The 57,671-nt window shown below is 44.1% G+C and carries 53 protein-coding genes, 1 pseudogene and 3 riboswitches (2 of these 57 running past the window's edge); of the genes and pseudogenes, 11 read left to right on the top strand and 43 right to left on the bottom strand.

Annotated elements, in window-relative coordinates:
- The 3 genes from metH to FQV26_RS13960 all read right to left on the bottom strand — a co-directional run.
- Positions 1 to 741 carry the start of a methionine synthase gene (metH, locus tag FQV26_RS13950; RefSeq protein ID WP_146558150.1) on the bottom strand. It extends 2,697 nt beyond the left edge of the window, so the window shows 741 of its 3,438 coding nt (coding positions 1–741); the start codon lies at positions 739 to 741; its stop codon lies off the left edge, out of view.
- Positions 722 to 2,581, bottom strand: a complete 1,860-nt coding sequence (locus tag FQV26_RS13955) for a bifunctional homocysteine S-methyltransferase/methylenetetrahydrofolate reductase (protein ID WP_146558151.1) — start codon at positions 2,579 to 2,581, stop codon at positions 722 to 724. Before FQV26_RS13955 ends, metH begins: the two co-directional genes overlap by 20 nt.
- A gap of 72 nt (positions 2,582 to 2,653) precedes the next feature.
- A riboswitch (SAM riboswitch) is annotated at positions 2,654 to 2,758 on the bottom strand.
- A gap of 138 nt (positions 2,759 to 2,896) precedes the next feature.
- Positions 2,897 to 3,652 (bottom strand): DUF6920 family protein, encoded by a 756-nt coding sequence (locus FQV26_RS13960; protein WP_146558152.1) that lies wholly within the window; start codon positions 3,650 to 3,652, stop codon positions 2,897 to 2,899.
- A 141-nt stretch (positions 3,653 to 3,793) separates the two neighbouring features.
- On the opposite strand from FQV26_RS13960, the gene FQV26_RS13965 reads away from it, so the two are divergent.
- The 3 genes from FQV26_RS13965 to FQV26_RS13975 all read left to right on the top strand — a co-directional run bounded on the left by FQV26_RS13965 (position 3,794) and on the right by FQV26_RS13975 (position 5,400).
- Positions 3,794 to 4,336, top strand: a complete 543-nt coding sequence (locus FQV26_RS13965; RefSeq protein ID WP_146558153.1) for a PadR family transcriptional regulator — start codon at positions 3,794 to 3,796, stop codon at positions 4,334 to 4,336.
- A gap of 16 nt (positions 4,337 to 4,352) precedes the next feature.
- Positions 4,353 to 4,832 carry a DUF4188 domain-containing protein gene (locus FQV26_RS13970; RefSeq protein ID WP_146558154.1) on the top strand — a complete coding sequence of 160 codons (480 nt, stop codon included), beginning with the start codon at positions 4,353 to 4,355 and terminating at the stop codon, positions 4,830 to 4,832.
- Between the two features lie 106 nt (positions 4,833 to 4,938).
- Complete coding sequence (locus FQV26_RS13975; RefSeq protein WP_146558155.1) at positions 4,939 to 5,400, top strand: DUF2306 domain-containing protein; 462 nt, start codon at positions 4,939 to 4,941, stop codon at positions 5,398 to 5,400.
- A 230-nt stretch (positions 5,401 to 5,630) separates the two neighbouring features.
- Here the strand turns inward: FQV26_RS13975 and FQV26_RS13980 are convergent, their stop codons facing one another.
- From FQV26_RS13980 to sat, 14 genes are all read right to left on the bottom strand, one after another.
- Positions 5,631 to 6,212, bottom strand: a complete 582-nt coding sequence (locus tag FQV26_RS13980; RefSeq protein WP_146558156.1) for a hypothetical protein — start codon at positions 6,210 to 6,212, stop codon at positions 5,631 to 5,633.
- Between the two features lie 93 nt (positions 6,213 to 6,305).
- Positions 6,306 to 7,505, bottom strand: coding sequence for an MFS transporter (locus tag FQV26_RS13985; RefSeq protein ID WP_146558157.1), 1,200 nt, complete (start codon positions 7,503 to 7,505; stop codon positions 6,306 to 6,308).
- Positions 7,506 to 7,712: 207 nt separating this feature from the next.
- On the bottom strand, positions 7,713 to 8,981 hold the full coding sequence (locus FQV26_RS13990; protein ID WP_146558225.1) for a dicarboxylate/amino acid:cation symporter: 1,269 nt from the start codon (positions 8,979 to 8,981) through the stop codon (positions 7,713 to 7,715).
- A gap of 48 nt (positions 8,982 to 9,029) precedes the next feature.
- A complete protein-coding gene (locus tag FQV26_RS13995; RefSeq protein ID WP_146558158.1) occupies positions 9,030 to 10,259 on the bottom strand; it encodes a threonine synthase in 1,230 nt (409 codons plus the stop codon).
- A gap of 108 nt (positions 10,260 to 10,367) precedes the next feature.
- Entirely contained in the window at positions 10,368 to 12,083 is a 1,716-nt protein-coding gene (gene cysI, locus FQV26_RS14000) for an assimilatory sulfite reductase (NADPH) hemoprotein subunit (protein ID WP_146558159.1), read from the bottom strand.
- Positions 12,084 to 12,204: 121 nt separating this feature from the next.
- Positions 12,205 to 14,043, bottom strand: a complete 1,839-nt coding sequence (locus FQV26_RS14005; protein WP_146558160.1) for an assimilatory sulfite reductase (NADPH) flavoprotein subunit — start codon at positions 14,041 to 14,043, stop codon at positions 12,205 to 12,207.
- Between the two features lie 370 nt (positions 14,044 to 14,413).
- Positions 14,414 to 15,229: a uroporphyrinogen-III synthase gene (locus FQV26_RS14010; RefSeq protein WP_146558161.1), complete on the bottom strand. Its 816-nt coding sequence runs from the start codon at positions 15,227 to 15,229 to the stop codon at positions 14,414 to 14,416.
- A gap of 22 nt (positions 15,230 to 15,251) precedes the next feature.
- Entirely contained in the window at positions 15,252 to 16,004 is a 753-nt protein-coding gene (locus tag FQV26_RS14015) for a sirohydrochlorin chelatase (RefSeq protein WP_146558162.1), read from the bottom strand.
- A gap of 12 nt (positions 16,005 to 16,016) precedes the next feature.
- Positions 16,017 to 16,793 (bottom strand): uroporphyrinogen-III C-methyltransferase, encoded by a 777-nt coding sequence (gene cobA, locus FQV26_RS14020; protein ID WP_146558163.1) that lies wholly within the window; start codon positions 16,791 to 16,793, stop codon positions 16,017 to 16,019.
- An 87-nt stretch (positions 16,794 to 16,880) separates the two neighbouring features.
- Complete coding sequence (locus tag FQV26_RS14025) at positions 16,881 to 17,594, bottom strand: phosphoadenylyl-sulfate reductase (protein WP_146558164.1); 714 nt, start codon at positions 17,592 to 17,594, stop codon at positions 16,881 to 16,883.
- Between the two features lie 121 nt (positions 17,595 to 17,715).
- Positions 17,716 to 17,831: riboswitch (SAM riboswitch) on the bottom strand.
- A gap of 136 nt (positions 17,832 to 17,967) precedes the next feature.
- Positions 17,968 to 18,783: a 3'(2'),5'-bisphosphate nucleotidase CysQ gene (gene cysQ, locus FQV26_RS14030; RefSeq protein WP_146558165.1), complete on the bottom strand. Its 816-nt coding sequence runs from the start codon at positions 18,781 to 18,783 to the stop codon at positions 17,968 to 17,970.
- Positions 18,783 to 19,385, bottom strand: coding sequence for an adenylyl-sulfate kinase (gene cysC, locus FQV26_RS14035; protein ID WP_146558166.1), 603 nt, complete (start codon positions 19,383 to 19,385; stop codon positions 18,783 to 18,785). The genes cysQ and cysC overlap by 1 nt, the downstream gene beginning before the upstream one ends.
- Before the next feature lie 11 nt (positions 19,386 to 19,396).
- The gene (locus FQV26_RS14040; protein ID WP_146558167.1) at positions 19,397 to 21,175 is read right to left on the bottom strand and encodes an SLC13 family permease; all 1,779 of its coding nucleotides are present in this window, start codon (positions 21,173 to 21,175) and stop codon (positions 19,397 to 19,399) included.
- Positions 21,176 to 21,193: 18 nt separating this feature from the next.
- Entirely contained in the window at positions 21,194 to 22,357 is a 1,164-nt protein-coding gene (gene sat, locus FQV26_RS14045; protein WP_146558168.1) for a sulfate adenylyltransferase, read from the bottom strand.
- Positions 22,358 to 22,490: 133 nt separating this feature from the next.
- Positions 22,491 to 22,597: riboswitch (SAM riboswitch) on the bottom strand.
- A gap of 365 nt (positions 22,598 to 22,962) precedes the next feature.
- Here sat and FQV26_RS14050 point away from each other — a divergent pair.
- Positions 22,963 to 23,586 carry an NAD(P)-binding protein gene (locus FQV26_RS14050; RefSeq protein ID WP_186759960.1) on the top strand — a complete coding sequence of 208 codons (624 nt, stop codon included), beginning with the start codon at positions 22,963 to 22,965 and terminating at the stop codon, positions 23,584 to 23,586.
- Positions 23,587 to 23,646: 60 nt separating this feature from the next.
- Here the strand turns inward: FQV26_RS14050 and xylF are convergent, their stop codons facing one another.
- The 9 genes from xylF to FQV26_RS14095 form a co-directional block, all read right to left on the bottom strand.
- A complete protein-coding gene (xylF, locus tag FQV26_RS14055) occupies positions 23,647 to 24,708 on the bottom strand; it encodes a D-xylose ABC transporter substrate-binding protein (protein WP_146558226.1) in 1,062 nt (353 codons plus the stop codon).
- Positions 24,701 to 26,254, bottom strand: coding sequence for a response regulator (locus FQV26_RS14060; protein WP_146558170.1), 1,554 nt, complete (start codon positions 26,252 to 26,254; stop codon positions 24,701 to 24,703). The genes xylF and FQV26_RS14060 overlap by 8 nt, the downstream gene beginning before the upstream one ends.
- Entirely contained in the window at positions 26,229 to 27,695 is a 1,467-nt protein-coding gene (locus FQV26_RS14065; protein ID WP_146558171.1) for a sensor histidine kinase, read from the bottom strand. Before FQV26_RS14065 ends, FQV26_RS14060 begins: the two co-directional genes overlap by 26 nt.
- Complete coding sequence (locus FQV26_RS14070) at positions 27,692 to 28,672, bottom strand: sugar ABC transporter substrate-binding protein (protein ID WP_146558172.1); 981 nt, start codon at positions 28,670 to 28,672, stop codon at positions 27,692 to 27,694. The genes FQV26_RS14065 and FQV26_RS14070 overlap by 4 nt, the downstream gene beginning before the upstream one ends.
- Before the next feature lie 137 nt (positions 28,673 to 28,809).
- The gene (locus FQV26_RS14075; RefSeq protein ID WP_146558173.1) at positions 28,810 to 29,985 is read right to left on the bottom strand and encodes a sugar ABC transporter permease; all 1,176 of its coding nucleotides are present in this window, start codon (positions 29,983 to 29,985) and stop codon (positions 28,810 to 28,812) included.
- 12 nt (positions 29,986 to 29,997) lie between these two features.
- Complete coding sequence (locus tag FQV26_RS14080) at positions 29,998 to 31,518, bottom strand: sugar ABC transporter ATP-binding protein (RefSeq protein WP_146558174.1); 1,521 nt, start codon at positions 31,516 to 31,518, stop codon at positions 29,998 to 30,000.
- A gap of 85 nt (positions 31,519 to 31,603) precedes the next feature.
- Positions 31,604 to 32,722: a sugar ABC transporter substrate-binding protein gene (locus tag FQV26_RS14085; RefSeq protein ID WP_146558175.1), complete on the bottom strand. Its 1,119-nt coding sequence runs from the start codon at positions 32,720 to 32,722 to the stop codon at positions 31,604 to 31,606.
- Positions 32,723 to 32,907: 185 nt separating this feature from the next.
- Complete coding sequence (locus FQV26_RS14090) at positions 32,908 to 33,426, bottom strand: YehS family protein (protein WP_146558176.1); 519 nt, start codon at positions 33,424 to 33,426, stop codon at positions 32,908 to 32,910.
- A 118-nt stretch (positions 33,427 to 33,544) separates the two neighbouring features.
- Positions 33,545 to 33,757: a hypothetical protein gene (locus tag FQV26_RS14095; protein ID WP_146558177.1), complete on the bottom strand. Its 213-nt coding sequence runs from the start codon at positions 33,755 to 33,757 to the stop codon at positions 33,545 to 33,547.
- A 193-nt stretch (positions 33,758 to 33,950) separates the two neighbouring features.
- Between FQV26_RS14095 and FQV26_RS14100 the strand changes: the two genes are divergently transcribed.
- Entirely contained in the window at positions 33,951 to 34,466 is a 516-nt protein-coding gene (locus tag FQV26_RS14100; RefSeq protein ID WP_146558178.1) for a CarD family transcriptional regulator, read from the top strand.
- A gap of 87 nt (positions 34,467 to 34,553) precedes the next feature.
- On the opposite strand, the gene FQV26_RS14105 is transcribed toward FQV26_RS14100, so the two are convergent.
- The 4 genes from FQV26_RS14105 to FQV26_RS14120 form a co-directional block, all read right to left on the bottom strand.
- Entirely contained in the window at positions 34,554 to 35,018 is a 465-nt protein-coding gene (locus tag FQV26_RS14105) for a MarR family winged helix-turn-helix transcriptional regulator (protein ID WP_146558179.1), read from the bottom strand.
- Between the two features lie 170 nt (positions 35,019 to 35,188).
- Positions 35,189 to 35,476: a PTS sugar transporter subunit IIB gene (locus FQV26_RS14110; protein WP_146558180.1), complete on the bottom strand. Its 288-nt coding sequence runs from the start codon at positions 35,474 to 35,476 to the stop codon at positions 35,189 to 35,191.
- Positions 35,473 to 36,837 (bottom strand): PTS galactitol transporter subunit IIC, encoded by a 1,365-nt coding sequence (locus FQV26_RS14115; RefSeq protein WP_222433905.1) that lies wholly within the window; start codon positions 36,835 to 36,837, stop codon positions 35,473 to 35,475. The genes FQV26_RS14110 and FQV26_RS14115 overlap by 4 nt, the downstream gene beginning before the upstream one ends.
- A gap of 73 nt (positions 36,838 to 36,910) precedes the next feature.
- Entirely contained in the window at positions 36,911 to 37,360 is a 450-nt protein-coding gene (locus FQV26_RS14120) for a PTS sugar transporter subunit IIA (RefSeq protein ID WP_146558181.1), read from the bottom strand.
- Between the two features lie 481 nt (positions 37,361 to 37,841).
- Between FQV26_RS14120 and FQV26_RS14125 the strand changes: the two genes are divergently transcribed.
- Positions 37,842 to 38,366, top strand: coding sequence for a DUF421 domain-containing protein (locus tag FQV26_RS14125; protein WP_146558182.1), 525 nt, complete (start codon positions 37,842 to 37,844; stop codon positions 38,364 to 38,366).
- A 236-nt stretch (positions 38,367 to 38,602) separates the two neighbouring features.
- On the opposite strand, the gene FQV26_RS14130 is transcribed toward FQV26_RS14125, so the two are convergent.
- The 10 genes from FQV26_RS14130 to FQV26_RS14175 all read right to left on the bottom strand — a co-directional run bounded on the left by FQV26_RS14130 (position 38,603) and on the right by FQV26_RS14175 (position 50,756).
- Positions 38,603 to 39,592 (bottom strand): tRNA dihydrouridine synthase, encoded by a 990-nt coding sequence (locus FQV26_RS14130; protein WP_146558183.1) that lies wholly within the window; start codon positions 39,590 to 39,592, stop codon positions 38,603 to 38,605.
- Between the two features lie 341 nt (positions 39,593 to 39,933).
- Complete coding sequence (locus tag FQV26_RS14135; RefSeq protein ID WP_146558184.1) at positions 39,934 to 41,037, bottom strand: ABC transporter permease; 1,104 nt, start codon at positions 41,035 to 41,037, stop codon at positions 39,934 to 39,936.
- Between the two features lie 2 nt (positions 41,038 to 41,039).
- Positions 41,040 to 42,311 carry an ABC transporter permease gene (locus tag FQV26_RS14140; protein ID WP_146558185.1) on the bottom strand — a complete coding sequence of 424 codons (1,272 nt, stop codon included), beginning with the start codon at positions 42,309 to 42,311 and terminating at the stop codon, positions 41,040 to 41,042.
- Between the two features lie 12 nt (positions 42,312 to 42,323).
- Complete coding sequence (locus tag FQV26_RS14145) at positions 42,324 to 43,256, bottom strand: ABC transporter ATP-binding protein (RefSeq protein WP_146558186.1); 933 nt, start codon at positions 43,254 to 43,256, stop codon at positions 42,324 to 42,326.
- Positions 43,257 to 43,374: 118 nt separating this feature from the next.
- Complete coding sequence (locus FQV26_RS14150; RefSeq protein ID WP_146558187.1) at positions 43,375 to 44,007, bottom strand: response regulator transcription factor; 633 nt, start codon at positions 44,005 to 44,007, stop codon at positions 43,375 to 43,377.
- Entirely contained in the window at positions 44,004 to 45,146 is a 1,143-nt protein-coding gene (locus FQV26_RS14155; RefSeq protein WP_146558188.1) for a sensor histidine kinase, read from the bottom strand. The genes FQV26_RS14150 and FQV26_RS14155 overlap by 4 nt, the downstream gene beginning before the upstream one ends.
- Positions 45,147 to 45,322: 176 nt before the next feature.
- A complete protein-coding gene (locus FQV26_RS14160; protein WP_146558189.1) occupies positions 45,323 to 47,590 on the bottom strand; it encodes a phosphatase PAP2 family protein in 2,268 nt (755 codons plus the stop codon).
- Between the two features lie 218 nt (positions 47,591 to 47,808).
- Complete coding sequence (locus FQV26_RS14165; RefSeq protein WP_261384350.1) at positions 47,809 to 48,402, bottom strand: hypothetical protein; 594 nt, start codon at positions 48,400 to 48,402, stop codon at positions 47,809 to 47,811.
- A gap of 280 nt (positions 48,403 to 48,682) precedes the next feature.
- Positions 48,683 to 49,627 carry a sensor domain-containing diguanylate cyclase gene (locus tag FQV26_RS14170; RefSeq protein WP_146558191.1) on the bottom strand — a complete coding sequence of 315 codons (945 nt, stop codon included), beginning with the start codon at positions 49,625 to 49,627 and terminating at the stop codon, positions 48,683 to 48,685.
- A gap of 283 nt (positions 49,628 to 49,910) precedes the next feature.
- Positions 49,911 to 50,756 carry a DegV family protein gene (locus FQV26_RS14175; protein ID WP_146558192.1) on the bottom strand — a complete coding sequence of 282 codons (846 nt, stop codon included), beginning with the start codon at positions 50,754 to 50,756 and terminating at the stop codon, positions 49,911 to 49,913.
- Positions 50,757 to 51,522: 766 nt separating this feature from the next.
- Between FQV26_RS14175 and FQV26_RS14180 the strand changes: the two genes are divergently transcribed.
- From FQV26_RS14180 to FQV26_RS14195, 4 genes and pseudogenes are all read left to right on the top strand, one after another.
- Entirely contained in the window at positions 51,523 to 52,146 is a 624-nt protein-coding gene (locus FQV26_RS14180) for a hypothetical protein (RefSeq protein ID WP_146558193.1), read from the top strand.
- Positions 52,147 to 52,273: 127 nt separating this feature from the next.
- Entirely contained in the window at positions 52,274 to 52,471 is a 198-nt protein-coding gene (locus FQV26_RS14185) for a helix-turn-helix transcriptional regulator (RefSeq protein WP_146558194.1), read from the top strand.
- 1 nt (position 52,472) lies between these two features.
- On the top strand, positions 52,473 to 52,856 hold the full coding sequence (locus FQV26_RS14190; protein ID WP_146558195.1) for a hypothetical protein: 384 nt from the start codon (positions 52,473 to 52,475) through the stop codon (positions 52,854 to 52,856).
- A gap of 199 nt (positions 52,857 to 53,055) precedes the next feature.
- Positions 53,056 to 54,217, top strand: a pseudogene (locus FQV26_RS14195) (IS3 family transposase).
- 81 nt (positions 54,218 to 54,298) lie between these two features.
- Here the strand turns inward: FQV26_RS14195 and groL are convergent.
- On the bottom strand, positions 54,299 to 55,930 hold the full coding sequence (groL, locus tag FQV26_RS14200; protein ID WP_146558196.1) for a chaperonin GroEL: 1,632 nt from the start codon (positions 55,928 to 55,930) through the stop codon (positions 54,299 to 54,301).
- A 31-nt stretch (positions 55,931 to 55,961) separates the two neighbouring features.
- Complete coding sequence (groES, locus tag FQV26_RS14205; protein ID WP_006831533.1) at positions 55,962 to 56,246, bottom strand: co-chaperone GroES; 285 nt, start codon at positions 56,244 to 56,246, stop codon at positions 55,962 to 55,964.
- 115 nt (positions 56,247 to 56,361) lie between these two features.
- On the opposite strand from groES, the gene FQV26_RS14210 reads away from it, so the two are divergent.
- Positions 56,362 to 57,285: a CPBP family intramembrane glutamic endopeptidase gene (locus tag FQV26_RS14210; RefSeq protein ID WP_315898443.1), complete on the top strand. Its 924-nt coding sequence runs from the start codon at positions 56,362 to 56,364 to the stop codon at positions 57,283 to 57,285.
- A gap of 137 nt (positions 57,286 to 57,422) precedes the next feature.
- On the opposite strand, the gene tatC is transcribed toward FQV26_RS14210, so the two are convergent.
- On the bottom strand, positions 57,423 to 57,671 hold the final stretch of the coding sequence (gene tatC / locus FQV26_RS14215; protein WP_146558197.1) for a twin-arginine translocase subunit TatC. 522 nt of this gene lie beyond the right edge of the window; the window shows 249 of its 771 coding nt (coding positions 523–771); the start codon falls outside the window, past its right edge; it ends in the stop codon at positions 57,423 to 57,425.

Below are 57,671 nucleotides of genomic sequence, written 5' to 3' on the forward strand. Positions count from 1 at the left end.
GCCATCCGACAGTTCGGACAGCGACCGGATATGGTCCGTCATGAATTCCGGCCCGGTTGCACAGTTCAAGCCGACTGACAATGGCTTAACGTGTTCAATCGAGATGTAGAACGCCTCGATGCTTTGGCCCGCAAGCGTGGTGCCCATCGGTTCGATGGTCCCTGACACCATAATCGGCAGTTCGATACCGGTTTCTTCGAATGCCTGTTTGATTCCAATTGTGGCCGCTTTAACATTCAGCATGTCCTGGCTAGTCTCCAGCAAGATCAAGTCAGCTCCGCCTTCAACAAGTGACTTGGCCTGTATATAGAAATTTTCCAGCATTTCATCAAATGTCGCGCCGCCGGTTACGGACAAGGTCTTCGTTGTCGGTCCAATGGCTCCCGCTACAAACCGCGGCCATTCCGGAGTCGAAAACTCAGCCGCTGCCTTTTTGGCGATTTCTACTGCGTGGCGATTGATTTCCGCTGCCTGGCTGCCGATTCCGTACTCATCCAAAACGATCGGCGTACCACCAAAAGTATTGGTGCAGAGAATATCAGCTCCCGCCTCTAAGTAAGCTGTATGGACTTCTTCTATGACATCCGGACGAACGATATTCAAATATTCATTGCAGCCATCAAACTCTTCGCCGCCAAAGTCTTCCGGGGATAGATCGGCATTCTGGATCATCGTCCCCATCGCCCCGTCGATGATCAAAATTCTTTTTTCAAGCTGTTGTTCAATAAGATGTTTGGACATGGCTGTGATCGCTCTCTTTCTGTTGATCTAATTGTCGAATATAACGGATCAATTCCACGGTCATATCGTAGCGGACAAATGGCGTGATCAAGTAGATGCCATGGAACAGCTCCGCTGCCGTATCAATCAGTTCTTTTGCAATTTGGATGCCTTCAGCAGTGGCGCGGTCTTTGTCTTCGCCGCACGCGCGCATGCGTTCAAGCGCATCATCCGACAGTTTAATGCCCGGCACTTCGTTGTGCAGAAATTCTGCACTGCGGATGCTGGTCAATGGCATCACCCCGATGAAAATCGGTGTTTCCAGGTGTTTGGTCGCTTCATGGATTTCCACAATTTTTTCTTTCGTATAAACCGGCTGCGAAATGAAATAATCCGCACCGCTTTCGATTTTTTTATCGAGTCTTGCCACCGCCCGGTCCAGTACGCGGACATTCGGATTGAATGCCGCCGCTACCGAGAAGTTGGCTTTTTTTCGTAATGGCTTACCGGAAAATGAAATGCCTTCATTGAGCTTTTTGATCAGCTGGATCAATTCCATGCTCGACACGTCATAGACGCTGGTAGCTCCCGGAAAATCGCCGACTTTGGTCGGGTCCCCCGTCACGGCGAGTATATCATGGATGCCGAGCGCATCGAGCCCCATCAAATGCGATTGCAGGCCAATCAAGTTGCGGTCCCGGCAGGTGATGTGGGCCAGTGCCCGAATATTTTCCTTATGTTTTAAAATGGAGCCCATCGCCATGTTGCTGATGCGCGGTGACGCCAATGAATTGTCTGCCATCGTCACAGCATCCACACCCGCTTCATTCAAAGCAACAGACCCTTCCAAAAATTTGGTCGTATCCAAATGGCGCGGCGTATCCAATTCCACGATGATGGTCCGTTCCGTTTTGGCTTTTTCATGGAGCGGTTTTACTTCCAGCGCTTCCGCTTCACGGATGACAATCGGTTTTCTGACGGCCACTTCTTTATGGGTGATCGGCGGCAAGCTGCCAAGATGCTTTTTCGCAGCGGCAATGTGCTTTGGAGTTGTGCCGCAGCAGCCGCCGATCAAACGCACTCCTTCTTCTCTCAACAACAAAGCGGCACGACCGAAATAATCAGCTTCCGATTCATAAACGATCCGGCCATCTTCCACATCAAGCAAACTGGCATTAGGGGAAGCGGACAAGAAAGCATGTTTTGGCAAAGTAACTTCTTCAAAGGCTTGGATGGTATGGTGAGGTCCCAAGCGGCAATTGACACCAACGATATCTGCGCCGAGCGTCTCCAATTGATGCAAGGCATCATTAAGCGTCATACCATTTTGCAGAATGCCGGGGTCATGCATGGATACTTGAGCAATCAGCGGCGTATCGGTAATCCCTTTCAGGTGCTTGACCGTTGACGCCAGTTCTTCAAAGTCGTAGTAAGTTTCCAGCAGCAGGCCGTCGGGATCTCCCGACAGCAGATGGTTTGCCTGCTGGTCGACCATCGCAATGATTTCCTGTAAAGTTGCGTCGCTTTTCCGGATTCCCCGGATGCCTCCGATGGTTCCGAAAACAAATTGTCCACCTGGCGCTGCGGCACGTTTGGCGATGCTAATCCCGGCTCTGTTGATTTCCGCAACTTGTTCTTCCAGTCCGTAGCGTGCGAGCTTTGCTGCATTCGCTCCATAAGTATTGGTCTGAATGATATCTGCTCCGGCCTTGATGTAATCCTGATGAATCTTTTCAATCACTTCCGGCCGCTGCAGATTCAATTCCTCATTGCAATACTCGATGCCATATGAATACAGCAATGTCCCCATCGCCCCATCTGCCGTCAAAATTCTGGTCTTTAATTCGTTTAATAAACCCATCCTGCTCACCCTCCTATATATACAAAAAAAGCCTTCATGAAAAAGAAGGCTTTACGATATCAAACTCGTTCCTTTTCATCTGCCAGGCATTCGTTTGCCTGCTGGATTTAGCACCTGACCTTTCGGCTGGTTGCTGAAGTTTCATAGGGCCAGTCCCTCAACTTCTCTCGATAAGAATTCACTATTCAGTTTTAAGTATTCTAGATATGGTACCTGTATACACTAGTCAGGTCAAGACAATCTATCAAAAAACAATGAACTTTCTGTTATTTTTCATTAAAATAAGTACTATTCCAAAACTTCGAAGGAAAGTTACTATCTTATAAAATTAAACTTAAGGGAATGGACATCAAATATATACCAAGTAAATGGCCCAGATTCGAGCATCCAGGTAATCTCTACTTTCACCGGAACTTTTAATCCGTCTACAAGTTGGTGTTCTTTGATTGTACCAATACATAATAGCGGCTTCGCATCTTCCCCGTCTTCTTTATAGCGCCACGCTTCTACTCTCAACAGTTCGTTTTGTTCATTAAAGAAATAAGTTGCAGAACCCGTCAGTCCAGCATATTCCATCGTCGCTTTTGCGGATTGCCCGTCTATCTCTTCCCATGTAATAAGAGGATTAATTACGGCTGATGGATACCAGGACAGCTCCATCAAATAACGTTGCAGTGACGACTGATCAGTTTTTTCATTGTCTGTTGAATTGGAAATCGGAAAAATTCCGGCAAGTTTGATCCGCATGTTTGCCTTGCCTTCCAGAAAGCTATCTTTTCCGGTGACAAACAAAGCTTTTCCCATTTTCATCTTCACTGTCCATCGGAATGCCGGCGGATTGGTAAAGCTGATCTGTTCCGCTTCGGATGCGGTCCACGTTTTTTGTTGAGGCTTTAATTTCATCCTGCCTGTTTGCTTAAGACGTGTGTTATGGATTTGTTCATGGCCAACAGCACCAATCGCGTAAAGCCAATTTTTTATGCATTCTGGAAGTGATTCAATCATTTCTGCTGTCAGTTTGCCTGGAGTCGCACGCTTAGAGTTACTTTCATTAGCATCTTTTTTCACCATCACCAACACCCCTTTTTGTTGCTATACCTTTTTTGGTAGTATACAAAGCATTTTTTTAATAAAAAACTGGACATTCTATTAAAAAGAGAGTATTTTTATATCAAATAGATATATATCAAAAAGATATAATGAGGTGAATGAATGGCAAAAGAAAACCATACCCAATATGCGATACTTGGACTCTTGACAACAGAATGCCGCACCGGCTATTCCATCAAACAAATGATTGATACAAGTTTGAATCATTTCTGGAAGATCAGCTATGGACAGATATATCCTTCATTGAAATTACTCGTGGATAAGGGCTATGCGTCAGTGGAACCTCAAGTTCAGGAAGGAAAGCCGGATAAGAAAGAGTACACCATTACTGCTGAAGGACAACGTGTTCTCAGAGAATGGATTCAAGAGCCTGTTCAGCAGCTCCCGGTCGAAAAAAACGAATTGCTGCTGAAGCTATTTTTTAGCCGCAATCAGGATGTTCAAGACACGCTTGACCATTTAGAGGCTTATCGTGAAAAGCTTACTGATCGCTACAATACTTACTTAGGGATTCAAGAAATGATTAACACTCAATTAATAGAACAGGCAGACGCTCCTTTTTGGCTGATCACCTTGGATTATGGCATACGGATAACGTTGGCTGCTATCGACTGGTGCGATGAAACCAAAAAAACCTTAAGCTGAAGCGGAGGAAGATCCAATGAGCAAAGAAATTTTTTCCGGTAGATTTACTGCTGAAAATCATGAAGGAATTGTGGTGTTTGTTATTGGTATGCGGATCAACAAATGGAGAGCTGTCCACAAATGGCTTCCTGTTATGGCGGCTATGCCTCCGATGATTAAAGAGCTGGCAATCCATAAAGAATTGGGCTGCCTGTCCTCTGAAAACTTCTTTAAGTTGCCGCTCACTTTCATGATCCAGTATTGGCGATCCGAAGATGAATTACACGCTTATTCAAGAGGACAGAAACATTTGGCAGCTTGGAAAAACTTCAAACAAAAAACGAAAGATAATGACGCAGTCGGCATCTATCATGAAACTTACCTCATTTCCCCTGGCCACTCAGAATCAATTTATGTGAATATGCCCGAATTCGGTTTGGCCAAGGCACTTGGAAAAAAAGAAATCACACCATCTACTTCATCAGCACGCCAACGCCTCAAGAAAGAAGTACAGTAGCCAGCTGTCTGTGACTGTCATTCCATACAATTTTTTGCTCAAAGGATGACTCTATTAATCAAGGTAATGGAGAGTACAGCCCTTTGGCAGATAGAGGTGAAATCATTTGTTCAATCTCTTTTTAATTGTTCATATTATCACCGGTATTAGTTGTCTGGCCAGCGGATTAATTGCGATGTTATCGAAAAAGAAGAGAGGGCAACATTCATTGGCTGGAGAATTGTATCACGGATCTTTTGTCATTGTGTTTATCACTGTCATTGTGCTGTCTATCAGCAACTGGGAAGAAAGCGGCTACCTTTTGTATATCGGCGTTTTCTCTTACGGCTTGGCTTTACTTGGATACTTGGCTGCGAAAATCAGATGGAAGAATTGGCTGGCACTTCACATAAGCGGAATGCTCGGCTCCTATATAGGAATTGTGACAGCGACTATTACTGTGAACATCTCTAAAATTCCTTTGCTGAATGAATTGCCTATCCTCTTGTTTTGGTTGTTGCCCACCATAATTGGAACGCCTATTATCATTAAAATCAGGAAAAAGTACACGTTTCTAAAAGTTCAATGAATTTGATGCGCTATTTTCTTGCAAAGAATTTGTTTCTTTCAGAATTCCAAATGTTTCAGGCTATACAATCAATGCGTGGACCATTCGAAAATACTAATCATCTAAAAAATTACTGATAACTTAAAAAACCTTGTCTGAAGTGTATACTTCAGACAAGGTTTTTGATTTATCTATTTCCAAGAAACGATGGGCTCTTAAAAAAGATCGTCTTAATTCTAGAATGCTTTCAATTAAAAAAGGCTTTGCAAATCCTTGATCGGCCGAGCATCCGGCTGGCCATCATAACTGATGAACTCGATTTCACCGATGCGCATGCCCGCATTGTATTCACCGATTACAGTATCCAACAAGACAAATGAAGCCGAGATGAACTCATCTTCATTTTCTTCTGTAAACCCTTTGATATAAAGGATCAGATTCACTTCATCGCTATCTTTTTCAAATGTACAAAAGATATCGTCCCACCCCAGTTCAATATCTCCATAAACAACAGAAAATTCTTCGTCATGCGGCTGACGGAAGCCGATGATTTCAAAATCTCCAATAGGGGGGGCATTATCGATCAGTTCGATTACATCATCAAAAGCTTCAACAACACCATCTGCACTGATGATAAATTCACGCTTCCCCTCAACAAGGCTTTCACTAAATTCAAAAGCCAAATACCGGTTAACTTTATGCAACTTCTTTTCCAACTGATTAAATAGCTTGTCTCTGCTGGAATCTTCCAACTCAAAATATGCTTCTTTATTGTCTGCAAACCATTCCCAGAAAGCCGCTACCTTATTTTTTCTCTTCGGCAACCAATTCATCCCGCTATCCCCTTTGCATCCATCAATTCTTGTATGTCTATCATAATCATAATCACAAAAAAATGATAGTTCTTTTTATCTATGCATAATAGACTACCTGCTGGCTGTTTTTATTTCGTATCGACGGAATTTCATCATGGAAACCACACCCAGGATAGGGCCGATGCTCAGTAAAACAAATACCCACTCCCAGCCGATAAGATTTTGAACGATCGGGATCAGATTGATGGAAAAGACAGTGATCAAAAAACCGATGCACATCTGGAACGTTAAAGCAGTACCTAAGTACGGTGTTTCAGCAAATTCTGTTACGGCCGCTGAAAACTGGGCTGAATCAGAAATTACAAACATCCCCCAAATAATAGCCACTGTAAGCGTTAACCATAGGGCATGGCCGAACGTAAAGCCGATGATGATCGAGCAGCTGGCACTGACAAGCAGCGAAAGAATGGTCAGCCGTGATCTTCCTAATTTATCCGCTGCTGCACCGCCCAGTACACATCCGATCGCTCCGGCAACTCCAATCGATACAAAAGAGGCAATTCCAATAAGTGCCGGACTGATTTGAGAAGAAGTACTGGCAAAGCTGGCTGCTAGAAAAACAGGGAGCCAGGTCCACATGGCATACAGTTCCCACATATGGCCAAAATAACCATAGTTCGCAAGCATAACCGGTTTATTCCGCACCACTTGCTTGATCAGCCGAAAAGAAAAAACGGTTCTTTGTGGGGATGCCGGTGCATCTGCTACCACCCACTTCATGATTGCGGAAGCAAACAATGCCAGCAACGAACTGACGATGATGACCAATTTCCATTCGATAGAAGAGAAAAAGATGCTGATGAAGTGGGGCAAAGACGAGCCTAAAGTCAATGCGGCGATTAAAATCCCAAGCGCCAATCCCCTTTTCGCCGGGAACCACTGTGACAGCAGTTTGACAGCTGTTGGATAAACGCCTGCAAGTGTCACACCCGTTAAAATACGCAAGCTTATTCCAATTGCAGCAGTGTCGGCAAATGGCAGCAATCCATTGATCAGCGCACCAGCTAGTGCCGAAAACGCAAAAATTTTCCGAGCATTAAAGCGGTCTGAAATGCCAAAATAAACGCTGATCAATGTGCCGATGATAAAGCCAACTGGTACAGATGCCGATAACCAGGCTTCTGTACGGGCTGTGAGACTCCAGAGCTCCCGCAATTCCGGTCCTGTCACACTGGCGCTAAACCATAGGCTCAGTGCAAATAATTCCGCTATGGCGATCCACAACAATGCCTGCCATTTTCCCGCCATCACCAACAACTCCTCTTCCGTAAAACTTACCTTCTCTTTCCCTATCATAGAACAGCCTAAGTAAATAAGAAAGCAGACAAAAACCAGTGGCTGTTAAACCCCGAACCCTACTTGATGTCTTTATTAAAAATCCGAATCACAAAAGCCCTCCATCAGCTTAAACGGCTGATGGAGGGCTTGAGTGTTTATTTCATTACGAAACTGCTGATCTTATTTTGAGTTCCAAGCATTAAGGTCATCGCCAGTCACTTCATCAAAGTCATCGCTTCTGTCTTCGACGAGTTCATCGACCCATAACTCATTTTCTGTGGCGGCAACCACAACGGCAGCTGAAGCATCACCAACTACATTCAAAGAAGTTCTGAACATATCAAGTATCCGATCGATACCCGCCACCAAAGCAATGCCTTCTAAGGGCATGTTTGCAGCACTTAATACCATGGCAAGCATAATGACGCCCGCTCCCGGAACGCCAGCCGCTCCAATAGAAGCAAGTACCGTTGTCAGGACAACGGTCACCAATTGCAGCAATGACAATTCCAAGCCATAGAACTGGGCAATAAATACAACTGCCACCCCTTGGTAAATCGCCGTGCCATCCATATTGAGCGTGGCGCCAAGCGGCAGCACAAAGCTGCTGATCTTACGGGAAACGCCTAAATTTTCCTGCGTGTTTTTCAGGGTTACCGGCAATGTCCCGGAACTGCTGCAGGTGCTAAACGCCACTGTCGCAGCTGGAGCGATGCCTTTGAAAAATTGCAAAGGACTGATTTTCGCAAATCCTTTTACAGCCAATGAGTAAACCAGGACCGCATGGAATATACAAGCGATGGCAACTGCCAAGATTACTTTCATTAAAGGCAGCAGCACAGTTAATCCGTATTGGCCAACGACCGGAGCCACTAACCCTAAAACCCCGATTGGAGCAACCCACATGATGATTGAAGTAATTTTGTACATTACTTCCGCAAATCCTTCAAAAAATCGGTAGACAGGCTGAGCAGGTTTCCCGACCAAGGTAATCGCCAGTCCAATGAAAACAGCAAAAAAGATGATCTGCAGAATATTGCCCTCAGCAAGCGCTGCAAATGGATTTTCCGGAATGATGTTCAGCAATGTGGCAACTACACCACCCGTTTCAGCCACCTCTGTTGTGGTTTCCGGAACACTGATTGACAGTCCTTCACCTGGAGCGATCAAAAAGGCGAATGCTAAACCGATGCTGACAGCAACCGCACTTGTCAGTAAATAATAGGTGATTGTTTTTATTCCGATTCTGCCCAGCTGTTTAGGATCTCCTGTGCTGGCAATCCCCACGACCAGCGTGGCTAAAATCAACGGTGCAATGATAAATTTAATCAGCCGCAAGAACAAGTCACCGAGTGGTGCGATGACATCTATTGCAGGACCAAAAACGAGTCCCAGAATAACCGCCGCAACAAATGCGATTAAGATCTGCGCCAGAAGATTGCCTTTTATTTTCACGATTCTCTCGCCCCTTAAACTATTAGATTTCAACCCTATGCTTTATGCCTTATCTGTTGAGCCAACAGTTATGGTATCGCCGATTTCCAGAATTGGCACGTCGATATTTACTGTGTCCGGGTACTTGATGCCCGCTCCGGTATTAAGTGCGACAACCGTTTCCCCATCTTTGATCCAATCTTGTTTCCGTAAGTTGCGGATCGCCACGAAGACCGCAGCGCCTTCCGGACAAATGAAAGATCCTTCTAAGCGAGCTATTTTTGCCTGTTCGGCAAGCATTTCTTGGTCGTCTACTGCAATGGCGCAGCCTTGTGTTTTATAAATAGCGTCCAATACCAGAAAGTCGCCCAATGCTTTCGGCACATTGATGCCAAAGGCCTGTGTGCTGGAATTTGCCCAGAATTCAGACTCGTTCTTGCCTTCTTCCCAGGCTTTAACAATCGGCGCACAACCAGTTGCTTGAACGGCAACAAGCCGCGGCAAGTCGCCTTCCACCCAACCGAGCTTCTTCAATTCATTCAAGGCTTTATAAATGCCGATCAATCCGACACCCCCGCCGGTCGGATACAGAATGACATCCGGCATTTTCCAATTCATTTGTTCGGCTATTTCCAAGCCCATTGTTTTCTTTCCTTCAATACGATATGGTTCTTTTAACGTCGATACGTCGTATAGCCCAAAATCTTTTACAGCCTGTCCAACAATCTTCCCAGCATCGCTGATCAATCCATTCACCAAATACAAGTTGGCACCAGATAATGCCACTTCGTTGCGGGTAATCTTTGGTGCATCCTGCGGCATGACGATGGTCGATTGAATGCCGGCTTTGGCTCCATAAAGTGCCCATGCAGCACCCGCGTTGCCGTTGGTCGGCATGGCAAACTCCTTGACGCCTACTTCCTTCGCTTTAGAGACACCTACGGTCGCACCTCTCGCTTTAAAAGTACCGGTCGGAACCAGCCCTTCATCTTTCATATAAAGATTTTCCACGCCCATGTCTTTTCCAAGTGCCGGCATCGCGATTAGCGGCGTCATGCCTTCCCCTTGTGACACCACATTCGCTTCATCTTCGACGGGCAGCATCTCATGGTATCTCCATAAAGTCGGCTGCCTCGTTGCCAATTCTTCACGCTTCAGATCCGCCTTTAGCTCATCCCAGTGGTAATCCACCAAGAGCGGCGCACCGCATGTACATAATTGATGCTGTTGCTTTGTATCGTAATGCTTGTCGCATTTCGGACAATAAAGATGGGAAACATAACTGTATTTCATTTTCAGAACTCCCTTTTCATTCATATTGCTGCGCTCCGCACAGCTGATTTTCATGAAACCAATAGCCCGGAAATTGATCCCGGGCTATTGAAATGGAACTTATTTGATTCAACTATGAAAATTAAGTCCGGACGTGACCGCAGCCACATATCCAGAGCGTATGACGAAATCACCGAAATGCTCGTTTTCCTGGCGCTCTTTCGCAAATTGGAAGAAAATTGGTTTCAGTGTCGCTAAAATCTCTTCTTCCCCAATATTTTCGCGGTAGAGTTTGTTCAGGCGGTCGCCCGCAAAGCCGGCCCCCAAATACATATTGTATTTTCCAGGCGCTTTGCCGATAAAGCCAATCTCCCCTAATGCAGGGCGTGAGCAGCTGTTCGGACAGCCCGACATGCGGATGATGATTTCCTCATCACGAAGACCTGCCTCGTCCAGTGTATCTTCGATTTTACTGACCAGCTCCGGCAAATACCGTTCTGCTTCGGCCATCGCCAAACCACAGGTAGGCAATGCCACACATGCCATCGAATTGCGGCGCAATGCGGAATTTTCTTTGCCGTCCGTCAGTCCGTATTTTTCAACCAAAGCATCGATTTTCGCTTTGTTTGTCTCTGTTACATTGCTGATGATTAAGTTCTGATTGGCAGTCAAACGGAACTCTCCCGTATGGACATGGGCGATTTCACGCAATCCTGTCATCAATTGATAACCGTCAAAATCCTTTACACGGCCATTCTCAACGAATAAAGTTAAATGCCATTTGCCATCACTCTCAATCCAGCCGTACCGGTCGCCGTTACGGTCGAATTGGAATGAACGCTCTTCTCCAAGCTCCCAGCCTAAGCGCGCGTTCAGCTCAGTTCTGATCCAATCAAGTCCCAATCTGTCGACGGTGTATTTGAAACGGGCATTTTTCCGTTCTGAACGGTTTCCATAATCTCGCTGGATAGTCAGGATTTTTTCGCCCACTTCATTGACTTTATCTGGCGGACAGAATCCAAGGACGCGCGCCAATTGCGGATACGTATTCGTGTCGCCATGAGTCATACCCATGCCGCCACCGACCGTGACATTGAAGCCCTGCAGCTTGCCGTCTTCCAAAATAGCAATAAAACCTAAATCCTGCGAATAGATGTCGACATCATTAGCAGGTGGAATCGCAAAACCGATCTTGAATTTCCGCGGCAAATAAAGAGGCCCGTACATCGGTTCCACCACTTCCGCTTCGTTGCTGTCGACAACCTTTTCTTCATCTAGCCAGATTTCGTGATACGCTCTTGTTTTTGGAAGAAGGTGTTCACTTAACTCGCGGGAAATGTCATATACTTCCCCGTGAATATCCGATTGGTACGGATTTGATGTCGACATGACATTGCGGTTGACGTCACCGCAGGCCGCAATGGTATCCATCAAGGCATTGTTCATTTCCTGGATGGTGCTTTTCATATTCCATTTCAAAATCCCATGCATCTGAAAAGTTTGGCGTGTCGTCAACTTCAAAGTGCCATTGCCATGAGTATTGGCCAGATTGTCCATCGTCAGCCATTGATGCGGCGTAGCGACGCCTGCCGGCAGACGGACACGAATCATAAATTGATAGGCAGGTTCAAGCTTTTGCTGGGCGCGTTCATTGCGGATATCCCGGTCGTCCTGCATATAGCTGCCATGGAATTTCAACAGTTTGCCATCATCGTCAGGAATTGAAGCTGTCAGGCGCTCTGCGAAACTTTCCACGAGATTGCCGCGTAAGTAGTTGGTTCTGTTTTTAATGACCTCCATTTCACTTGGAGAGCCTTCAATATCAGTCAAATCTTTAATTTTCATGGTAAGCTCCTTTCAATATTAGAGAAGTCGCTCTAGGCCGCCGCCTTCCGCTACTACTTTCTAAGGTCATGCAGTTGAGATCATATAAAAAACTAACTGCTGATTGATCATGCAGATTTTCTTAATAAACATCGCGCAAATAGCGTTTGTCGCTGCGCATGGAAGTCAAATAGTCTTCCGCTTGTTCTCCACTCATATTGCCTTCCTGTTCCAGAATGGTCGCTAATGTGGCGTGCACGTCCTTGGCCATGTATTTTTCATCGCCGCAGACATATACATTCGCACCTGCTTCCAGCCATTGATACACTTCCTGGCTCTTTTCCAACAAACGGTGCTGCACGTAAATTTTCTCGGCTGTATCACGGGAAAAGGCAACATCCATTTTGGTCAGAACGCCGTCCTTCAACCATTTTTGCCATTCGGTCTGGTAAAGGAAATCGGTGACGAAATGCTGTTCACCGAAGAATAGCCATGCGTCTCCTTGAACATCGGTCTCTTCCCGTTCTTCCATGAAGGCACGGTAAGGAGCTACTCCTGTGCCGGCACCGATCATGATGATCGGCGTTTCTGGGTTTTCAGGAAGCCTGAAATTATTATTGCTTTGAATAAACACTGGCAAAGTCGCACCGATATCGGAGCGCTCTGCGCATTGCGTCGAGCAGACGCCTGTCCGTTTGCGTCCATTTGCTTCGTAGCGCAAAGCACCGACTGTCAAATGGACTTCATCCGGATTTGCTTTTGAGCTGCTGGCAATTGAATACAGGCGAACCGGAATTTTGCGCAGTATTTTAATGAACTCCGCAGCAGGCGCTTGCCAAGGACCGAAATCTTCCGTCAAGTCGATCAAGTCTCTTCCATAGATATAAGCCTGCAGCTGTTCTTTGTTTTCCGGTTCCAATAGATTGCTTAAGGCATCGCCTTCTGCAAAAGCTGCCGCTTTTTCGAGCAACGGCTTCGACAGGCTGGTGATTTCAAATGTGGAGATCAACGCGTCGCGTAAGGTGCTTGTATCACCTTGCTTGTTGATGGGAACCAATTCATCCGGATTCCATCCTGCCGCATGGATCAGCTGATCGACAAGTTTGTCTTCATTTTCAGGAACAATCCCTAAGCTGTCACCCGGCTCGTACTGCAGACCGGAGCCTTCCAAATCAAGTTCAAGGTGGCGAGTTTCTTTGTTCGAACCGCGGCCATTCAGATTGATATTCTCTAAAACTTCCGCACTAAACGGATTGCTGCGCGAATAGGCCGGCTGACTCGCTGCAATGGTTTCTTGTTTTCCTGGAGCAGCTGCAGCGCTTGGTCGATCTGCTTCTCTTTCTTTGTTTAATATGCTGAAGACACCGTCAAACCATTCTTCTGCCGGTTCTTCAAAGTCCAAATCAGCATCGACGCGTGAATGGATGCGTTTAGCACCCAATTCCTCCAAGCGTTTATCGAAATCTTTGCCGGTCTGGCAGAAGAATTCATAGGAGCTATCGCCAAGAGACAGGACCGAAAACCGGACATCGTCAAGCTGTGGCGCTCGTTTGCTGTGCAGGAAGTCATACAGGGCAAGAGCATTGTCCGGCGGATGACCGTCTCCATGCGTGCTCGTGATGACTAGTAAATCTTCCACTTTTTTCAAATCTTTCGGTTTGAACTCGTCCATTGGCGTCAGTTTCACTTTATAATCTTTGTCCTGCAGTTTTTTCGAAACTTCTTTAGCAACCGATTCACAGTTGCCTGTATGGGAGCCGACCAAAATTGTAATTTCACGGGTTGCCACAGAAGCTCCACCCTGCTGTGCATACCATTCCAAGCCAGGCTGTTCTTGTACAGCTACTGTTGATGCCGATTGGGTGCCGGCCAAATAGCCGTTCAGCCAAATTTTCTGGTTGTCTGTCAGCATCGGCAATAATCGGTTGATAAGCTCTACTTGTTCCTGGTCAAACGGACTGTTCATTGTCTGCAATTGCATATGGTTCACCTCGAAATTAGTTTATTTTTTCTTTTTTATAAGTAGCAGTTTCAACTTGTTTAGGAGGAGTCGGGGTGAAGAAATCGCTCCAGGCGGACGCTTTCCGCGGGCGAAGCGCTGAGCCTCCTCGGGCTTGCGCCCTGTGGGGTCTCATCACTCCGCTTTCCCGCAGGAGTCGCCGCCTTTCGCTCTTTCTTCTAAGGATCCTGCAGTTAGAAACAAATAAAGTATTGATGACTCATTAGGATATGGAGCAAAACAGCTGCGAAAACCCTAATACTCCTGCGGTACAGCGAGACACCGCAGCAGTCTTACAGAGTATCAGCACAAAATAATAATTAATCCAAGTTACATATCTTCATCCCATACATCACAATCGTGCTTCCTGCTGGCGATAATGGCGATCCAGCGCTACAATCATCGCGCCCATTTTCTGATGTTCGGGCTGCAGCACCTGGACGATGCCATGGCTTTCCAGCTCTTGGGCAGTGACTTTGCCGACAGCGACTGCGAGCACCCGGTCATTGAAAGCCTCAATGAGCTGAGCTTGTTGTTCTCCATCCGCAAAGATGTTCTTCACCTGCGTTTTACTCGTAAAGACAATGGCATCCAAAGATTGTTCAATGATGGATTGTTTCAATTGGTCCACAACGAGGGAATCCGGTTTTTCGTAGGAATAAGGGCGGGATAGGTAGACGGAGTGGCCATTCTCCTCCAATAGGCTTTTTAGCTTATCGTCATCCTGGTCGTACGCCTGCAAAAAGATCCGCTGCGGGCTTTTGCCTTTATATTCTTCTGTTAAAGCGGCCAGTAGATTGGCCATTGTGCCGTCATCTGAAACATGAATTGGCTTTAACTCATGCTCTTTAATCCATTTCATTGTTTTGCTTCCACGAATAGCCAGCTTTGTTGAGTTCAGCTTGTTGATATATGGTTCCAGAAGTCCGATGCTTTCCGCGGAATCCGTCAAGGTTCTTGCTCCGATACCGGTCGTAAAGATAGCCCAATCAAAGGTTCCAGCTAAAAAATCACTGATATTCTGTTCACTGATCTGGTCATTTAAACGCTGCCTGCCTTGGATCGGAAGGATGACTGGAGTGCCGGACTGCTTTTCAATCAGCAAACTGATTTCTTTTGAGGCCCGGACTGCCGCAATACCGATTCTCTTTCCGGCTAATCCTTTCATATTCAGCTCCTCCTTTCATTGTTCACCATACTGGCTGCTGTTCACTTTGCAGCGCTTCATTGGCGCGCTCAGCGAGAGCTTCCACCATGGATGGGTGATCTCCAAGATACTGGCAAAGTATGATTTGCTGTTCATCTGAAGACAAACTGCTGATTTTCTTCTGCATAGATTTCACCAAAAGTCCCGTAAACCATAAATAAGGGACGACGAAAATCTGGTTGCTCCCACTATTGATTGAAGCTTGCAATCCTTCATCAAATGATGGGGAGCTGGCTGCCAAGTAACAGACATCTACATTTGGCACGTTCACCTTTAGCGCCAGTTTCGCAGCAATTTCTTCAATGGAACGGGTAACTTCCGAACTCTTTCCGCCTCTCCCTACTAACAGGATCTTCGCTTCGGGCAAACGTTCCACAGCCGTCTCCTGCAGGCGCTCGACCAAAATATCCACAATCCGCTCTTGAACACCCAGCGGTTTTCCGTAAGTAAAGCGAATGTCCGGATAACGCAATGCAGATTTCTTTACTTCGTCCGGAATATCTTCGTAATAATGTCCCGCGCTCAGCAATAAAACCGGAACAACTGCAATTTCTGTTGCACCCTGAGCGATAAGACTGTCGATTCCTTCACCAATATCCGGACTGGCCAATTCCAAAAAACAGGTTTCATGAAGAGAAACGCCAACTTTCTGGTGAACCAGTTCCATAAACGCCATTGCTTCATGGCTTGTTTCTTTAACTCGGCTTCCATGGCTTACATATAATACAGCCTGCATTTCTTCATCTCCTTATCCTACATGGGCGGCGAGCTGAAATTGCTGTTCATCCTGCAGCTGCTCGTACCATTGCAATTTGTCTCTCAGGCGGACCACTTCGCCGACGACTATCATGGAGGGATTCTCGAAATCTTTGGCGTTTCGAATAATGTCTTCAAGTGTTCCGGTCACTGTCCGCTGCCGTTCCGTCGTGCCCCATTCAATCAAAGCGATTGGTGTCGTGGGCTTCAAGCCGTGGCGCAGCAAACGGCCACAGATTTCCGGAAGCTTGCTGACTCCCATATAGATGCACAAGGTATCCATGCTCTTAACAACATGTTCCCAGTACTCATCCTGGTCGACGCCTACTTTGCTGACTCCAGAGATAAAAGCCACAGACGAACTGTAGTCACGATGCGTAACAGGTATGCCGGCATAGGCAGGCGCTGCGATTCCAGCTGTGATGCCTGGAACGATTTCAAACGGGATATTGTGGTCGACTAAAGCTTCCGCTTCTTCTCCGCCTCTCCCAAAAACAAAAGGATCGCCGCCTTTTAAGCGCGTTACTACTTTTCCTTGCAAGGCAAAGCGGCAAAGCAGTCCATTGATTTCTTCTTGTTTTAATGAATGGTTATCAGGTCGTTTTCCGCAATAAATCAATTGCGCATGTTCTTTTGCTTCGTCCAGCAATTCCTGGTTTATTAAACGATCGTACAAGATGACATCGGCCTTCTGGATAGCCTTCAACCCTTTCACTGTAATTAAATCAAGGTCGCCTGGACCTGCACCAACTAAATAGACTTTTTTCATAAGCTTCCTAGACTCCTTTTTTTAATCAGAGAAACGATGATTGCGTCATTCCCCGATCCTTAATTTACCTAAAGCTTGCTGGCCGACTTATGTATGAAGACCACATTCGGTTTTCGCAAACCCTTTCCATCTTCCGTCGCGGCTGTCTCCATCAGTGGTGACTGCAAACGAACAATGCTTACAGCCGATGCTCGGATAGCCTTCGTCGTGCAGGATGTTGTATTCAAGGCCGTTCAATTGGATATACTGCCAAACGTCGTCCCATGTCCAATGAATCAGCGGACACACTTTAACGGACTTGAACCGGTTGTCCTTATTGATAAAATCCGTTTTACTGCGGCTTGCCGACTGCTCTCTTCTCAAGCCGGAAATCCATGCCTGTGCGCCGGAAAGCGTTTGTTCAAGCGGTTTGACCTTGCGGATGTCACAGCATTTATCCGGCTGGCTGTTCCACAGTTCATCACCGAATTGATTCGCTTGCTGCTCCAACGTCAATTCCGGTTTCTTCATCCGGATATTCAATTTCGGGTAACGCTTTTTGACCCGCTCAATCAGTTCATAAGTCTGGTCGAAGTGGACGTCCGTATCCAGAAACACCACTTCGGCATCGCTTTTCACTTTCGATATAAGGTCGATTAATACCATACCTTCCGCACCGAAACTGCAGGCATAGACAATGTTCTCCCCGTAAGAATCATAGGCCCATTGCAGAATATCAGCCGCGCCTTTCAGACTATCGGTCGGCGCCAAGTCCTTAAATGGATCTCCAGTAAACTTCTCGTACGAAACAGCTTGGCTCATCTATCTTCCTCCTTTAAACAATCGAGTAATTGCAACTATCAGAACTTAATCTAAATTAAACCCCTCTCTTCTTAATAAAACAAGAAGAGAGGGGTTTAATGCGCATTAGCGGCAGCCTGTCTTCTTATCTTCCAGATCCGATTTGGATCTGCTGGATTTGGCACAGTCTATCGGTCAAAAACCAAAGCTGTTGCCGAAGCTTCAAAGGGCCAGTCCCTCCACTTCTCATGATAAGAATACCTTATAAGATTACTAGGTTTTAGTGATTTGTCTAAATACTATAGCAATAAAAGATAACTGTCAATAAAACTCTGAAAATATCATTTATTTAGCGAATTTATTTTTCAGACTGTTTATGCTTTGCTTTACGGATTTATTCATCCTGTCCCGCCGCCAAAAACCAATCGTTCTTCAAGCTTTCCTGATTATAGGAAAACCGGCTTTGGTCTTCGCTATTTCTCACAGTGCCGCCTGCCGCTTCGACAATCGCCTGACCGGCTGCTGTATCCCATTCCATTGTCGGCGCAAAGCGTGGATAATAATCTGCAAGCCCTTCCGCTACCAGACAGAATTTAAGGGAACTGCCCGCTGCTGCAATCTCGACCGCTTTTCCGCCTTTTTTCAAATGCTCTATAAAGTCTTGTGTTTCAACAGACATATGGGAACGGCTCGCAACCACTCGAATCGGATCTTCAGCTTTTCTGACCCATAGAGGCATACTTTTTTCATGCAATTCCATAGTATTTTTAAATTCCACTGCGGAAGCGTCTTCTAATTTGAATGCTCCGTCCTGTTTTTCGCCGTAATAGAAGACATCGGTTGCCGGTACATAAATCGCGCCCAGTACCGGATAGGTCCCTTCTATTAAAGCGATATTGACGGTGAACTCGCCATTGCGTTTGATGAATTCCTTGGTGCCGTCAAGGGGATCCACCAGCCAAAACCGCTTCCACGTTCTTCGTTCTTCATAGGAAACTTCACTGCCTTCTTCGCTCAGGACCGGAATATCCGGATAGGCACTCTTTAGTCTCGATTCGATGAGTTGATGCGACCGTTGATCGGCAACTGTCAGCGGCGACTCGTCCGCTTTCGCCTCAACGGCCAGTTCCTGTCCATACACCGCCATAATTTCCTTGCCGGCGGAGAGGCTGATGTCGAGCAAGTCGTTCAGGTCAATGCCGCTGCCCATCAGCCCAGGTATCCGGCTTTTTTCAAATAATCGATAATTACTTGAACCGATTCTTCCAAAGTCTGCTTATCCGTTTCAATAACGATTTCGGGATCTACTGGCTCTTCGTAAGGTGCGTCAATGCCTGTAAATCCTTTGATTTCCCCAGCTCTGGCTTTTTTATAAAGTCCTTTTGGATCCCGTATTTCGCAAGTATCCACGCTGCACTTGACATAAATTTCGATAAATTCGTCATCTTCAAGCAAAGAGCGGACTTGATCGCGGTCTTCCTGATACGGTGAAATGAAGGCGGACAGGGTCAATACCCCTGCATCGCTCATCAGCTTTCCGACCTCGCCGATTCGGCGGATGTTTTCAGTACGGTCTTCCGGACTGAATCCTAAGTTTTTATTTAATCCATGGCGAACGTTGTCGCCGTCCAGCAGATAGGTGCGGATTCCGAGTGCATGAATTTCTTTTTCAAGCGCGACAGATACCGTCGACTTTCCTGAACCGGATAATCCTGTAAACCACAGCACCCCGCTTTTGTGATTATTCAATTTCTGCCTGTCTGCTTTTGTAACACCTGATTCATGCCATACGATATTGGTTGATTTGCTCATTTTTTCTCCTCCTAAAACCAGTAATAATAAACGATACCGATGGTTACTGACATAACCAGGATGCTAAGCGGCGTTCCCACTTTAATGTAATCCGTGAATTTGTAGCCGCCCGGACCGTAAACAATAAGGTTGGTCTGATAGCCGATAGGTGTAATGAAACTGGCGGATGCGGAAATGGCGATGATGACCGCAAAGCCCATCGGGTCAAGCTGCAGGTTACTGGCCATTTCAATGCCAATGGGAATCATCAGAACCGCCGCCGCACTGTTGGTGATTAATTCAGTGAAAATGCTGGTCAGCAAATACACTAAAATCAGAATCGCCAGCAGACCGAACGGCTGTCCAACAGCTAACAGTCCATCCGCAGCCCACTGTGCCAGACCGGTTTTGGTCATGGCCGCTCCTACACCAAAAGCACTGGCAATAAGCAATAGTACATTGAATTGTACATCGTTTTTTGCATCTTCCATTGAAATCGATTTAGTTACCAACAAGATCAGCACCGCTAATGCCATGGCTTTGAACATGCTCAACCATCCGACAACGACCAGTGCGATAGCACCTAGCAGCACCAGTAATGAAAACCAGCCAACGAATCGGCTTTCCTGCAGTGTTTTGGGTGTCTTCATGGAAGAGACTACATAAAAATCATTGGATTGCTGGTACTTTTCCACAAAACCCGTTCCGGCGAGCAGCAGCAAGGTGTCTCCCGGACGCAAAATAATATCGCCGACTTTGCTTTTGATGCGTTCGTTATTGCGATGAACAGCCATGACACCCGCATCGTAACGCGAACGGAATTGAGATTGCTTGATGGTTTTGGACAATAACGATGATTCATGGGAAACAACGGCTTCGGCAAGCTGCGTGTTGCCATTTTTCAAATCTGCCAATTGCAGATCGGTTCCCGTCTTCAAAGTCAGCCCTTTTCTCTTTTGCAGATCCGCAATAGTGGAAATGAGACCTGTAAAAATCAAGCGGTCTCCAGACTGGATGACCGTTTTGGAGCTGACTGATGAAATCCGTGTCTGATCCCGGATAATTTCAATCAGGTACAAGCCTTTCAAATCACGCAGCTTGGCCTCTTCAACAGTTTGGTTTGCATGTGGAAATGTTTTATCCACCATCATTTCAGCGATGTAATTCCGGGAGTCTTCTGTCACTTGTTTGCTGAATCCTTTGTTCTCGGGCAATAGCATATTGCCAATCGTGAATAAATAAATCAGACCAACAATGGTGATCGGAATTCCAACAATTGCTAATTGGAACAGGGAAAACCCAGGCAGCCCATAATCAATCAGCATGCCATGTACCACTAGATTAGTGGAGGTTCCCATCAAGGTGATGGTCCCCCCTAAAATCGTTACATACGATAAAGGAATCAACACTTTAGAAGGCGCAATATTCCGCTCTTCACACCATTTCTTCAACAACGGCGTCAATGTTACAACAATCGGCGTGTTATTCAAGAAAGCCGAAATCAGCGGAAGCGGAAGGAAAATACGGAATAGGGAGCCTTTCAGGCTCTTGCCCTTGTTCAGCCAGCCAATCATCATCTGGTCGATCAAGCCATGTTTTTGCACGGTGCCAACAACGATGAACAATAATGCAATGGTCAGCATTCCTGGATTGGAAAAGCCGCGCAATGCTTCTTCTGTCGTTAAAATCCCTGACAGCAACAAAACCACCAATGCTGAGAATACAATCATATCTGGACGGGCAACTTCAAACAGCAAGGCACTGACCATAGCAACGATGACAATTAGCACAAAAATCATTTCGACTGACATGGGCAACCATCCTTCAACTTAGTTACTTACTACGGTCTCCCGCAAGCCTTTGATAAGGACATCCGCCACTTCCGGACGGGAGAATTGTTTCGGGGGCTTTTCCCCGTTGCGAAGCAATTCGCGCACTTTCGTACCGCTCAAATGAACATGATTTTCTGCCGTATGCGGGCAAGTTTTCGCTGTCGCCATGTTTTCGCATGCATTGCAGTAGAATGAATGCTCGAATTTGAAAATCTGGATACCCAGTTCGTCTTCGAACTGGCTGATGAATTCCTGCGCTTCGTAGGTGCCGTAATAATCGCCGACACCGGCATGGTCGCGGCCGACAATGAAATGCGTGCAGCCATAGTTCTTGCGGACAATGGCGTGAAGAACAGCTTCTTTCGGTCCTGCGTAGCGCATTGCTGCAGGATAGATGGCCAGACGTGCTCGGTCTGCAGGGTAATAATGCTTTAAGATGACCTGATAGCTTTCCATCCGGACAGCTGCTGAAATGTCATCAGATTTCGTTTCGCCCACTAGTGGATTCAGCAATAGCCCATCAACCACTTCCAATGCCGCTTTTTGAATATATTCATGTGCGCGGTGTACAGGGTTACGTGTTTGGAATCCAACAATCGTTTTCCAGCCAAGTTCCTGGAACAGCTGGCGCGTTTCAAGTGGGTCCAGATGGAATTCCTCGAACTCGCTGTGGTCTGGACGATTCAATAAAGTAATCGGCCCTGCGAGGTAAATATCTCCGCGCTCGTATAATTTCTTCACACCTGCGTGTGCTTCTTCTGTCGTTCCGTATATTTTTTCCGCTTCCAGTTGTTTGTCGTAAGCATATTTTTCTTTCAATTCGAGCGTGCCGTAGATGACGTTATCTTCGCCTTTTAATGCAATTTCATCTCCTACTTGATAGCTGTCCGCTTCTTCTGCAGTGACCGACAGCGTAATCGGTACGCTCCAAACCGTTCCGTTGCTAAGGCGTGATGTATGTACTACACTCTCATAATCTTTTTGTCCAAGGAATCCAGTCAACGGGCTAAAGCCGCCAATGCCGATCAGCTCCAAATCCGAGATCGCCCAATCTGAAATGAACAAAGAGGAAAGTGTTTCTGCATTTTTCAATGCCTTTTCTCTTTCCGTACCTGTCACTTGTCTGTTTACCAAATCTCCACCGTGTGCTTTACTCGTCATTTCATTACCTCCAGTTTTAGTTTTGAATCGTACTGTGTTTCCATAAACGTATTGAAACCAAACTTCCAAGGCGTTCAGACAAAAAGAAAAGGACCTCTTCGACAAGAAGAAGGTCCGTAAAAACAAAACAATCTTCTTATCTTCTAGGCTGTTGAAAGCCTATTGGAGTTAGCACCGTTTCCATATAGGAGGGTTGCTGAGACATCAAAGGGCCAATCCCTCCGTCTCTCTTGATAAGAACGCGTATTCAGTTTTGATGTGAATTAATTGAAATGTTTGATTTCATGAAGTATATAATAGACTATTCCGAGTGTCAAACTATGTTTTAATTTTTTTGAGTTTTTTTTGTGAAAAAGCTGGTCTGCCAAAGGGTGAGCGAAAAATATTTTTTTGTGTAGCATGGAGGTTTATATGCCGCATTGCTTATCTTTGGACGCGCCGGCGCTGAGAGAATCGGTGCCTTTCGCTTTTGACCAAGAATGAGTTGTCATGCCGAAGTTTCTCAAAAGATTCGCAGCTGCATATTTCTGTTCAACGCAGAAAGGAATTAATTTGTTAGTATTAAGAAAGTTAAGGAGGCGGAAAAGATGACGGTGATTCCCATCATGATTGATTTGGAAGGAAAAAATGTGGTGGTGGTTGGCGGCGGACGCATCGCTAAACGAAAGCTGGATGGTTTGTTGGCCAGCGGTGCAGTGCTGACGGTCATCAGTCCGGAGGTAACTCCAGAAATAAACCGTTGGTCGGCAGAAAACAAACTTTCTTGGAAACCCAAAAACTTCGAGCAGAGAGATGCCGAATCAGCCTTCATGCTGATTATTGCTACCGACGATCCGACTGTTAATGCGACTGTGCGAAAAGCCGCTCCTCCCAATTGTCTGGTGAATGCTTCTGCTGAAGCTGAAACCGGCAACGTCCATTTTCCTGCCCATTTCAAGAGAGGCAAATTGAGTATCGCGGTTTCCACAAATGGGGCCAGCCCCATGCTTGCGAAAAAAATTAAACAGGAGCTTCAATCCCAATTTGACGAAAGCTACGAACAATACTTGGAATTTCTTTTTGAAGCCAGGCAGCTTATCAAGCAAACTCGCCTTTCTAAAAACAAAAAAGAAGAATACTTGCGCGGATTTTTAGATCCTTCGCTTTTACAAGCCAAAGCCCAAAAAGAAAAACTCCGCGAATTGCAGTTGCTCGTAAATAAGAACAGCGAATCCCAGCAGGATTATTGAGTTAAAAAAGTAAATTCTATAGTTCAACTTATATAGAAATTCCGAATATAGGTTTCCTCGTTATTCATTGCTCAGACCATATACATCTGTTCTTGTATGGAAGCCATCCGCAATGACGGTGTTCCTCATATTTTCAGCTGTTACCGGTATCGGCGCCAATAGGATGGATGGCACGTCAATCTTGCCGTTGTTGACATATTGAACGGTAGTGACAGTTTCTCCTTTAGCCATTCTGACAGCCAAAGCAGCTGCTTGCTCGGCTAAGGTCTGAATTGGTTTATAAACCGTCATCGTCTGGGTTCCTCCGACAATCCGCTGTGCGGCAGCAAGTTCGGCATCCTGCCCCGCCACTGGAACTTTGCCCGCTAAGCCTTGCGCTTCCAATGCCTGAATAACGCCTCCAGCAGTCGCATCATTTGCGGCAATGACCGCATCGATTTGGTTGTTATTCGCTGCAAGCGCTTCTGTCATATTGAGAAATGCCTTTTCCGGCGACCAATCCTCTGTCCATTGGTCGTAGACAACTTTAATGTCTCCCCGGTCGATCGCTGGCTGGAGTACATTGAATACACCTTTTTTGATCAGGTGAACATTATTATCGGTCGTGGCTCCTCCAATGTAGACGTAATTCCCTTTTGGCACTAACTCTAAAATCGCCGCTGCCTGCATTTCTCCTACCTGCTCGTTATCAAAGGACACATATAAATCAATGTTTGCATTTTTCACAAGCCGATCATAGGCAATAACCTTTATACCGGCACGATGCGCTTTATGGACAATAGCCGCTGTGGCCTCCGCATTATGCGGCACGATAACCAAAAGATCGATGTCTTGTTGAATCAGCGTTTCAGCCTGCGTAAGCTGCAATGCGTCATCGCCGTTAGCTGCTACAATTTCTACTTCTGCACCTAAATCCTCTACCGCTTTCTTGAATAAGGCCTGGTCTTTCAACCATCGTTCTTCCTTCAGCGTATCCATCGAAAAGCCGATTTTGATCGTTCCATCATTGTCAGTGACTGGTGTTTTTTCAGGCACGGCTTTGCCGATCGGCTCTTCAGCTCCGCAGGCCCCAAGAACCAGGCTGATGAATAAAATTAATATCAGGTGAATTTTTTTATTCATCACGCTCATCTTTCCTTTCCGTCAGGAGTGTCCGGCGGTATTCCTTCGGAGAGACCTCATTCATCTTCTTGAAAACCTTACTGAAATAATTTGGCTCGTGATAACCGATTTCGAAAGAAATTTCCTTTAAGCTTTTCTGCGGATCTCCCAATAGCTTTTTCGCTTTATCGATTCGGCAGGACGTCAGAAAATCAATGTAGTTGATGCCCAACTTCTCTTTGAACATTTTACTCAGATAGATGGGACTCAATTCGACTTTTCGTGCCAATGCATCCAACGAAATATCTTTATGGGAATGGTCCATGATGTATTGCTTGATCTGGTGGATTTTATCTACTTCTAAGCGATCGTAATGCTTCAGGTAAACCTTTTTCAGCCTATCAACAACTTGAAGTGTTTCCACGAGCAACTGCCGATGGTCTTTGGCCTGAATTGTGTAATAGGGAATTGTTGCATCAATACCCATTTCTCCCATGACCCGCGCTGTGATCCATAAAAATTCGAGTGTCCGCTGCTGGGTCCAAAGAATTTGGGCTCCGTCCTGCTCAAATCGGCGAATCAGGTCCGTCACCAAACGGTCAATCAAATCCCACTCCCCTAAACGAATAAAATCAAATAGCTTTTTCTCCTGTTGCTTAACGAAAGCTGCATCACCCGCTTTTTCAAGAGAGGGAACATCGGAAGAAAAGCGGTATCTCGACGGCAGCGATAAGTCCATTGTCGCAATCAGAGATTTTTGATAGGAATTCCGAATATCCTCCAGTGATTCACAAACTGGCCCAACACCGACAAACCAGCCTTCCCGGCGGCTGTCCGAAATAGATAGAATCGCTTTTACTAATGAAATTGCCTGAGATCGATATGATTTTTCTTTATTCCGAAAAACAATGATAGGCAATTGGCGGCCATACAACGCTCCTATCCAGGCATTTTCAGTCAAGCGGATTTTCCCTTTGATTTGCGGGTACAATTTCTCTAAGCCTTCCGGCACCAGAACCGTCATAACGAATTTTTCAGCAGTCGCAGGAATTTCCAGCAGATCGACCAACAATTCGATATGGACATCATGGACATGGTCAAACAACAATTGGGTGACGATGTCTGTTTCCACAATGGCCAGAGCTTTTTGAAAATCTTCTTGCTGCTGGTGCTGAACAGCTGAAGCCTGTTCTTTTAGAGCTCGCTGTTCCAGCAACTTGCCGACTGTTGCCACGATTTCTCCGGCTTTACTTGGTTTCAGTAAATAGTCTTTGACACCTAATTTAATCGCTTGACGAGCATAATCAAAAGTATCGAAAGCCGTGACCATAACAAATTGAATATCTCGGTTTTTTTGCTGAATTTTTTCTATGGCTTCCAACCCAGTCATCCCAGGCATCATAATATCCATAAATATCCATTCCGGTTTCCAGGATTCTGCTAATTCAACCGCTATTTTGCCGTTTTTTGCCTGCTTAATATCGAAATCGTTATAAGCACGCTGCAAAATGGCCTGCATGCCGTCCCGTTCAATCGGCTCGTCATCTACTATCAACAGCTTGATCATGGTTAGCCGCCCCCTTGACTTTCGGTAATTTCAAGATAACTTTAGTTCCTTGCCCTATTTCACTTTCAACGTTCACCAAATCTTCCTTGCCGTAAAATAGCTGCAGTCTTTTGACAACATTGGCGAAGCCGATGCCGGTCGAATGGCCTTCTGCCGGTACAATAGAACCTTCGAGCAGTTGCTGGCGTTTTTCCAGACTCATGCCTTTGCCGTTGTCTTCAATCTCAATCCACACTTCTTCTTCTCGGTCTTTGATGCGGAACCAGATATGGCCGCCATCTTCTTCTGGCTCTATTGCATGAATTACCGCGTTTTCAATTAGGGGCTGCAGCGTAAGACCTGGAATCTTTAAATTCAAACAGTTCGAATCCAGCTCCGTAAAGAACTGCAGGCGGTCACTGAATCGAGCTTTCTGAATTTCCATATACTGACGGAGGACAAACTCCTCTTCTGCCAGTGTCACAGCACGGTCCATGCGTTTCAAGTTATAGCGCAGCAAGCTGGCAACACTGACCAACAAGTCACTGGTTTCTTCAGCACCGTCCAAGTAGGCCTTTTTGGATAAGGTATTCAATGTATTGAACAGAAAATGAGGATTAATTTGACTTTGCAAGTTGCGCAGCTGACTTTGCTGAAGCAGCAATTTGCTGTCCTGCAACTCCCGTTCTAATTGTGCTTTCTGTTGAATCTCCAAAATCATGGCATTGATATTCCGTCGCATATGATTGAATGTTTTGGCCAAAAATGAAATTTCATCATTGGAATCCACATAAATCGTTTGATCAAAACGGCCATTCGCCAGTTCATTTGCCGCTTTCGTCAATTGATGAATCGGCTTGGTGATGCTGAGTGAAAAGAGATACGTAAACAGCAATAGCGCCGCTGTGATCAACAGCAGCATCCAAACACCCAGTTTTTTCAATTCAGCCGACTGCTTGATGATTCCCCGGTAGAACCCTTCATAGGTTTTCAGCTCTGTATCAATAATGGTCAATGTCATTTCTGAAATGTACATGGAAATTCGAGTTGCTTCCGTAAATTCAGTTAAGGAAGCCTCGGTGTCTTCCTGTTCTTGAAAACTGACAGACCGATCCACCGTTTCCACAAAACTGCTGATGAGGTGAATATAATTGGTCAAAGCGAATTCATTTTCCACGTTGCGCAATTCATAGACCGTCGATTGAACGCCAAGAAGCCGCTCTCTGCTGGCTTTAAGACGAGATTGTGTTTCGTCTGAAGGCATCAATAAATAATTATTCAAATCCGTCACCATCTGCTGGCTTTCGCTGGTGATTTCATTCATTTGCAAATAGCGCTGCAGAATATCATTATATTGCGTCTGTACTTTTTGGTTATAGAACGTCAGCGTCAGCCATATGGCAATCATCATTACCAGTACCACGATTGCCAGCATCCAGATTTTTTTCTGAATCGTATTCATGGTCCCGCTTCCGCCCCTTTCACAACACGAATGTCTGTGATGTATCCGCTAGATTCCAAAGGTACAACTTCATTTCTTAGCCATTGCATGATCAACTTAACGCTTTGCTCCCCCATCTGTTCGGGAGACTGCTGAATCATCGCATCCAGCTTGCCCTGGTCCAGCAATGACGCTGTTTCAGCTCCGTCGTCAAATGAATAAAGATAATACGGCTCCAGCTCGGCCCTCCTGCTGATTTCTTTCATCATCGGTCCAACATGATTGGCATTCAATGCAATAAAAGCCTCGACATTCGGATGTTGGTTGAGTACGTGTTGAGTGGCCCCAACAATTTCTTCATCCGATTTGCCGCTTTCCGCATAAACAGTTGAAATTTCTGCATGCTGAGCCAGGCTTTCCGTCACTCCCAGCAGACGTTGCCGCTGGCTGTACTCCTGCTCAATATCCCCAAGCAGCACTACCTGTCCGCTGCCGCCCATCTCCTTTACCAGCTGCTCTGCCAGCATTTTTCCAGCTGCATAATGATCAGAACCGACAAAAGTTTTGCGCAAACTTTCCTCTACCGGCACATCATTGGCCACCGTGATAACGGGAATTCCATAAAATGCAGCTTTTTCTTTCGTCAATTCCTTAAACTCTTCCGTGTCGAGCCCTTGTACAATCACTCCATCCACTTTGGAATGAAGAGCGATTTCAATCTGTTTTAAAAAGTCTTCACGGTTATTGCCATAGCTTCCCCAAACGTCTAAAATCACTTGTTCCTGTTCGGCTTGTGCTGTTGCTCCTTTTCCTACTTTATCCCAAAACGGCGTCTCCAGCTCTTGCGTAATCAACACAAGCCGATAGCTTTCTTCATCCGCTGGAACGGCAGCAGGCAATTGCCAATCGGATCGAAAAGCACCTTCAGCTGACCATAAGGTGAAAATTCCAAGAACTGCACAAAGGAAGCAAAGAACAATTATGACTTTTTTTCTCATGGGATTTGGCTCCTTTTCCGGTAGTGAACTCTTCCCATCTTACCACTTGGCTGAAAATTCACAATACGATTTCAAATGAGCAAAAAGCACCTCCGGAACAGGAGATGCCGCTTTATTTTCTTTGCGTTCAATAATAGCTAAGCGCGCTGTCGGCGCGTCATTACATCAAATATAACAGCCGCTGCAAGAACGCCGCCGCGGATCATGTATTGATAAGAAATACCGGTACCCAGCAAGTTCATTCCGCTGGATAAACAAGCCATAACCACAGCACCAATGATAGCTCCTGTAACACGCCCGACCCCACCAGCCGACGAAACACCCCCGACATAAGCTGCTGCGATGGCATCCAATTCGAACAATGTACCTGCAGTAGTTGTGGCTGACTGAAGGCGTGCAGTGAACAGCAAGCCTGACAAGGCAGCCAACATACCCATGGAGCCAAAAACAATATAAGTGATTTTCTTCACATTAATGCCGCTTAAATGCGCAGCTTCCGGATTACTTCCGACCGCGTAGATGTTTCTGCCTAAAACCGTTTTGGTCGTTAGGAAATGATAGATGACTACCACCATCAGCATGATGATCATCGTCCACGAAAATCCGTTATAGCCTGCTAAAATCCACGTAATATAAGCAATTACCAAAGAAACCAGCAAAAGTTTTATGAGAAAAATGCCGCTTGACATGACATCAAAACCGTAAGTCATTTTATTTTTCCGAGTGGAAATTTCACTGTAAATGTATAGGAGGATAGCCGCAACTCCGACCAGCAAAGATAATAGGTGCAGACCGTTAACCACCATCAGTGAAGGGATAAATCCGTTGCCGATCGCATTGAATTGGTCGTTGTTGATAATGATGGTCCCGGTGTCTTCCGTGATATTCAACAAAGCTCCACGGAAAATGAGCATGCTTGCAAGTGTTGCCACAAAAGCCGGAATCCCAAGCTGGGCAATCAAGAACCCATTGAAACAGCCGATTATAATCCCAAACAGCAAAATGACGGGAATGGTAATCCAGATGGAAAAACCGAGTTGTGTCATGAAGATGGCCGCAACTGCGCCTAAAAAGCCGGCAACAAAACCGACGGATAAATCGATGTGACGGATGACGATGACCAAGGTCATTCCGACAGCAAGGACAGCAATGTAACCTGCAGAGTCAAGCAAATTGCTGATGTTCCGGGAAGAAATAAACAGGCCATCAGTCATGATAGTAAATGTCAGCATAATAACGATCAACGCAATATACATGCCGTAATCGCGGATATTCAATTTGATGATAGATTTAGCTTCTGTAAATAAATTCATTGTAACTGCCTCCTATTGCGTCGCGAGTTCCATAATGGTTTCTTGAGTCGTTTCTTCGATAGCTAATTCGCCTCTCACCGCACCTTCAGCCATTACATAGATGCGATCGCTCATCCCCATGATTTCACCAAGTTCTGAGGAAATCATAATGATGCTGAGCCCTTCTTTGATCAATTCGTTCATGATGGTATAAATTTCGAATTTTGCCCCTACATCAATCCCGCGAGTGGGCTCGTCGAGGATGAGAATTCTCGGTCCTGTGAACAGCCATTTGCCGAGCGAGACTTTCTGCTGGTTGCCGCCGCTCAATTTGCCGACAACTTGTTCAAGAGAGCTGGCTTTGATATTGAGCGATTTTTTATAATCTGTTCCAACTTTCACTTCTTCATTCAAGTTCAGGATGCCTTTTTTGGAAATGCCCTTCATGTGAGCTGCGGAGACATTGATTTTGATGTCTTGGATCAGAAACAGCCCATCACCTTTACGGTCTTCTGTTACATATGCAATGCCTGCTTTGATTGCATCGCTGGTGTGCTTGAAATTTTTCTTTTCCCCGTGCACTTCCAGCTCTCCGTTAAGCTTGTAGTTTTTAGGGTTGCCGAAAATGCTGAGCGCAAGTTCCGTCCGGCCCGATCCCATCAGGCCTGCAATGCCGACAATTTCCCCTTTTTTCACTTCAAGGTTGATGTTCTTTGCAACTTCACGTCCCAGTTGTGTATCGTAGGCAGACCAGTCTGTCAGTTTTAACACCGTTTCCCCGATTTTCTTGTCTGGCCGTTTTGGGTAAATGTCTTCAATTTCACGTCCGACCATGTTTTTGATGATGATGCTCTCGGTGATTTCCCCTTTGCGTGCGTCCAGCGTGCAAATCGTTTTGCCATCCCGCAAGACTGTCGCCTTGTCTGCAATAGAGATCACTTCCTTCAATTTATGTGAAATCATGATGCAGCTGATGCCCTGACTTTTGAGTTCCTTTAACAAATCCAATAAATTTTCACTATCGTTTTCATTTAACGCAGCGGTCGGTTCATCGAGGATGAGCAGTTTCACATCTTTGCTGAGTGCTTTGGCGATTTCAACTAATTGCTGCTTTCCGACACCGAGGTCCTTGATTAAGGTTTCCGGTGTGACATTCAGCTTTACTTTTTTGAGCATTCGTGTCGCTTGAACGACGGTTTCATTCCAATCGACAAACGGTCCTTTTTTGATTTCATTGCCAGCGAAGATGTTTTCGTATACCGTCAAATCGGGAAATAATGCAAGTTCTTGATAGATGATGCCGATTCCTGCTCGGACACTGTCATTGATTTCGTTGAACTGCTGGACCTTCCCTTCGAAAACGATATCGCCTTTATATGTTCCATAAGGATAAACTCCGCTCAGCACTTTCATTAAGGTGGATTTCCCTGCTCCATTTTCGCCAATCAAGCAGTGAATTTCTCCCTTTTCTACTTTAAAATTGACATCAGAAAGAGCTTTAACGCCTGGGAATTCCTTTGTAATATTGTTCATCTCTAAAATATATTTACTCATGCAATCGCCTCCCTGCGCTAAATACAAGTGAAACGGAAGAATAGCGATAGACGTTCTATCACTATTTTTCCGCTTCGTTGTACTTTTACTCTAGCCCTGTAAACTCACTTGCTTCGTAATACTCGGAATCGATCAATTCAGCTTTGACGTTTTCCTGATCTACAACAATGACCGGAGTTTGTTTTGCTTTTACTTCTACCGATCCGTTGTCATAAGTTCCAGTCGTTTCAGGTGTATTGCCGTCCAATACTTCAACTGCCATGCCCATTGCGTCTGTAACCAATGAACGAACATCTTTAAAGACTGTCATAGATTGTTTTTCATCGATAATGTATTGGATTGATGCTTTTTCAGCATCCTGACCAGTGATCAAATAGTTGGTTACTGCACTGTCAGAAGCAAATACATCTGCGATCGAACGAGCTGTTCCATCATTCGGCGCAAGAATTGCTACATCGCCCTTCATGTCATCCCCGACAGAAGTTAAATGCGTCTGTGCTTTGTTTTTGGATTCGTTCGGATCCCAGTTGGTCGTAACCTGGCCAATGATTTTGCTCAATTGCTCACGTGAAAGGTCTTTTGTATCTTTTAATGCTTTCGCTTCACTGGAATTGACTACTTTGAACGTGCCGTCCGCGATTTTTGGCTGAAGCACTTCCCATGCCCCTTGGAAGAACAGGAAAGCGTTGTTATCTGAAGATGCTCCTGCGTATAAGTAAAGCGGAATATCTGTGCCTTCTGCGTTATCAACCAGGTATTGGGCCTGTGCTGCTCCCACTGCCAAACTGTCAAATGTTACATAATAGTCCACTGCATCCGTATCTGTAATCAAACGGTCATAAGCAATGACTGTCACACCTTCTTTTTTCGCCGCTTCCACTGCTGCTGCAGCTGCTGGCCCATCATGAGGTGTGATGATCAGTACTTTGATGCCTTTGTTCAGCAAAGCTTCAACATTTTCTTTTTCTTTTGCTGAAGATCCCTGACTGAATAAAATTTCTGTCGAATAATCGGAATCTGCTAATGCATCTTTAAAGCGCTGCTCATCTTGAACCCATCTTGGTTCATCTTTGGTTGGCAGTACAATCCCCACATCCACAGCTGATGATGATCCTCCACTAGCGTCACTATTGCATCCGGCAGCTACCAACGCAAATACGACAAGCATCATCAGAAACAAGACACCCTTCAAATTCTTTCTCATTATTTATCCCTCTCCCTTTAAATAAGTTAAGTACAACTTTAGTATAAATTCAGTTTTCATTAATGAAAGCGCTATCAATAGCACTCTTTTAACATCATCTGTAATTTTTTAACTTTCCTATATCGTTGCCGCAGCAAAAAGAGCATTTCCACTTGCCGATTGAGCCGACAGGTGAAAATGCTCTTTTATTTTCTGTATCTGATTGCCAAGCCTTTCAGGAAGTTCCGTGCGTAGCGATCGCCGCATTCTTTGTAATTTTTATGGCCTACTTTTCGCAGTAATGCACCAAGCTCGCCTCTTGTTACAGTAACGCCGGCTAAATCCCAAATTTCCAACATGTCTTCACTGTTGAGCTGCAAAGCGATTTTCACTTTTTTCAAAAGCAGATTGTTGGAACGCTCATTCGTCAACGGTGGAATTTCAGGCTGTCCCGGTTTAGGTTCCTGACGTCCCCGTTTAAAAATGATAAAGCCATTCAAGAACGATTCAAACAAATAATCATCCGCTTTGATGTAATCATCACTTTCTTGTTCGGCCCAAATGCTGTCCGTGTCCTCATCATCACTTTCCGGCGTCTTTGTCAGTACTTTCAGCACTTCTTCCTTGCTCAGATCCACTCCGCCTAGTTTGAAGATTTCGACCATGTCATTATTTTTTATGTCCAGCGCGTAGCGCAGCCTGATCAATAAATCATTATTATCCATTCCATTTACCTCCTGTTAAGTTCCCGTCATACTAGCTATCTGTGATAAATCCATTTCTAATGATAGCACATAATCGTTCGTCCAACAGGCTTGCCTAAAGACAGCAAAAAAGACAGTTTTATATGACTGTCTCATGGTTGTTTTTATTTTTTATTTCTTTTAATTGCTTAAGGTTATTCTGTAAGTTCGTAATGATTTTCAAACATTCTTCGTCGCCTTTAGATTCTTCGTAAAAAAACTGCAAATCCCGTTCCACGTCACCCAAGCGCTCATTGTAATACTTAAGCTTCTCAGCAATGATCAATCGCTTTGCTTCTTCTACATTCTTCATCTATTTTTTTACCTCCACTTTAGCAGTCCGTAGAACTCTTCTTTTTAATATTCCCTTCTTAAACATTTTCTAATCCAATCTTTATGACAATTTTATGTCTTTCGAAAAAGTTTTAAGCAGATTGTCAACTAAGTTAACCAACTCTATATGTGTTATAGTGAAGAGAGTTGAGATAGATTTTAGGAGGAAAAAAATGTTCACTATTGGGGACCACATCATTTATTCTGCTCATGGCCTATGTAGAATTGACGATATTCGTGAGGAAACAGTTTCAGGTGTTACTAAGAAGTATTATAAATTGCATCCTTTGGAAAATACGCTAGTGACCATCAGTACACCTGTCGACAATGAAAAAGTTGTCATGCTGAAGCTTCTCCAGAAAGAACAAGCCCTTGAAATCATTGAAACCTTTAACCATCCTGGGGCAGAATGGAACACTCAGCCCAATTCTCGGCTGCAGCAGTATTCACAGCTCATTAATTCGGGAGACCGCTTGCAGATTGCAAAAGTCGTCAACACCTTGATGCGCAAAAAATGCGATGCACAGCTTCAGAAAGAAACATTCTATGAACCTGATTATAAACTTCTTAATAATACACAAATTATCCTCTTTAAAGAACTGGCACGCGCGCTCGACACCAGCTTCGAAGAAATCAACAAATTAATTAATGATATGATTAAAGAAGCCCAACCGCTTCCTGCTGTATAACAACATTGTCCTGCAATAACGAAGTTAAAAAAGAACGCCCTGCTTCATCAATCACTTGATGAAGCAGGGCGTTCTTTAAGGATAAGGCTATACTCCCCAATCGGTCTTCAGGACATCCTTGAGAGCTTTCATTTGGTCAGAGCCAATCTTTTCGGCAATTCTATTTTCCAGCTGAAGCTTCAGCGCCTCATTTTTCTCGTAGCATTCTTCTCCTAAAATGGTGAGCCGTATGCATTTCTCTTTTTTATTGTTCTCCACATTTTGAACTTCCACCAATCCTTTAGCAGCCAGGTTCTTAATAAACTTATGGATCGCTTGCCGGGAAATATCTACATTCTTCGTGACGTATGCGATGGTCGGTTGCTTTTGATAAATTCGCGCCATGATGTACCACTCAGAATTTGAAATACGGATCTCACTCGCATGATTCCATGCCTTTTCTGCCATTTTCCGTGTCGATAGATGGCGTTCATTCAATAAATCAATCAAATCTAAGTTCTGTAACTCCGCATCGGGGTTCAAACGACCCACTCCTATTCTCATCTTCGCCATTTAATATACCGATTCCTATAGGTGAAGTCAATTTCTAGAACAGTCATTCAAATAGGAAGACGCTGCAAAAAGCGCTATACCTTAGCCGCTGAACTCTCGAGCTGGACGACAGTTCATTTGAAAAAAGCATTTACGAAATGGATTTCATAAATGCTTTTTTCCTTTACACATTACTCGCGTTTAATTTCAGCCAACACCTTGTCATACATGCTGTCAATGCCAATACCCGTTAGCAGCGGCACCCCGTCAATCACCTTGTCTTTAATATTATTCGGCACCAAGGTGGTGGACAATACCACATCGTATTCATCAATCCTGCCGATTTCATCGCTTACTTTCGACTGATAAATTTTAACTTCCTGACTCAGGTTATTGTCCTTCAGCCATTGTTCCACTTTCCCTTTTACCACAGTCGAAGTTGCGATTCCTGTGCCGCACATAATCAATAGCTTTTTCATTTAACTTCCTCCTCTTGTGTTGTTGCTTCAGTCTTTTTTTGACGTCTTGGTTTGATTTTATTCTGATAGATTAATCCGAATAGAACCAGCAGTCCCAATCCGATCATGCCATACCAGCTGAGAATTTTAGGAATCCAGACAAAGATAAAGGTGGTCCAAACCGCTCCATCGATCAAAGACGAAATGCTGGTGTTCTCACCCATTTCAAAATTTGAGGCAATGGCAGCCTCCGTAAACAGTGGTGCAATCCATGTGGCGATATAAAAACCGATTCCGATATAGATGGAGCCTCCGATAACCGTCCGGATAATATTTCCTCTAAATATTGGAACCATCAAACAAATTAAAAATGGAATAGAGGCCAGATCAGCAAAAGGCAAAACGGAATTTCCCGGCAGCAAAACCGCCATGAAAATCGTGATCGGCACAATCAACAAAGCTGAGGACAGTACGGCCGGGTGCCCAATCGCCAAAGCGCTGTCCATCCCGATATACAAATCTCTTCCAGGGAAGCGCTTTTTAACAAATTCGCCCGCTGCCTCCGAAACCGGAATCAGCCCCTCCATCAACAAGGCAACCATTCGTGGAAGGAGTACCATGACGGCACCGGTTTGAATGGCTAACTGCAGAATCCCCGGAATGTCATATCCAGCCAATATCCCGATCAGAATCCCGATCATTACACCGATGATTGTGGAATCTCCAAGAATACCAAGTCTTTTTTGAATCGACTCCGGATCAGCTTCCAGCTTGTTAAATCCCGGAATCCGATCAAAAACCCAATTCATCGGCATTGCCACAAAGGCAGATGGTGCCGAGGTTCCATGTGGAAAGGTAATGTTCTGAAAGCCGTAAAACTTCTCGATATGCTTGGCCAGAACATCTGCCATCAAATAAAGCAGCAGCAAGTGAACAATGATCGTCAGAATCCCCAGCCAAAAATCTGAAGTCAGGGCATAAACCAAAGAACCGGTGAAAGCTACGTGCCAAAAATTCCAAATGTCGACGTTCAGCGTTTTGGTCAAACCGAAAGTCAGCAACAACAGATTGACGCCTACGCCCAGCGGAATGGCTAAGCTTCCCAATGATGTTCCGTAAGAAATGGCAGAAGCTGCCGGCCAACCCACGTCAATGGTATTTAACTCAAAACCAAAATTATCGACCATCGATTGAGCGGCTGGCCCCAAACTTGAAACAAGCAGCCCGATAACCAAGTTAATTCCGACAAACCCGATCCCGACAATGATACCGGCACGGATCGCTTTGCCAGGCTTAGTTCCCAGCACCAATGCAAAAATAAAGATCAAAATCGGCAATAATACACTCGCGCCAAGGTCCACAAACCATTGCAAAAACCCCATCAGATTCACTCCTCTATTTATAATATTCATCTATAGAAAGAAAAAGCTTATTTTAGGGCTGTGCTGAAAATTTTTATACCTTGTCCTGCACTAATTCGTTCAGTTCATTCACATCTTTGACCTCAGCCAATTTTGAGACCATTTCAGGATCTTGAAATAAACCTACTAATTTTTGAAGCATATTCAGCTGGTCGTCCGAGCTTTTTAACGCGAGCATGAAAATCAGCTTCACATCCACCCATTTGTCATCCGTTCCCATCATCAGAAATTTGACAGGATTTTTTAAATTAGCAAAAGCGATTGTTGATTTATTGACCATATCGCCATCGGTATGCGGAATCGCTACGCCAACGGGCTCTGTCGGCAACCCGGTTGGATAGTTTTCCTCTCTTTTGAGAATGCTTTCGACAAACCCCTCTTTGACAAATCCTTGCTCAAATAGCCGATTTCCTAATAAATCCAGGACCTCTTCTTTTGAATCTGCTTCCATTTCAATGATCGTCAATTCTTCTGCCACTTTCATCGTCCACGCTCCTTTTAAGTCTGATTTTTACTACTTCAACAGATGTGATAGATCACAATATGTACAGATAACAGGCAGTTCTCATGCTTTGCCGCAATGATCTATCATTTTTACAAATGTTCTAATGTTGCACATTTGATGCTACCGTTAATTATAAAGCGCTTTCATTATAAATCAATAGACAATCAGAATATTTAGTTAATAAAAGCGGTCATATGATAAAAGAACTTTTAAACAGCTGTACTTGCAGGATTTAGTTCGCCCATTTAAAAGGTTAAAAACATACGGCGGCGACCGTGAGAAAAATGACGTTGTTTTGCGCCTCTTTATCACTATGCGTGGAATATCAAAAAGCCACTGCGTTTGAGAGCAAAAACAGCCGGGTAACTAAATGGTACAGATTTCGAAACTCTAAACAAAAGATAGATATGCTCTATAAATCTATGATGTTAAAGGACATGATATCAAGGGAGGGATAACTTTGCTAGATACTTTACTGTTTGACGGCTGGAAAAGCCCTATCCGAATTGTGATAATGGCAATATTTATTTATGGATACCTGATCTTGATCATGCGGCTTTCCGGAAAGCGAACGATGTTTCAGTACAATATGTTCGATGTCATTATTTCCGTTGCTTACGGATCCACAATTGCAACCATCCTTACTACTGATAAGATTTCATTTATCGAGGGGGCATTTGTACTTGGAATGCTGACTTTTATTCAGCTATTTATTGCTGTAATGGAAATGAAATCAAAGAAATTTGGCGCCGTCATCAACCCAACCCCGACTTTTCTCTATTATAACGGCGAGTATTGTGAAGAGGCTCTAAAGAAGGAGCGAGTTTTGAAGAGCGAAATCAGAAACGCCGCGCGGCAACAAGGCAGTGGTTCAATGGAATTGATAGAAGCTGTCGTACTGGAAGGCAATGGAATGTTGTCTCTTATCCCTAAAAGCAAAGCAGGAGCCATGGATACGCTCATTGATGCAGAACATATTAAATAGAATTCTAAGCTATTTAGTTTACAGGAGAATGGAACCTCATCTTCTTGTCTAATGAATCAGTTAGTCTTCGGAAAAAAACTGTAATTCTAAATGAAGAAAAACAAACAAGCTGACCGCTCGAGTGAGAGGCCAGCTTGTTTATTTTTATGAATATAAGGAGTACTGCAAGAAAGACATTCTTCCAGTACACGAATTTATTTTCTATAGCAGTCAAGTTACATTCTTCGGAAATTCAGCTAGTTTCCTGCCACTTCGACCAAGCTTTGTTCTTCTTCAAAAGCATTGAGCAGTGCACGCACTTCATCCGTTGTTTCTGTATACATCAATTGGTTCCGCAACTCCCCGGCTCCACGGACTCCACGGACATAGATCTTAAAGAAGCGACGGAGCGGCTTGAAGGAAATTGGCTCGATGTCAGTGGAATATTTGTCATGGAGATCCATGTGAAGTCTCAAAAGATCAAATAATTCTTTGGTGTCATGCTCTCTCGGTTCTTGTTCAAAGGCAAATGGATTATGGAAAATCCCTCGCCCGATCATGACGCCGTCAATGCCGTATTTATCGGCAAGCTCTTGGCCAGTTTGACGATCCGGAATATCCCCGTTAATAGTCAAAAGTGTATTCGGCGCTATTTCATCTCGAAGTTTCTTGATCTCCGGAATGAGTTCCCAGTGTGCAGGCACTGCACTCATTTCTTTTTTCGTCCGTAAATGGATCGATAGATTGGCGATGTCCTGCTCCAATACATGGGTCAGCCAGCCTTTCCACTCTTCCACGTTGGTATAACCAAGCCGTGTTTTCACACTGACAGGCAATCCGCCTGCTTTAGCCGCCTGAATGATCTCAGCTGCGTTGTCCGGGTAATTGATCAGACCGCTGCCTTTTCCTTTTGCGGCGACATTCGGCACAGGGCAGCCCATGTTGATATCGATTCCTTTAAAGCCTTGCTTTGCCATGCCGATACTCATTTCACGGAAATGCTCGGGCTTGTTGCCCCATATGTGCGCCACCATGGGCTGTTCATCTTCTGTAAACGTCAGACGCCCACGCACACTGAAAACCGCTTCCGGATGACAGTAACTTTCCGTGTTCGTAAACTCTGTAAAAAACACGTCAGGTCTTGCCGCTTCAGCTACTACATGGCGAAACACCACGTTCGTCACATCTTCCATCGGCGCTAAAACAAAAAATGGCTTCGGCAAATCACGCCAAAAATTCTCTTTCATACTCACATTCCAATCCTTTCATTACGGGATAAAAGGCCAGTCCTCTACCCAAAAATTCTTGCTTTATCTATACTGAAAATCAGTAAACATCGACTTTTTCTAAGGTTATTTCATTATTTCTTAACCTTGTATAGTTTACACGAATCTCGTCTTTGTGGAAAGCAGCGCGTTCCAAACAGCCCGGATATGTTCAACTCTACTCTCTTCTATCGTATCTTCGGAAACGAATGGGACTGGCTTTTATGCAAGTTATTATGCAATGATGCTTGCCGGCAGAACCCCGTAAAGATTGGAAAAATGTGACGACCATATGCACAACAGATCAATAAGCGAATATCGTATTAATACGTACGGCGTTCCATCAAGTTGATGCCGATTCCCATACAAACTACGCCAATTAGCAATAAGATGGAGATTGGTTCGCTGAGCTCCTGCCAGCTGCGGTCATATATCGCAACACCTTTTAAGGCATCAAGTCCGTAGGTAATCGGCAGGATTTTAGATATAGCCAGCAGCATATTACTGTTGACCAGCTCAATCGGCCAGAAAGCGCCGCCGATCATCGCCATTCCGGTTGCGATAATCGGAACGACCGCTTGAAGCTGCTGCGGACGACTGACCAAGCCCATGACAAGCATGCTAAGAGCCACAATCGCAAATGTGTAGCACGCAATGATTAACAAAATCGCTCCAAAACGATCGCCGACATCAAAATGAAATGCGTACTTGAATAAAATGAAAATCGTGACAATCTGGAAATAGCCAATGGCAAAACTGTACGCCAGGTGACCTAAATAAATTTCCCATTTACCCACTGGAGACAAAATCAAGCGGTTCCAAGTTCCATATTTCTTTTCCTCAACAATTTTCATCAAACTGAACATGATTGTATAGACCGAGAAAAACAAGGTCATTCCAAATAAAAGCTGCAATTGATTGTCATATTGAAATTCCTCGGTGCCCTCCAAGGTGGTAGTGGTTACTTGAAGCGGCGGCTCCTCCATCAAGCCAGCAACTTCTGTCCGTATATCACTTCCAGCTATTTGCTGTTCAACTTGTTGAAACCGTAATTCCTCACGATACTTCCGGTTCAAAAAGGCTTCCAGAACAAAACGCCCCATATCGTCGGCCGCCAGCACAATCCGGTAGTTACCATCCATTAAGCGCAGCGCTAACGGTGCATCACCTGCTGCAACGGCTTCACGCACATCTTTTTCACTCATTAATTGGAAGTTGAATTCTTCAGCTTTATTAAGCGAAGCCACCCAATCTTCCGCCTCCGACTCTGGCAATGAATCATCTGCATAAGCAAGAATCGCTGGCCGTTCCGCAGGATTGTTGCCGGCTAATAAAGCGACAAAAATAATGGTCATGATAAGAAATGACAACATCATGACAGGCGCTCGGCGAAATCTTTGCCATTGCAGTAAGAATACCGATTTCATGACTAAGCCTCCCCCTTTCTTGGAAAGATCAGCAGACTCAAAATGAGCAAAACAATTGTTAGTAGAAGAACCCGACTAAGCGGTTCCCATAGCAGGACGATCTCCAAGTTTTGAAGCCAAATTAGAAAAGCATTCAAAGAAGCTCCATTTGGAGTCCACCCTCCAAGCTTCTGAATGGAGTCAGGCATGCCTTCTGTCGGTGTAAAACTGCCGCCAAGAAAAGCAAATATTGTTACGACACCGCCTGCAAAAACTGTCGTGATGCTGTCGTTATTAAAACGCATGGTCAAAGCAGTTAAAAAGGCTGCCAATGCTCCAACACAAATTGCTAAGGTAAATCCAATCAACAGCATCCCTGGCCAAAACGACCAATTCGTCAAATCGAATGCACCAAAAAGCAAGGAAGAAAAGAAAAACAAGATACAGAACTGCAGGAACGTGACAGTTGCTGCCGAAATCGCTTTTGCCCCCAGATATACAAAAGGATGCTGGTCTGACAACAAAATGCGGTTCAAGACAAATTGCTGCTTTTCAACAAATGCGATTCCTGAAATGGTGGCACCGACAAATAAAGCAAACATGACGGCCATGCCGATCGTGTAATATTGGAACGAACTGATTGGCTGGACAGCTGAAACGCTTTCCACTCCGCCAAACTGAACCGACGTTTCTTCTGGCGCTGGCGCCTCACCGTTCGCTGCTTGGGCTATCGCACTTTCAAAATTAAGCGACCAGACGAATTCTTCTAAAATATCGGTAAAAACCTCTGACTGAGTTGCTGCATGATCGGCAATCATCAATTCCAGCTCTGCTCCACCGCCGGTGTCCATCAGCATTTTTTGCAGGGCATTCAATGTGAAATTTTCTGGAATCGTAAGAATTGCCACTACTTCTTCCTCTTCCAGCGCTTCAGCGGCAGCTGCTGTATCCATTTCTTGAGCAGTCACTAATTCTCTTAAACTTTCATCCGTTAAAATCCCCTGAAGAATCGAAGACGGACTGGTTTCTTGGGCTGCTGCCATTATTCTGCTACGTGCTTCTGCAGGAATACCTGAACCGTTCAATTCTTCCGCAAATTGTTCGAGCCCCAATTGTTCATTATCTTCCTGTACAATAGCCACATCCATCGATAATACTTCTGAATTGCCGCTGAGCAATCCACTCAATGCAAATCCCAGGATGGCTATCAAAATGAATGGCATTGCCAACAGCACAGCCAGTTCAGTTCGATCGCGAAACAAGACCAGAATGTCTTTTTTCAAAAACGTATACATGGGTCTGCCTCCTCAATCTCTCAGTTTTCTGCCTGTCAAATGCAGGAATACATCTTCCAAACTTGGCTTCTGAACATTCACATTAATGATTTCCACCTGATGACGCTCGGAAGCCTGGAACACTTCTCCCAAAATCCGGCTGCCTTTTGGAAGAATCAGCTTGATGCCTTTTTCTGTTTCAACTGCCTGTTTGATCACTTTGAAAGATTGCAGGTCTTTGAAAAACGCCGGATACGGACGGTCTAATTCAATCCAAACCGTTTCTTCACTCGAGAGAATGCTCTTCAACTCTTCTTTTGTGCCGCTGGCGATGATTTTTCCATGATCCATAATGTAAACACGATCACAGAGGCGTTCTACTTCCTCCATATAATGGCTGGTGTACAACACGGTCAATCCTTTTTCATGATTGAGCTGGCGCACCATCTCCAGAATGTGGCTGCGCGATTGCGGATCGATTCCGACAGTGGGTTCATCCATAATGATAATTTCAGGTTCATGCATCATAGCGGCCGCAATGTTGATGCGACGCTTCATTCCACCGGAATAAGTTTTGACAATCTCTTTCTGGCGCTCCGCCAATCCGACCAATTCCAGAGAGCGTTGGATGGCACCTTCTAAAGCTTTTCCTGAAAGTCCATAAATCCGTCCAAAGAACTTTAAATTTTCATACGCCGTCAATTCTCCGTAAAGTGCGATTTCTTGCGGCACTACACCGAGTATCCGTCTCATCTCACTTGGATTCTTGATGATACTTTTGCCATTTAGCCGGACATCTCCAGACGTCGGTTTCAATAAAGTTGAAATCATGGAAATCGTCGTGGATTTTCCTGCTCCATTCGGCCCAAGCAAACCGACCGACTCGCCTTTATCCAAATATAAGCTGGCTCCTTCTACTGCAGTCTTCCCTTTGAATACTTTTTTTAGTTCTTCGGTTTCCAGCAAAATCTCCCGCTCCTTTCCATCTTCGTTTCTGTAACCTGAGTGTATGTAAAAAGAGACAGTGCACCCACTGTCTCACGTCATTACTTTCATTTAAAACCGTGACCTCCGTCATATTCACTTAAACAAGTCCATGGCGGATGGCGTAGATGGCAATTTGAGTGCGGTCCCGAAGCTCTAGTTTATCCAAAATGATGCTGATATGATTCTTTACCGTCCCCACCGACAATGCCAGTTCATCAGAAATTTCTCGATTGCTGCGTCCTTCTCCTATACGGCAGATGATGTCCAGTTCTCTAGACGTCAAAGATTCATCCACCTTTTTCTCAGCAGGCCGTTTCATCAGTTTAGGCAGGATATTTGCAGCCACATGATCTTCGAGCACAAGACCGCCATCCAAGCAGCTCCGAATGGACCGTATCAACTCCGATGTATCTGCATCTTTCAATAAATAACCTCTGGCACCGCTTTTCAGTGCCTCCAGCGCATACTCATCATCATTAAAAGTGGTCAATATCAGCACCTTGCTTTTGGGCCAACGCGATAGGATGATGCGGGTTGCTTCCAGACCGTCCATTACCGGCATTCGAATATCCATAACAATCAGATCGAACGAATGCGTTTCACATAACTCCACTGCCTCTTTGCCGTTCACTGCTTCTCCTGTCACTTGAATCGCTTTGTCTGTTTCAATCATCATTTTTAACCCTTGGCGCACCATTGCCTGGTCTTCTGCCAACAATACACGAATCATTCTAAACCACTCTCCTTAACGATTAACGGCAGCGATCCTTTGACGATGAATAAACCGTTTTCTGGTCCCGCTTTAAATTCTCCCCCTGCCTGCTCAATTCGTTCTCGCATTGATGCCAATCCAAATCCTTCATGGAATGCAGTTGTTTCTAAAGTTTTATTGCTTACGATAAAACGGAAAACACTGCCGCCAGGCATTTCAAAAACAATTTCTGCTTCTCGGGCATGGCTGTGGCGCATGATATTCGTCAACGCTTCCTGAACCCCACGGTACACAATCACCATTTGATCATTTCCGAGTGGTGCGGACAACGCACCATGCTTAATGGAAAACTGGATGCGAAGAAAACTTTCAGCTTCCAGTTTCCGAATCAATCCGATGATCGCCGTAACGCCTCCAGTCTCGTCATGCTTCAAGGCTTTTACGGCATTGCGTGTTTCTTCCAAACTTTCTTTCGCTAGTAATTTCAAATCTTGCAGCTGTTCAGCATCTTCACCCTCCGCCTGCAGCCGGGTAACTTCCAATTGCATCAACAATGCTGTCAGCTTATGCCCCACGGAATCATGGATGTCTCGTGCAATTTGCGTCCGCTCTTCCTGGCGGGCTGCCTGTTCGTCTGTCAGCAAGCGTCGTTTCATCTTTCGGTATTCGCTCAATAAAGCCTCGTTGCGCTCCTGCAATTCTTCTTCCAGCACATAGCTTTTCCTGAAAAAAACCAGTGCTGCACTAACCAATAAACCGTAGAGCAAAATGAATAGTGGAGTTAAACCCCAATCTCCGACAATGCTATACATTAGGGCGCCGCCTAATAGAACAGCGCCTATAGCCACCGTCTCTCTTGTAGATAATCGGTAGACTGTTTTTCCAGCAATTATCGTAAAGATCAGAAGAGGATAGGGATTAAAAGCTGTTTCTGCTTCCGGCCAAAAGATTAAAATTGCTAAAATAGCCATCACCAATAAATTCAAAAAAGCCAACACCGGAATTCGCCTTACTAAAGGTGCCAGAAAAAACAAGCCAAAGAATAGCGCACTGCCGAAAATATGCATGGGCAATTCACCGATGCCTAAAGATAGTTGAAAAAGACCCATAGCCCAAGATGTGCCCAGCATCATTAACCAAAACCAGTACGACCGCATGCTTCAATCTCCTTCCTCCATAACGCCAATATCTTTTATGGTCTCTATACTACGGGATAAAAACCCGAATATCATCAAGTTATTTACGAAAGCTCATCTGCTTCGGTTTCAACTTCCCCCTGCTTAAACGCATAAAAAAACTGCCGACGACAGTCGGCAGCTGGAATAAACGAGAATCATTTTGTTGCTTTGAGATGCGCAACGACACTATCTTTTCTGTATGTGACCGTTACCTTGTAGCCGTCAGCAGTTACCTGATCGAATTTGCCTTTCAGCTTACCGGCAGTCAGTAAAGTGATATTGTTGCCTTTCTTTATCTCATAATTTGAAAGATTTAAATTCAGATCTCCACCATCCAGGTATAACTGGCCCTCAACGTTTACTTGACTGCTATCCTCGTCCATAGCAATTTCTAAGTTTCCGTCTTCCATCGTGAAATTGCCGTCTACCTGTAATGGCCCTGCTGCATTAACTAAAACAGTTCCATCCTCTACATAAAGATCGCCTTCACCAAAAGCCATCGGAGAAGCCGCTTCTAAAATTCCTTCTTGCAGCAATGTTCCACCTGAATAACTATTATCTCCTGTCAATGTAAGTGTTCCTGTGCCTTGCTTGGTCAGCATACCCTTGCCAGCAATATCATTTCTCCACCAGTCTTGCGCATTGAATCTTCCTTTTGAAGCATCCATGTCAAGTGTTACATTGTTTAGGAATGCACCATAGCCATCTGCCGCTGTCACAAGATCAATTCTTCCCCAGCCATTTGATTCGTCGATTACCGGGTAACCTGAGTCAATTTCTGTAGTGTACAACACTTCTCTGCGCTGTTCATCCGTCAGATAAGGCTGGCGTGTTTCCAATAAAACTTCCGCCCCTTTAGGTACTACAGGAGCCAAGCCTTTTGTTCCTGTTTGCGGTAAACCATACGTAAGCTTTTCGCGGTAAAATTCTTTATTCGCTTCATGGTCTTCCCATTTTTCTTCATCGTAGGCACTCTCAAACTGATAGTCTTCTGTTATAGTATGCGCGTATTCGTATAAGCTTAGTCCTTTAGATTGAGCTAACTCGCCGAATACCTCTCCAGCATTTTTGTAAGCTTTATCCAATACTTCTTTGTTTTCTTCATTATTGTAGGCAAATGCAGTCATCGCTGTAGACTGGATTCTTGCCCCGATTACGTCAAGCGGCGAGTGCATTCCGCTGACGATTCTATTCTCTCCCATTTGAGCCGCTCTTGTTAAAAATTCGGCATAGCGTTCCGGCGTTGCGTAGGCAAATCCAAAAGTCGACAAATACGATGCACTTGTGTGGCCACTTGGAAAGGCTCCATCTTTTCCTCTTCCATCTTCCGCAACTCTCTTGACGTATTCGAGGGCAGGGATTACTTTTACATTCGATTCATACTGCTGGTAATGTCTTTCACCAGTCTCTTTGCTGCCTCCTGAAGACAGTTTCTCAGATGCTTTTTTACCGCTTCCGATGGTTTCCCAGACAGGCAATCCGTTTGCATCAACAACTTCTTTCACTTCGCCGTTGGAATTCATTCGATAAGGTCTTGGAGAAGAGTAAAAATACTTCGCCGGGTTTGATGAAGAAGGATTTCTGAATCTGATTAGATGGACCAGATCCATGGCATCCGAAAGTTCAGAAGTTTCCCATTGCCCCATTCCTTGGCTTTGGTCTTCAACCGTTGTTTCTTCCAATACTTTATTCATATCTTCAGGAGATCTTACAATACTTGTTTGTGGGTTCACAATAGTTGCATATGTATTTGCTAAAGGTCCATAGCCGTCGATCATGCTATAGATCTTATCCCGTTGATCATCGTAATAAGCCGCTAACGCCTCTTCATCTGTTCGGTTGTTCGTGACTTCTTCTACATATTTAATGTTGGCTTCCCAAGTCTCCGTATCTCTAATTTCTTCATTGGCAAATGTTTTCTTATCTGCCACGGCTACTGTCTTGTCATTTTTAAAGCCATCAAAATAAACGCTGGGGCCGTCGCCATAGTTCGCAATTTTACCGGTTGCACCTGGTTTGCTTAACGCCGTTCCGTCTCTCCAATCCGGTTGATTGATCGACCAGACTTGCTCAAACCCATCCAAAATTTTAATGAAAGGATTCGTCGCAGCTATATTTTTCAAGATAGGATCATTGGCATTGCCGCCGTTATCCACTGCTGGCAATGGCTGCTCCACTTCAGGTGGATCTGTGTTTACTTCTTCATCCGTTCCTTGTGGTTTAGAAGGTTTTGACGTTTTATTGGACTTGCCTGCAGCGTGTTCAGGAGATCCCCCCTTTTTAACAGATGGTGATGAAATTTCATGTTTTACATGAACCGCGTCTGCAACTGAAGTTGGACTGGCTGCTTGAACAGGAAGTACAGAAGATCCCATCGCGAGCATGGCAAGTACTGCTATTGATTTTTTGTTAACGAATTTCATGTTTTCACATTCTCCTTTTTCACTACTTGATGATTATCGGGCCACTTGGTTTTCTACACCCCACTTATTCCAGTATAAAAAATCAATGTTACGGAAATTTAGGCACTACATTAAGACTATGTAAATTTAGTCTATGGTGCTTGTTTGAAATATACTTGAATAAGTCCATAAGTGAAACAAAAAACGCCACCCAAAGGCAGCGTTCATTCATATTATTTCTATTCATTGTTTCTCAACTCTTCAAGCAGGCCGTCCTCATAACCATCCAAATATTCGATCTTCCCGATCTTTCCTTCTTCAGGGGCAATGGCATTCCCCTGAAAATCGAATTGGCTGGATTCACCATTTTCATCCTTGTATTCTACTTGGAAAGTGAAATTGTATAGCGTTTTTTCGTTTTCGCTTTGAACTACTTCAATTGTAGAAGTGCTTAATTCATAATCGTAATCAAAACCCGAATACATAAAAGCAGCTGTATTTATGAAGGTATCATAGCCGTTCTCTGTAAAATAGGGAGCATAGGTTTCTTCTGTATAGCTCATTAATGCTTGGTATTCAGGCGATTCCAAATAGGCTTCATAATCATCACTGTATTCATCTGAAATTTGAGCTTCCATAGAGGCATTCCATAACTCTTTATATTTTTCGTCTGGTCCATTGAATTCCTTTTCGATAACAGTCCGAATCGCTTGTTCACTTTTATCGACTGTCTTTTCAGCTTCTGCACCATCAGCTGAACAACCCACAATCAATAAACTAGCAAAAATCAAAAACAGAATCCCGAAAGCTATTTTCTTAGATTTGTAGTACATCTTCATTCCTCCTCCTAGATTTTTAATGCCTATTGTTCTTATCAATACATGTGCTTATAGGAGTAATACGAATGAAACTTCAAATAGCTTCACTTTTCTTACAATTCATCCAAAATTACCTACCTTTTTCTTATTTCAGTAGAACGATCGGCTGCAATAACAGTTGCCGTAGAAAGGATTACAGAATGGCAATTAAAAGACCGTTAATTCATTTACGAATTAACGGTCTGATTGATGCTTTAACTTGCTATTTAGTGCTTTCAATAAAATAGAGCCAGCTTTAAAAAATTTTATACGTATTCTTGCCAGCTGTTTTGGCCCGGTATAAAGCAGTATCTGCATTTTTCAAAAGTACGTCCAAATCGATTTTGCCATTAGGCGGATAAGTTACAATACCAATACTGGTGGATAACTGATATCCTTCCTCCCAAGTACTTAAGCTGTCGAGGATTTGTTCTGCATCATGGCTCATCTCTTCTTCACTGGCGCCGTCAGGGAAATGAATCAGAAATTCGTCCCCTCCGAGACGGACTGCAAAAGCTTTGTCGTTGCGCTCGTTGACAAACAATTGAATTTTTGACGCAACTTTTTTCAAAACAAGATCCCCAGCATCATGGCCGTGCACATCATTCACTTTTTTGAAACCGTCCAAATCGAGGAAAAACATGGCGCCTCCCTCTACTGCATATTCATTATAAAACCGGGTCAAATACCGTCTATTATAAAGGTCCGTCAACGAATCCCGGTAAGCAAACCGCTCCAAGTTCAAGTAATAGGAAAACATTCGGACAATCCGCTGCAGTAAATTGATGCTCTTGTCATCAAAACGACTGACCTCATCATTCACAGCGCACAATGTCCCAAACTTCTCTCCGTTCACGAGTGAAATCGGAATGCCCAAATAAGAACGGATATTGGCTCCTTCGATGCCTGCTCTTAAATGATCCAAGCGGCTGTCTTGTCTTGTATCTTCATAAATCAATGGCTGTTTTTTATCAAAATCAACCCCGCTGCACAGAGAATCGCTAATACTCAACATCATGTTTTCGACTATTGGAATGCTTGTCTCATGATCAGAATGCTTTAAAATCAATTGCCTGTTGCCACGTATGGAGCTTAAATAAAGCAATTGATCCGGCAAAATTTCTTTAGCCAAATCCAGCACATCACTCGCCAGCTCATCAAAATCTTTATACATCTCTAATTCCTGAAATGTTATTTCCATAAAGCACCTCGATTGTCATTATACTTTACTTTTACCGATTCAGTGAAATAGTAAACAGACACATGAGATGTGAAAACACTTCCACTGTATTAAAAAAACATCTAAATAGATCTAGTAAAGTTTAACATATAGGACTACGGTTGTCTGACAACCTTGTTACTTATTGCCATAACAGTAAAGAATTCTTGGAAAATAAAACGACTGCTTATCAAGTCAAAGCATATATAAAAAAGGCCGAAACCTCTGCGGATTCGCCCTCTTTATCATATGTCTTTATCGAAAATTAATAAGCAACCCAACTTAACCCTGTAGTTCCTTCACCTGCATGGACGGCTACGCAAACACTTAGTGAAACAACTTGCACTTTTAAACCTGGAAACTCTTCCACTAGCTCATTCTTCCAAATTTCTGCGTCTTGGATATTATTGCAGTTGATAACGGCCACTTCTGGCACTATGCTTGTATCAATATCGGTACGCAGTGAAAGAATCACCTTATCTTTTGCTCGCTTGTTTGAGCGAACTTTTTCTTTCATAACCGGTTTACCATTCTCGAAACTGATGACTACTTTGATGTTCAATAAATTACTTACAAATGCTTGTGTTCCAGAAACACGTCCACTTTTATGCAGTTGGTTCAAACTTGAGGGAATAAAAGACAACTTCGATTTAAGAGTCATTTCATTGATGGTTGCAACCACGTCTTCTGCTTCTTTACCGCTTGCAAACAATTCATTGCCCATTTCAATCATTTTAACCATCGGAAAAGAACCGATTTTTGAATCAATCGGGTATACTTTAAAGTCCGTCATCTTCGCAGCCGCCTGTGCACTTTCAAATGTTCCTGAAAGACCACTTGATAAATGCAAAGCAATAGCAAAATCATACCCTTCCAACTGAAGCTTTTCATATAAAGAAACCATCTCGCCAATTGCAGGCTGCGAAGTTTTGGGTGAAACTTTCGATAAACGTAATCGATCGTAAAACTCCTCCTGTGTAAGATCGATTGATTCCTTGAAAGATCCATCAGAAAAAACAACACTGAGGGGCAGGATATGTACATTATGTTTTTCGATGAAAGCATCATCCAATTGTGCAGCTGTATCCGTAATCCAAGCTATTTTCTTCATTTAAAAATTCTCCTCTAAATGCAAATTTATGATCGGAACATGCGGTCTATAGCTAACTTACAGGACTGCTTGATAGAGTGCTAGTGACAGTCGACATCTACAGTAAAAGTTTCGATTTAGCCGACATGATTTGAACATATATAGCTAATTCCCTTGTATTTGTATAGGTGAAAGCAAAAGATTTTCTAACAAATAAAGGCCCTCAACAATTCAATGAATTGATGAGGGCCTTTTTGATTTTGGCTGGTTGATTAGCATCTATAACCAAGTGAATGATCATGGTTTGGAGCAGTATTCTTTAGTCCTTGAGAATTCAAGGATTTGAAGAATTTCTTACATCATGCCACCCATTATAATATGAAATTTTAACGGGGTTCACCTGAAATCATTACTCATCAAATCTCACCATGTAATATTCAGCTCATTCGACACTGGAAATAAAGTTGAGGAAGTTGCTAAAGAGATAGGTATTTCTTCGTCCTCAAGAGGACCAACGGTTTTCTTTATTGTTGCCGATAACAGGTTCTGTTGGATAAACAAAATGTATTTCAAATGCCTTTTTATTAAGTTTAAATAAAAATATGACTTTAGACTTTTATGGAGAAAAAATTCTTCATAACAAAAATTTTAATGCACAAATAGTTATATTTTAAATTTACAAAAATAAGTAATTATTACTGTTTTTACCTTTTATTGGTTATAACATCCTTTTTTTAGGTCTTTATGATAATATTAGGTAGAAAAATAAATTAAAGGGGATGTTGTTTTGAAGAAATTTATAGTTAGTTTGTTATCGGTAATGGTGATTCTCGCTATCGTTTTACCTAGTCAGGCTTTGGGCTCGGATTTATCAAACCAAGAGAAAGTTTTGGAAACTCCAGCTAATGAAAAAGCGCAGAAAGATTTTTCAGATATTAAAAAAGTTGAAAAATATATCTCTGTAGATGCTAATGGCCATATTGTTTTGGACCCTAAGCATTCGAAGAATTTCCACAAAAAATATGACTTGGATGCATTAGAAGCCCATTTTGAGCTATTAAATGAAAAAGTTGATAATGGAACTATTAAAATCAACAATGATTTATCTATCGAGGATTTATCAATTACTCTTTTTGCTTCCTATAACAAATGGACTTATCACTGGTGGGGCTATGATAGAAACTTCACTAACAGTCAAGCAATTCGATACGTAAACGATTTAAACACAGTTGCAACAGGTGGAGCAATTGCTGCTGGTGCAGCCTCTCTTTTCCCAATAATAGGTGCCGGTGTAGCTATGACTGCTGGTTATTATGGTTTAATGGCAACAAGAGTGACAGCAAACAATCGGGGTAATGGTGTTTATGTAGCTCAAACATGGGCTCGTGTATTTAACGTAAAACCGCTTTAATTTTAGGAAGTTCACTTAATAATCCTTATCACAAAATGTGATAAGGGTTATTTTTTTACTTGACTACTTACTTTTTGTAAAGTACACTTTACGTAAAGTTAACTTTACAAAGGGCGGGGGGTTGAAAATGAAAAATATTATTAAACAGAAAAGATTGGAGTTCGATTTGACACAAGATGAGTTAGCTGAAAGATTAGGTGTTTCAAGGCAAACTATCATTTCATTAGAAAAAGAGAGATATAATCCATCTATAAATTTAGCTTTTAAGATATCCAAAATTTTTAACACATGCATCGAAGAAATATTTTCATTTGAGGAGGAATAGCATGAAAAAAAACACTGAAGTTAAAAGAAACCGATTAATATATTTAGTTACAGGAGTAGCATTATTAATATTCGGTATCTACTTAAATATAGGTTACTTGAATCGGGGAGAATTTCCTCATGCAATTATATTTATAGCACTTGCAATCAACCAACTTGCTTGGGCTTATGTAGCTCCCCATATCTTTCCGAAGGACGAACGTTCTAAAACAATTCGGGAAAAAGCCATGACTATTAATTATTACATGGTATTGATTGTTATTATTGTGTTGCTATATGTATCTGAACAAATGAACTTAACTGCTTATCAAGCTCTAACCATAGTCGGTTGCTTTTCTCTTTTATCAACAGCCTTTGCTATGATTTTCTTTTCTAAACGTGTTTGAATAAATGAGGCTATTAAGTTTTAATACATCACTTGTTATACACTCTATTTACGATTATAAATATAAACAAGTTCGAAACTCCTTGATTGAACTTAACCCTAAATGGTAGACACCTTAAAAAAAGTGACCCCATTTGGGGTTTTTCTATTTTCAGACCCCGGCATACTAAATTTAGCTAACTTGGACGGGAGAAGATCACATGAGTAAAATTATATTCAACGAACACCAGCAACGGGTCTTGGAGGCGAATCCGAATGTCGCTTCCGTATCCGATCGAGCGATTCAGTACACGCCGGAATTCAAAATCCATGCCTTGAAAGATAACTTAGCGGGCAAAGGCCCTGCCCAAATCTTTATTGAAAATGGATTTGATTTGACGGTTATCGGTTCCAAAAAAGCGACGTCTTCCTTGAATCGTGGCGGACGACGTATAGAACGTATGGAGAAGATGGCTTCTTTGAAGAGCGTTGTGGAAAAGGCAGTACCGGCCGCCCCTCCACCAAAGATCTCTCAGCGGAGAAAAAGCTGGAGAAAGCGGAATCACGCATTAAATACCTGGAAGCAGAAAATGAGTTGTTAAAAAAGCTCGAGGCGCTCGAGAGGCAGGCGAAGAACAGGACTACAAAGATTACCTGTTGCTTAAAAGCATCTACGATGCGCATCGGAAGAAAATCGGTTATCGCACCTTTTATATGGTGCTCACTGAACTCCTGGAAACGCCGATGAACCACAAGAAGATTCTGCGTCTGATGCGCAAATTCAACCTTTTTGCCAATATCCGTCGAGCGAATCCCTATAAGCAAATCGCCAAAGCCACTCAAGAACACACCGTCTGCCCCAACCTGTTGAATCGTGAGTTTGAACAGGTTGAACCCGGCAAGGTATTTGTCACTGATATCACTTATCTGCCTAACCGTTCGGGGCAAATGGCGTATTTGTCCGCCGTGAAAAATGTCGCCACCCGGGAAATCGTCGTTTATGAAGTCACGACGACACTCACGATGGAAATTGTTTACTGCATGTTAAAGAAACTGAAGGAAGCATTGAATGGCAATGTTCACCCAGAAGCGATGATCCATTCTGATCAAGGCTTCCACTATACCCATCCCGAATACCAACAACGTGTGAAGGAAATTGGATTGATCCAGTCGATGTCCCGACGGGGCAACTGCCTAGACAATGCCTCCATTGAATCGTTTTTTGGTCACTTTAAAGATGTCGATTTTAAACAAGCAACCAGCCTGGATGAATTGAAAAGGCTGGTGGATGATTACATGGCGTATTACACCGGAACGCGCAAGCAATGGAATCTAAAAAAGATGACTCCGGCACAATACCGAAGTCATCTGATCGCAGCCTAGCTGCAGGGTACTTTTATTAAACTGTCCATTAAAAGGGACGCAGTTCACACAAGGATTTCTCTCTTATTTTTCTTACTAGAATTACATCATGCCGCCCATGCCGCCCATATCAGGCATTCCACCCATTGGTGCTGCTGGTTCCGGGATGTCTGCTACGACTGCTTCAGTCGTCAAGAACATGGCTGCAACAGATGCTGCGTTTTGTAATGCTGAACGCGTAACTTTGGTTGGATCGACGATTCCTGCATCCACCATGTTGACCCATTGGCCGTTTGCCGCGTTGTAGCCGACACCGACTTCTTCGGATTTCATGCGGTGAACGATGATTGATCCTTCAAGGCCTGCGTTTGTTGCAATTTGGCGAACTGGCTCTTCCAGTGCACGAAGCACGATGTTGACGCCTGTTGCTACGTCGCCTTCTTCAGTTTCAAGCAGCTCAGCCACTTTGTTGTAAACGTTGACTAATGCTGTACCACCACCGGCAACAATTCCTTCTTCTACAGCTGCGCGAGTTGAGTTCAATGCATCTTCAATGCGAAGTTTGCGCTCTTTCAACTCAGTTTCAGTCGCCGCTCCGACTTTGATGACTGCAACGCCGCCAGCCAATTTCGCTAAGCGTTCCTGCAATTTCTCTTTGTCGAATTCAGAAGTTGTTTCTTCCAGCTGGTTGCGGATCTGTGTAACGCGTGCGACGATCTGTTCCTGGTCGCCGGCGCCTTCCACGATCGTTGTGTTTTCTTTCGAAACCACTACTTTTGAAGCGCGCCCAAGCTGAGCGATGTTCGTTGTTTTCAATTCAAGTCCAAGGTCTTCTGTAATCACTTCTGCGCCAGTCAAGGCAGCGATGTCTTCAAGCATTGCTTTGCGGCGGTCACCGAAGCCTGGAGCCTTAACAGCTACAGCATTGAACGTACCGCGTAATTTGTTGACAACCAATGTCGCCAATGCTTCGCCTTCAACGTCTTCAGCTACGATCAACAATGGCTTGCTTTGCTGAACGACTTGCTCAAGAATTGGCAGGATTTCCTGGATATTGCCGATTTTCTTGTCAGTAACCAAGATGAACGGGTTATCCAAAACTGCTTCCATTTTATCTGAATCCGTCACCATGTATGGAGACTGGTATCCACGGTCAAACTGCATACCTTCTACCACATCAAGTTCAGTTGTGAAGCCGCGTGACTCTTCCAAAGTGATGACGCCGTCGTTTCCAACGCGCTCCATTGCTTCAGCGATCAATTTGCCGACTTCTTCGTCGCCAGACGAAATCGCTGCAACTTGTGCAATCGATTCTTTGCCTTCGATTGGCTTCGAAATAGCTTTCAGTTCACCAATTGCATTTTCTACTGCCAATTCGATTCCGCGGCGGATGCCTACTGGATTCGCACCAGCTGTAACGTTCTTCAAGCCTTCACGGATCATTGCCTGTGCAAGAACCGTAGCTGTCGTTGTACCGTCACCGGCGATGTCGTTTGTTTTAGAAGCAACTTCCGCAACAAGTTTCGCTCCCATGTTTTCAAAAGCATTTTCAAGTTCGATTTCTTTCGCGATCGTCACACCATCATTAGTGATCAACGGCGAGCCGAATTTTTTCTCAAGTACCACGTTGCGCCCTTTTGGCCCAAGTGTCACTTTTACTGCATCTGCTAATTTATCTACGCCTTTCAGCATTAAACTGCGTGCGTCTTCACTGAACTTAATATCTTTTGCCATGTTTAGCTTCCTCCTGTGTCGTTGGTTTATTTTAGCCTAAAACTGCTAATATATCGTTTTCACGTAAAATCAAATATTCTTTGCCTTCATATTTCAATTCAGATCCTGCATATTTCGAGAAGATGACGCGGTCGCCAGCTTGCACGTCCAATTCTGTGCGCTGCCCGTTCTCACGGATAAGTCCATTTCCTACAGCGATCACATGGCCCTCCTGCGGTTTTTCCTGTGCCGATCCCGGTAAAACGATACCGCTTGAAGTTTTTTCTTCCGCTTCGATGAGCTCAATAATTACACGATCTCCTAGTGGTCTTAACAATTGAAACACCCTCCTCAAATTATCTAAATGTTCTCGCTTAGCACTCTCAACCTCTGAGTGCTAACCCATTAACAAGTTTAATAAAATCTTCTGTCTTTTGCAAGCGGGAACCTTTATGATTTTGATTTCTTTGCGGATGTTCTTCGAAAGCTCTACAATAGAAGGAGCATTCATCAGTGAAAGGAATTACAACATGCCCACCAAACAAAAAACCTTTATAGACGATTTGTTAAAAAATGGCCGCTCTTCTGGGTCGAAAGCTAAAACAACTAGCGCCCGCCGGCCGAAATCCTCAGGCAAAAAGACGCCGCTGTATGTGTTGTTGATTTTTATTGCCGCACAGCTTTCGCCGGTTCTGTTTATCTCCCCTACGTTGAATTACTTCATGGAACAAGGGATGGACCGGCAAACTGCCGGCATCGCCACATCCGGCTGGCTGATTTTCCTGACCATGGGCATCGGCTTTATTCTGACGCTTATTGTTGTATTCCGTGACAAGCGCTTTTTTGATATTTGGAGAGGGACGAAATCTTCTCTGCCGATGTCCATTATCTGGGGCTTTCTCGGCTTCTTGCTTTTACTAATTGGGCAATCACTTGCTGCTTTAATTGAAATGAGGTTTTTTGGCATTGATCCGGGCTCTGAGAATACCGCTTCATTAGTCAGTATCGCTGAAGTGGTGCCGCTCGCCATCTTGTCAATCGTCTTATTTGGACCAATTCTCGAGGAACTGGTTTTCCGCCGCGTTCTTTTCGGTTCGCTTAACCAAACGACTAATTTCTTTTTCGCGACAGCTGTCAGTGCATTGGTCTTTGCCTTGATCCATTTCGACTTTACGCATTTGCTGCTTTACTTTACTACCGGTTTGATTCTGGCGTTTCTCTATCAGAAAACAAAACGCATCATTACGCCAATCATTGCCCATATCTGTTTAAACAGCTACGTCATGCTCATTCAGCTGAATATGGATAAGATTTTGGAGTTCCAAAAACAGATGGAAAACCTTCAAACAGCAGGGTTTTTCTTCATTTCTCAATGACCCTTAAATATGGAATCAGAGACAAACCGGCTGGATGGCAAATACCGCTATCCGGCCGGTTTTATTGCCTCCCTCAATATGTCTTCCAACCGAAAACATAAGAAAAAGCCTTCCCCGTTTGTTTTCGGTGGAAGGCTTTATTTTTCTTCTATGGCTTGTTGCTGTTCTTCGATGATTTGCTGCTGCTCCGCTTTTAGGAACTTGCGGTAGCCGATTTTAGCGATAATCACACTAAACTCATACAATATGATTAGCGGCAATGTCACTATCATATGAGAGACAATGTCCGGCGGAGTGATGAATGCCGCAATGATTACCAACCCAAGATAGGAATACTTGCGATACTTCGTCATCAGCATCGGCGTGATGATGCCAAGCCTTGTCAG

The sequence above is a fragment of the Planococcus sp. CPCC 101016 genome, from assembly GCF_007859295.1.
In the GTDB taxonomy this organism is placed as follows: domain Bacteria; phylum Bacillota; class Bacilli; order Bacillales_A; family Planococcaceae; genus Planococcus.

What these genes read in the sequence shown, in the direction of transcription:
- FQV26_RS13955 (WP_146558151.1), bottom strand. Translation starts at nt 2,581, where the DNA reads ATGGGTTTATTAAACGAATTAAAGACCAGAATTTTGACGGCAGATGGG.
- FQV26_RS13960 (WP_146558152.1), bottom strand. Translation starts at nt 3,652, where the DNA reads ATGGTGAAAAAAGATGCTAATGAAAGTAACTCTAAGCGTGCGACTCCA.
- FQV26_RS13965 (WP_146558153.1), top strand. Translation starts at nt 3,794, where the DNA reads ATGGCAAAAGAAAACCATACCCAATATGCGATACTTGGACTCTTGACA.
- FQV26_RS13970 (WP_146558154.1), top strand. Translation starts at nt 4,353, where the DNA reads ATGAGCAAAGAAATTTTTTCCGGTAGATTTACTGCTGAAAATCATGAA.
- FQV26_RS13980 (WP_146558156.1), bottom strand. Translation starts at nt 6,212, where the DNA reads ATGAATTGGTTGCCGAAGAGAAAAAATAAGGTAGCGGCTTTCTGGGAA.
- FQV26_RS13995 (WP_146558158.1), bottom strand. Translation starts at nt 10,259, where the DNA reads ATGAAATACAGTTATGTTTCCCATCTTTATTGTCCGAAATGCGACAAG.
- cysI (WP_146558159.1), bottom strand. Translation starts at nt 12,083, where the DNA reads ATGAAAATTAAAGATTTGACTGATATTGAAGGCTCTCCAAGTGAAATG.
- FQV26_RS14005 (WP_146558160.1), bottom strand. Translation starts at nt 14,043, where the DNA reads ATGCAATTGCAGACAATGAACAGTCCGTTTGACCAGGAACAAGTAGAG.
- FQV26_RS14010 (WP_146558161.1), bottom strand. Translation starts at nt 15,229, where the DNA reads ATGAAAGGATTAGCCGGAAAGAGAATCGGTATTGCGGCAGTCCGGGCC.
- FQV26_RS14015 (WP_146558162.1), bottom strand. Translation starts at nt 16,004, where the DNA reads ATGCAGGCTGTATTATATGTAAGCCATGGAAGCCGAGTTAAAGAAACA.
- cobA (WP_146558163.1), bottom strand. Translation starts at nt 16,793, where the DNA reads ATGAAAAAAGTCTATTTAGTTGGTGCAGGTCCAGGCGACCTTGATTTA.
- FQV26_RS14025 (WP_146558164.1), bottom strand. Translation starts at nt 17,594, where the DNA reads ATGAGCCAAGCTGTTTCGTACGAGAAGTTTACTGGAGATCCATTTAAG.
- cysQ (WP_146558165.1), bottom strand. Translation starts at nt 18,783, where the DNA reads ATGGGCAGCGGCATTGACCTGAACGACTTGCTCGACATCAGCCTCTCC.
- cysC (WP_146558166.1), bottom strand. Translation starts at nt 19,385, where the DNA reads ATGAGCAAATCAACCAATATCGTATGGCATGAATCAGGTGTTACAAAA.
- FQV26_RS14040 (WP_146558167.1), bottom strand. Translation starts at nt 21,175, where the DNA reads ATGTCAGTCGAAATGATTTTTGTGCTAATTGTCATCGTTGCTATGGTC.
- sat (WP_146558168.1), bottom strand. Translation starts at nt 22,357, where the DNA reads ATGACGAGTAAAGCACACGGTGGAGATTTGGTAAACAGACAAGTGACA.
- FQV26_RS14050 (WP_186759960.1), top strand. Translation starts at nt 22,963, where the DNA reads ATGATTGATTTGGAAGGAAAAAATGTGGTGGTGGTTGGCGGCGGACGC.
- xylF (WP_146558226.1), bottom strand. Translation starts at nt 24,708, where the DNA reads ATGAATAAAAAAATTCACCTGATATTAATTTTATTCATCAGCCTGGTT.
- FQV26_RS14060 (WP_146558170.1), bottom strand. Translation starts at nt 26,254, where the DNA reads ATGATCAAGCTGTTGATAGTAGATGACGAGCCGATTGAACGGGACGGC.
- FQV26_RS14065 (WP_146558171.1), bottom strand. Translation starts at nt 27,695, where the DNA reads ATGAATACGATTCAGAAAAAAATCTGGATGCTGGCAATCGTGGTACTG.
- FQV26_RS14070 (WP_146558172.1), bottom strand. Translation starts at nt 28,672, where the DNA reads ATGAGAAAAAAAGTCATAATTGTTCTTTGCTTCCTTTGTGCAGTTCTT.
- FQV26_RS14075 (WP_146558173.1), bottom strand. Translation starts at nt 29,985, where the DNA reads ATGAATTTATTTACAGAAGCTAAATCTATCATCAAATTGAATATCCGC.
- FQV26_RS14080 (WP_146558174.1), bottom strand. Translation starts at nt 31,518, where the DNA reads ATGAGTAAATATATTTTAGAGATGAACAATATTACAAAGGAATTCCCA.
- FQV26_RS14085 (WP_146558175.1), bottom strand. Translation starts at nt 32,722, where the DNA reads ATGAGAAAGAATTTGAAGGGTGTCTTGTTTCTGATGATGCTTGTCGTA.
- FQV26_RS14090 (WP_146558176.1), bottom strand. Translation starts at nt 33,426, where the DNA reads ATGGATAATAATGATTTATTGATCAGGCTGCGCTACGCGCTGGACATA.
- FQV26_RS14095 (WP_146558177.1), bottom strand. Translation starts at nt 33,757, where the DNA reads ATGAAGAATGTAGAAGAAGCAAAGCGATTGATCATTGCTGAGAAGCTT.
- FQV26_RS14100 (WP_146558178.1), top strand. Translation starts at nt 33,951, where the DNA reads ATGTTCACTATTGGGGACCACATCATTTATTCTGCTCATGGCCTATGT.
- FQV26_RS14105 (WP_146558179.1), bottom strand. Translation starts at nt 35,018, where the DNA reads ATGGCGAAGATGAGAATAGGAGTGGGTCGTTTGAACCCCGATGCGGAG.
- FQV26_RS14110 (WP_146558180.1), bottom strand. Translation starts at nt 35,476, where the DNA reads ATGAAAAAGCTATTGATTATGTGCGGCACAGGAATCGCAACTTCGACT.
- FQV26_RS14115 (WP_222433905.1), bottom strand. Translation starts at nt 36,837, where the DNA reads ATGGGGTTTTTGCAATGGTTTGTGGACCTTGGCGCGAGTGTATTATTG.
- FQV26_RS14120 (WP_146558181.1), bottom strand. Translation starts at nt 37,360, where the DNA reads ATGAAAGTGGCAGAAGAATTGACGATCATTGAAATGGAAGCAGATTCA.
- FQV26_RS14130 (WP_146558183.1), bottom strand. Translation starts at nt 39,592, where the DNA reads ATGAAAGAGAATTTTTGGCGTGATTTGCCGAAGCCATTTTTTGTTTTA.
- FQV26_RS14135 (WP_146558184.1), bottom strand. Translation starts at nt 41,037, where the DNA reads ATGAAATCGGTATTCTTACTGCAATGGCAAAGATTTCGCCGAGCGCCT.
- FQV26_RS14140 (WP_146558185.1), bottom strand. Translation starts at nt 42,311, where the DNA reads ATGTATACGTTTTTGAAAAAAGACATTCTGGTCTTGTTTCGCGATCGA.
- FQV26_RS14150 (WP_146558187.1), bottom strand. Translation starts at nt 44,007, where the DNA reads ATGATTCGTGTATTGTTGGCAGAAGACCAGGCAATGGTGCGCCAAGGG.
- FQV26_RS14155 (WP_146558188.1), bottom strand. Translation starts at nt 45,146, where the DNA reads ATGCGGTCGTACTGGTTTTGGTTAATGATGCTGGGCACATCTTGGGCT.
- FQV26_RS14160 (WP_146558189.1), bottom strand. Translation starts at nt 47,590, where the DNA reads ATGAAATTCGTTAACAAAAAATCAATAGCAGTACTTGCCATGCTCGCG.
- FQV26_RS14165 (WP_261384350.1), bottom strand. Translation starts at nt 48,402, where the DNA reads ATGTACTACAAATCTAAGAAAATAGCTTTCGGGATTCTGTTTTTGATT.
- FQV26_RS14170 (WP_146558191.1), bottom strand. Translation starts at nt 49,627, where the DNA reads ATGGAAATAACATTTCAGGAATTAGAGATGTATAAAGATTTTGATGAG.
- FQV26_RS14175 (WP_146558192.1), bottom strand. Translation starts at nt 50,756, where the DNA reads ATGAAGAAAATAGCTTGGATTACGGATACAGCTGCACAATTGGATGAT.
- FQV26_RS14185 (WP_146558194.1), top strand. Translation starts at nt 52,274, where the DNA reads ATGAAAAATATTATTAAACAGAAAAGATTGGAGTTCGATTTGACACAA.
- FQV26_RS14190 (WP_146558195.1), top strand. Translation starts at nt 52,473, where the DNA reads ATGAAAAAAAACACTGAAGTTAAAAGAAACCGATTAATATATTTAGTT.
- groL (WP_146558196.1), bottom strand. Translation starts at nt 55,930, where the DNA reads ATGGCAAAAGATATTAAGTTCAGTGAAGACGCACGCAGTTTAATGCTG.
- FQV26_RS14210 (WP_315898443.1), top strand. Translation starts at nt 56,362, where the DNA reads ATGATTTTGATTTCTTTGCGGATGTTCTTCGAAAGCTCTACAATAGAA.